The organism is Rhizobium skierniewicense Ch11 (genome assembly GCF_023757665.1).
GTDB lineage: Bacteria > Pseudomonadota > Alphaproteobacteria > Rhizobiales > Rhizobiaceae > Agrobacterium > Agrobacterium skierniewicense.
In genome coordinates, this window is the sequence record NZ_RXPG01000012.1 from 1 (window position 1) to 56,153 (window position 56,153).

The 56,153-nt window shown below is 55.9% G+C and carries 56 protein-coding genes, 1 tRNA gene and 1 pseudogene (1 of these 58 running past the window's edge); 30 read left to right on the forward strand and 28 right to left on the reverse strand.

The window, feature by feature from the left end:
- Positions 1-249 precede the first annotated feature (249 nt).
- Positions 250-438 (reverse strand): annotated as a pseudogene (locus tag EKM04_RS23140) (DUF6538 domain-containing protein); the annotation flags it as partial.
- A gap of 83 nt (positions 439-521) precedes the next feature.
- Positions 522-606, reverse strand: a tRNA-Leu gene (locus EKM04_RS11270).
- 253 nt (positions 607-859) lie between these two features.
- Between EKM04_RS11270 and EKM04_RS11275 the strand changes: the two genes are divergently transcribed.
- Positions 860-1,375: a disulfide bond formation protein B gene (locus tag EKM04_RS11275; protein WP_183897613.1), complete on the forward strand. Its 516-nt coding sequence runs from the start codon at positions 860-862 to the stop codon at positions 1,373-1,375.
- Between the two features lie 8 nt (positions 1,376-1,383).
- On the opposite strand, the gene EKM04_RS11280 is transcribed toward EKM04_RS11275, so the two are convergent.
- The gene (locus tag EKM04_RS11280) at positions 1,384-1,941 is read right to left on the reverse strand and encodes an HNH endonuclease (RefSeq protein ID WP_174155615.1); all 558 of its coding nucleotides are present in this window, start codon (positions 1,939-1,941) and stop codon (positions 1,384-1,386) included.
- A 100-nt stretch (positions 1,942-2,041) separates the two neighbouring features.
- Entirely contained in the window at positions 2,042-2,689 is a 648-nt protein-coding gene (locus EKM04_RS11285; RefSeq protein WP_183897612.1) for a DNA-3-methyladenine glycosylase family protein, read from the reverse strand.
- Positions 2,690-2,734: 45 nt separating this feature from the next.
- On the opposite strand from EKM04_RS11285, the gene gluQRS reads away from it, so the two are divergent.
- On the forward strand, positions 2,735-3,631 hold the full coding sequence (gluQRS, locus tag EKM04_RS11290) for a tRNA glutamyl-Q(34) synthetase GluQRS (RefSeq protein WP_183897611.1): 897 nt from the start codon (positions 2,735-2,737) through the stop codon (positions 3,629-3,631).
- On the opposite strand, the gene EKM04_RS11295 is transcribed toward gluQRS, so the two are convergent.
- Positions 3,602-4,510, reverse strand: a complete 909-nt coding sequence (locus tag EKM04_RS11295) for a YihY/virulence factor BrkB family protein (RefSeq protein ID WP_183897610.1) — start codon at positions 4,508-4,510, stop codon at positions 3,602-3,604. The genes gluQRS and EKM04_RS11295 overlap by 30 nt on opposite strands.
- A 174-nt stretch (positions 4,511-4,684) precedes the next feature.
- Between EKM04_RS11295 and EKM04_RS11300 the strand changes: the two genes are divergently transcribed.
- The 7 genes from EKM04_RS11300 to EKM04_RS11330 all read left to right on the forward strand — a co-directional run bounded on the left by EKM04_RS11300 (position 4,685) and on the right by EKM04_RS11330 (position 10,068).
- On the forward strand, positions 4,685-5,518 hold the full coding sequence (locus EKM04_RS11300; protein ID WP_183897609.1) for an SDR family oxidoreductase: 834 nt from the start codon (positions 4,685-4,687) through the stop codon (positions 5,516-5,518).
- 66 nt (positions 5,519-5,584) lie between these two features.
- Positions 5,585-5,782 carry a twin transmembrane helix small protein gene (locus tag EKM04_RS11305; protein ID WP_174155620.1) on the forward strand — a complete coding sequence of 66 codons (198 nt, stop codon included), beginning with the start codon at positions 5,585-5,587 and terminating at the stop codon, positions 5,780-5,782.
- 18 nt (positions 5,783-5,800) lie between these two features.
- On the forward strand, positions 5,801-6,388 hold the full coding sequence (locus EKM04_RS11310) for a cob(I)yrinic acid a,c-diamide adenosyltransferase (protein ID WP_183897608.1): 588 nt from the start codon (positions 5,801-5,803) through the stop codon (positions 6,386-6,388).
- Between the two features lie 22 nt (positions 6,389-6,410).
- A complete protein-coding gene (locus EKM04_RS11315) occupies positions 6,411-7,184 on the forward strand; it encodes a rhomboid family intramembrane serine protease (RefSeq protein ID WP_183897607.1) in 774 nt (257 codons plus the stop codon).
- Positions 7,185-7,365: 181 nt separating this feature from the next.
- Positions 7,366-8,112, forward strand: a complete 747-nt coding sequence (locus EKM04_RS11320; protein ID WP_183897606.1) for an electron transfer flavoprotein subunit beta/FixA family protein — start codon at positions 7,366-7,368, stop codon at positions 8,110-8,112.
- A gap of 24 nt (positions 8,113-8,136) precedes the next feature.
- Positions 8,137-9,066, forward strand: a complete 930-nt coding sequence (locus EKM04_RS11325; protein WP_183897605.1) for an electron transfer flavoprotein subunit alpha/FixB family protein — start codon at positions 8,137-8,139, stop codon at positions 9,064-9,066.
- Positions 9,067-9,186: 120 nt separating this feature from the next.
- Complete coding sequence (locus EKM04_RS11330; RefSeq protein WP_183897604.1) at positions 9,187-10,068, forward strand: 3-hydroxybutyryl-CoA dehydrogenase; 882 nt, start codon at positions 9,187-9,189, stop codon at positions 10,066-10,068.
- Positions 10,069-10,079: 11 nt separating this feature from the next.
- Here the strand turns inward: EKM04_RS11330 and tlpA are convergent, their stop codons facing one another.
- On the reverse strand, positions 10,080-10,748 hold the full coding sequence (gene tlpA / locus EKM04_RS11335; protein WP_174155626.1) for a thiol:disulfide interchange protein TlpA: 669 nt from the start codon (positions 10,746-10,748) through the stop codon (positions 10,080-10,082).
- Positions 10,749-10,772: 24 nt separating this feature from the next.
- On the opposite strand from tlpA, the gene argH reads away from it, so the two are divergent.
- The 4 genes from argH to EKM04_RS11355 all read left to right on the forward strand — a co-directional run bounded on the left by argH (position 10,773) and on the right by EKM04_RS11355 (position 16,562).
- On the forward strand, positions 10,773-12,173 hold the full coding sequence (gene argH, locus EKM04_RS11340) for an argininosuccinate lyase (protein ID WP_183897603.1): 1,401 nt from the start codon (positions 10,773-10,775) through the stop codon (positions 12,171-12,173).
- Positions 12,155-12,466, forward strand: a complete 312-nt coding sequence (gene lptM, locus EKM04_RS23145; RefSeq protein WP_252094061.1) for an LPS translocon maturation chaperone LptM — start codon at positions 12,155-12,157, stop codon at positions 12,464-12,466. Before argH ends, lptM begins: the two co-directional genes overlap by 19 nt.
- Before the next feature lie 11 nt (positions 12,467-12,477).
- On the forward strand, positions 12,478-13,746 hold the full coding sequence (gene lysA / locus EKM04_RS11350) for a diaminopimelate decarboxylase (protein ID WP_183897602.1): 1,269 nt from the start codon (positions 12,478-12,480) through the stop codon (positions 13,744-13,746).
- Between the two features lie 155 nt (positions 13,747-13,901).
- Positions 13,902-16,562: a TIGR02302 family protein gene (locus EKM04_RS11355; protein ID WP_183897601.1), complete on the forward strand. Its 2,661-nt coding sequence runs from the start codon at positions 13,902-13,904 to the stop codon at positions 16,560-16,562.
- 58 nt (positions 16,563-16,620) lie between these two features.
- Here the strand turns inward: EKM04_RS11355 and EKM04_RS11360 are convergent, their stop codons facing one another.
- The 3 genes from EKM04_RS11360 to EKM04_RS11370 form a co-directional block, all read right to left on the reverse strand.
- Entirely contained in the window at positions 16,621-16,989 is a 369-nt protein-coding gene (locus EKM04_RS11360) for a response regulator (RefSeq protein WP_113493065.1), read from the reverse strand.
- A gap of 148 nt (positions 16,990-17,137) precedes the next feature.
- Positions 17,138-17,683, reverse strand: a complete 546-nt coding sequence (hpt, locus tag EKM04_RS11365; RefSeq protein WP_174155631.1) for a hypoxanthine phosphoribosyltransferase — start codon at positions 17,681-17,683, stop codon at positions 17,138-17,140.
- Positions 17,684-17,765: 82 nt separating this feature from the next.
- Positions 17,766-18,434: a hypothetical protein gene (locus EKM04_RS11370; protein WP_174155701.1), complete on the reverse strand. Its 669-nt coding sequence runs from the start codon at positions 18,432-18,434 to the stop codon at positions 17,766-17,768.
- 197 nt (positions 18,435-18,631) lie between these two features.
- Between EKM04_RS11370 and ftsE the strand changes: the two genes are divergently transcribed.
- From ftsE to EKM04_RS11390, 4 genes are all read left to right on the forward strand, one after another.
- Positions 18,632-19,291, forward strand: a complete 660-nt coding sequence (ftsE, locus tag EKM04_RS11375; protein WP_174155632.1) for a cell division ATP-binding protein FtsE — start codon at positions 18,632-18,634, stop codon at positions 19,289-19,291.
- On the forward strand, positions 19,284-20,288 hold the full coding sequence (locus EKM04_RS11380; RefSeq protein ID WP_183897600.1) for a cell division protein FtsX: 1,005 nt from the start codon (positions 19,284-19,286) through the stop codon (positions 20,286-20,288). Before ftsE ends, EKM04_RS11380 begins: the two co-directional genes overlap by 8 nt.
- 73 nt (positions 20,289-20,361) lie before the next feature.
- Complete coding sequence (locus EKM04_RS11385) at positions 20,362-21,060, forward strand: YdcF family protein (RefSeq protein WP_183897599.1); 699 nt, start codon at positions 20,362-20,364, stop codon at positions 21,058-21,060.
- Positions 21,061-21,187: 127 nt separating this feature from the next.
- Entirely contained in the window at positions 21,188-21,979 is a 792-nt protein-coding gene (locus EKM04_RS11390) for a lysophospholipid acyltransferase family protein (protein WP_183897598.1), read from the forward strand.
- Here the strand turns inward: EKM04_RS11390 and EKM04_RS11395 are convergent.
- Positions 21,958-22,494: a gamma-glutamylcyclotransferase gene (locus tag EKM04_RS11395; protein WP_183897597.1), complete on the reverse strand. Its 537-nt coding sequence runs from the start codon at positions 22,492-22,494 to the stop codon at positions 21,958-21,960. The two genes, EKM04_RS11390 and EKM04_RS11395, sit on opposite strands and share 22 nt — an antisense overlap.
- A gap of 47 nt (positions 22,495-22,541) precedes the next feature.
- Between EKM04_RS11395 and EKM04_RS11400 the strand changes: the two genes are divergently transcribed.
- Positions 22,542-23,543, forward strand: a complete 1,002-nt coding sequence (locus EKM04_RS11400) for a DUF2125 domain-containing protein (RefSeq protein ID WP_183897596.1) — start codon at positions 22,542-22,544, stop codon at positions 23,541-23,543.
- Positions 23,544-23,548: 5 nt separating this feature from the next.
- On the opposite strand, the gene EKM04_RS11405 is transcribed toward EKM04_RS11400, so the two are convergent.
- The 3 genes from EKM04_RS11405 to EKM04_RS11415 form a co-directional block, all read right to left on the reverse strand.
- Positions 23,549-24,478 (reverse strand): prephenate/arogenate dehydrogenase family protein, encoded by a 930-nt coding sequence (locus EKM04_RS11405; protein ID WP_183897595.1) that lies wholly within the window; start codon positions 24,476-24,478, stop codon positions 23,549-23,551.
- A complete protein-coding gene (gene hisC, locus EKM04_RS11410; protein WP_183897594.1) occupies positions 24,475-25,581 on the reverse strand; it encodes a histidinol-phosphate transaminase in 1,107 nt (368 codons plus the stop codon). Before hisC ends, EKM04_RS11405 begins: the two co-directional genes overlap by 4 nt.
- 82 nt (positions 25,582-25,663) lie before the next feature.
- Positions 25,664-26,425: a class I SAM-dependent methyltransferase gene (locus EKM04_RS11415; RefSeq protein ID WP_174155702.1), complete on the reverse strand. Its 762-nt coding sequence runs from the start codon at positions 26,423-26,425 to the stop codon at positions 25,664-25,666.
- Between the two features lie 93 nt (positions 26,426-26,518).
- Here EKM04_RS11415 and gloB point away from each other — a divergent pair, with 93 nt between their 5' ends.
- The gene (gene gloB / locus EKM04_RS11420) at positions 26,519-27,289 is read left to right on the forward strand and encodes a hydroxyacylglutathione hydrolase (RefSeq protein ID WP_183897593.1); all 771 of its coding nucleotides are present in this window, start codon (positions 26,519-26,521) and stop codon (positions 27,287-27,289) included.
- On the forward strand, positions 27,289-27,720 hold the full coding sequence (locus EKM04_RS11425) for a cupin domain-containing protein (protein ID WP_183897592.1): 432 nt from the start codon (positions 27,289-27,291) through the stop codon (positions 27,718-27,720). Before gloB ends, EKM04_RS11425 begins: the two co-directional genes overlap by 1 nt.
- Position 27,721: 1 nt before the next feature.
- Here the strand turns inward: EKM04_RS11425 and EKM04_RS11430 are convergent, their stop codons facing one another.
- Complete coding sequence (locus tag EKM04_RS11430) at positions 27,722-28,495, reverse strand: DUF3108 domain-containing protein (RefSeq protein ID WP_183897591.1); 774 nt, start codon at positions 28,493-28,495, stop codon at positions 27,722-27,724.
- Positions 28,496-28,747: 252 nt separating this feature from the next.
- Here EKM04_RS11430 and rpmB point away from each other — a divergent pair, with 252 nt between their 5' ends.
- The 4 genes from rpmB (at position 28,748) to EKM04_RS11450 (ending at position 31,279) form a co-directional block, all read left to right on the forward strand.
- Complete coding sequence (rpmB, locus tag EKM04_RS11435; protein WP_042616811.1) at positions 28,748-29,050, forward strand: 50S ribosomal protein L28; 303 nt, start codon at positions 28,748-28,750, stop codon at positions 29,048-29,050.
- 111 nt (positions 29,051-29,161) lie between these two features.
- Entirely contained in the window at positions 29,162-29,797 is a 636-nt protein-coding gene (locus EKM04_RS11440; protein WP_183897590.1) for a queuosine precursor transporter, read from the forward strand.
- Positions 29,798-30,014: 217 nt separating this feature from the next.
- Positions 30,015-30,449, forward strand: coding sequence for a helix-turn-helix domain-containing protein (locus tag EKM04_RS11445; protein ID WP_174155644.1), 435 nt, complete (start codon positions 30,015-30,017; stop codon positions 30,447-30,449).
- A gap of 605 nt (positions 30,450-31,054) precedes the next feature.
- Positions 31,055-31,279 (forward strand): hypothetical protein, encoded by a 225-nt coding sequence (locus EKM04_RS11450; RefSeq protein WP_183897589.1) that lies wholly within the window; start codon positions 31,055-31,057, stop codon positions 31,277-31,279.
- Positions 31,280-31,319: 40 nt separating this feature from the next.
- Here EKM04_RS11450 and EKM04_RS11455 read toward each other — a convergent pair whose 3' ends face one another.
- The 4 genes from EKM04_RS11455 to EKM04_RS11470 all read right to left on the reverse strand — a co-directional run bounded on the left by EKM04_RS11455 (position 31,320) and on the right by EKM04_RS11470 (position 36,789).
- On the reverse strand, positions 31,320-33,152 hold the full coding sequence (locus EKM04_RS11455; protein ID WP_183897588.1) for an alpha/beta fold hydrolase: 1,833 nt from the start codon (positions 33,150-33,152) through the stop codon (positions 31,320-31,322).
- Between the two features lie 131 nt (positions 33,153-33,283).
- Positions 33,284-34,522 carry a glycosyltransferase gene (locus EKM04_RS11460; RefSeq protein ID WP_183897587.1) on the reverse strand — a complete coding sequence of 413 codons (1,239 nt, stop codon included), beginning with the start codon at positions 34,520-34,522 and terminating at the stop codon, positions 33,284-33,286.
- A 90-nt stretch (positions 34,523-34,612) separates the two neighbouring features.
- A complete protein-coding gene (locus tag EKM04_RS11465; protein ID WP_183897586.1) occupies positions 34,613-35,530 on the reverse strand; it encodes a glycosyltransferase family 4 protein in 918 nt (305 codons plus the stop codon).
- 152 nt (positions 35,531-35,682) lie between these two features.
- Positions 35,683-36,789 carry a glycosyltransferase gene (locus EKM04_RS11470; RefSeq protein WP_183897585.1) on the reverse strand — a complete coding sequence of 369 codons (1,107 nt, stop codon included), beginning with the start codon at positions 36,787-36,789 and terminating at the stop codon, positions 35,683-35,685.
- Positions 36,790-37,098: 309 nt separating this feature from the next.
- Here EKM04_RS11470 and EKM04_RS11475 point away from each other — a divergent pair, with 309 nt between their 5' ends.
- Together EKM04_RS11475 and EKM04_RS11480 are read left to right on the forward strand one after the other, a co-directional pair.
- Positions 37,099-38,334: a glycosyltransferase gene (locus tag EKM04_RS11475; RefSeq protein WP_183897584.1), complete on the forward strand. Its 1,236-nt coding sequence runs from the start codon at positions 37,099-37,101 to the stop codon at positions 38,332-38,334.
- 123 nt (positions 38,335-38,457) lie between these two features.
- Entirely contained in the window at positions 38,458-39,756 is a 1,299-nt protein-coding gene (locus EKM04_RS11480; protein ID WP_183897583.1) for an O-antigen polymerase, read from the forward strand.
- On the opposite strand, the gene EKM04_RS11485 is transcribed toward EKM04_RS11480, so the two are convergent.
- From EKM04_RS11485 to EKM04_RS11525, 9 genes are all read right to left on the reverse strand, one after another.
- Complete coding sequence (locus EKM04_RS11485) at positions 39,753-40,673, reverse strand: ATP-grasp fold amidoligase family protein (RefSeq protein ID WP_183897582.1); 921 nt, start codon at positions 40,671-40,673, stop codon at positions 39,753-39,755. The two genes, EKM04_RS11480 and EKM04_RS11485, sit on opposite strands and share 4 nt — an antisense overlap.
- A 56-nt stretch (positions 40,674-40,729) precedes the next feature.
- Positions 40,730-42,022 carry a lipopolysaccharide biosynthesis protein gene (locus EKM04_RS11490; RefSeq protein ID WP_183897581.1) on the reverse strand — a complete coding sequence of 431 codons (1,293 nt, stop codon included), beginning with the start codon at positions 42,020-42,022 and terminating at the stop codon, positions 40,730-40,732.
- A gap of 9 nt (positions 42,023-42,031) precedes the next feature.
- Positions 42,032-44,092 (reverse strand): Wzz/FepE/Etk N-terminal domain-containing protein, encoded by a 2,061-nt coding sequence (locus EKM04_RS11495; RefSeq protein WP_183897580.1) that lies wholly within the window; start codon positions 44,090-44,092, stop codon positions 42,032-42,034.
- Positions 44,073-44,249 (reverse strand): hypothetical protein, encoded by a 177-nt coding sequence (locus EKM04_RS11500; protein ID WP_183897579.1) that lies wholly within the window; start codon positions 44,247-44,249, stop codon positions 44,073-44,075. Before EKM04_RS11500 ends, EKM04_RS11495 begins: the two co-directional genes overlap by 20 nt.
- A 93-nt stretch (positions 44,250-44,342) precedes the next feature.
- Entirely contained in the window at positions 44,343-45,302 is a 960-nt protein-coding gene (locus EKM04_RS11505) for a Csu type fimbrial protein (RefSeq protein WP_174155656.1), read from the reverse strand.
- Positions 45,299-47,746, reverse strand: a complete 2,448-nt coding sequence (locus tag EKM04_RS11510) for a fimbria/pilus outer membrane usher protein (protein ID WP_183897578.1) — start codon at positions 47,744-47,746, stop codon at positions 45,299-45,301. Before EKM04_RS11510 ends, EKM04_RS11505 begins: the two co-directional genes overlap by 4 nt.
- A complete protein-coding gene (locus tag EKM04_RS11515; protein ID WP_183897577.1) occupies positions 47,718-48,437 on the reverse strand; it encodes a fimbrial biogenesis chaperone in 720 nt (239 codons plus the stop codon). Before EKM04_RS11515 ends, EKM04_RS11510 begins: the two co-directional genes overlap by 29 nt.
- Before the next feature lie 20 nt (positions 48,438-48,457).
- Entirely contained in the window at positions 48,458-48,955 is a 498-nt protein-coding gene (locus tag EKM04_RS11520; protein ID WP_183897576.1) for a Csu type fimbrial protein, read from the reverse strand.
- A 332-nt stretch (positions 48,956-49,287) separates the two neighbouring features.
- Positions 49,288-49,836 (reverse strand): cupin domain-containing protein, encoded by a 549-nt coding sequence (locus tag EKM04_RS11525; protein ID WP_183897575.1) that lies wholly within the window; start codon positions 49,834-49,836, stop codon positions 49,288-49,290.
- Between the two features lie 145 nt (positions 49,837-49,981).
- Between EKM04_RS11525 and aptA the strand changes: the two genes are divergently transcribed.
- Entirely contained in the window at positions 49,982-51,316 is a 1,335-nt protein-coding gene (gene aptA, locus EKM04_RS11530) for an omega-aminotransferase AptA (RefSeq protein WP_183897574.1), read from the forward strand.
- A gap of 174 nt (positions 51,317-51,490) precedes the next feature.
- Here aptA and EKM04_RS11535 read toward each other — a convergent pair whose 3' ends face one another.
- Positions 51,491-52,858, reverse strand: coding sequence for an FAD/NAD(P)-binding protein (locus EKM04_RS11535; protein ID WP_183897573.1), 1,368 nt, complete (start codon positions 52,856-52,858; stop codon positions 51,491-51,493).
- A 312-nt stretch (positions 52,859-53,170) separates the two neighbouring features.
- Between EKM04_RS11535 and repA the strand changes: the two genes are divergently transcribed.
- From repA to repC, 3 genes are all read left to right on the forward strand, one after another.
- Positions 53,171-54,388, forward strand: coding sequence for a plasmid partitioning protein RepA (gene repA / locus EKM04_RS11540; protein WP_183897572.1), 1,218 nt, complete (start codon positions 53,171-53,173; stop codon positions 54,386-54,388).
- Positions 54,385-55,401, forward strand: coding sequence for a plasmid partitioning protein RepB (gene repB / locus EKM04_RS11545; RefSeq protein WP_183897571.1), 1,017 nt, complete (start codon positions 54,385-54,387; stop codon positions 55,399-55,401). Before repA ends, repB begins: the two co-directional genes overlap by 4 nt.
- Before the next feature lie 192 nt (positions 55,402-55,593).
- Positions 55,594-56,153 carry the beginning of a plasmid replication protein RepC gene (gene repC, locus EKM04_RS11550; RefSeq protein ID WP_183897570.1) on the forward strand. 709 nt of this gene lie beyond the right edge of the window, so the window shows 560 of its 1,269 coding nt (coding positions 1-560); its start codon is at positions 55,594-55,596; its stop codon lies off the right edge, out of view.

Here is a 56,153-nt window from a genome sequence, read left to right on the forward strand (position 1 = left end):
ATCTGCAAACGATGGACAATCGAGCCAAATCGTTTCATCCTAAATCCGATCCATCAAATGCCGGGACTGAACAACTAGGTCAGATGCTGCACTGTCGAAATCGTCGCCTTCAAAGCCACTCAACCACCGCTCTTCATCCTCGTCCAGTAGGTGCGCGAAATAGATGTCTCCAACAATCTTGATCTGAGCTTCGGACAACTCTTCCAGCGGAGGTTCGTTGAGGCCTGCCTGTCTCCGACGTTCATTGTAGAAAATTTTTTTTACCGCAGCGCTTTCTATCCGCAGCTTTTCGACTGCCTGACGCCGGTCCTGTGTGCCCAAAGATTTCCAGATTTGATCTTTACCGAGCGACTTACGGATGTCCGCTGGCACGGGTGCGCGCAAATAATATGTGCGATTTCTGAGGGTCAACCAAGGGTAAATTGTCACGTCTTCCATGCCTCGCTGTAGCAGTTCGCTTTAGCAGATGGAAGTTTAACCTATTGAAAACGCATCATGTATTTGATTTACAATGATGTTTTTGGTGCCCCTTGCCGGAATCGAACCAGCACTCCTCGCGGAACCTGATTTTGAGTCAGGCGCGTCTACCAATTCCGCCAAAGGGGCAACTCTGGAATCTTGTTCCTTGGTATGCGGCGGACTATACGAACCGGCAGCATGACGTCAACCGATTTTTGTAAAATTTCAATTTCACAAAACTTTGTTTGTCACAGATATGTCGGTCCCCAATGAAGGATTTGCAAGCGCGACCAGACTGGATTAGAGGCTTTTGCGTGGCATGTTTTAAAGGCTGCCTCCCGCCTTGTTTTCCACCTGATCAGGTGCTTTGAAATCCCGCGTCGAATGTTAAGGAAAGATCATGGCACGTTCAGTTTCCGCCGAGAAGAGCCGCCGCACGTCAGCCGTCCTCGTGACGGCAGGCATGATTTTCACCGTGGGCTCGGCGCTCGGCTTCCAGCACATCGGCGGCTATACACCTTGCGCGCTCTGCCTGTTGCAGCGTGACCCCTATTATTACGCCATTCCCGTCGGAATCCTGGCCATTGCTGCCAGCCTTTTTAAATTGCCGGTCTGGATCGTGCGATCCGCACTGATTCTTGTGGGACTTGCCATGCTGATTGGTGCCGGTCTCGGCATTTATCATTCCGGCGTGGAATGGGGCTTCTGGCCAGGTCCCGTCACCTGCGCCACGGGCTCTCCATCCATCACCACCAATGCCGGAAGTTTGCTGGGCGACCTCAACGCCATCAAACCACCATCGTGCAATGATGCGGCGCTTCGGGTTCTTGGATTGTCGTTCGCTGGCTGGAACGTGATTGCCAGCATCGTGTTAGCCGGCATCGCGTTCTTCGGCGCCAGCCGAAGACAAGCCTGAGCCAGCGATCAAGGCTGCAACTCGGTATCCCAATAGAGATAATCCATCCAGCTTTCGTGCAGATAATTGGGTGGAAAGGAGCGACCGTTGTTGTGCAGGTCCTGCACCGTTGGCTGAAAGGGCTTCTGGTGAGGGATCATGCCGGCAATTTTTGGCAGCTTGCTGCCTTTTCGCAAATTGCACGGCGAGCAGGCCGCAACGACGTTCAGCCACGTGGTTTCACCACCATGGGCTCGCGGAATGACGTGATCGAACGTCAGATCATCGTGTGAGCCGCAATATTGGCACTCGAATTTATCCCGCAAGAACACGTTGAAGCGCGTGAAGGCGGGATTTCGTGTGGGCTGCACATAGGTCTTGAGGCTGACGACACTCGGCAGTCTCATGGAGAAGCTGGGCGAACACACCGCATGATCATATTCCGCGATGATGTTCACACGGTCAAGAAACACTGCCTTGATCGCGTCCTGCCAGGACCACAACGACAAGGGATAATAACTCAGTGGCCGGTAGTCAGCGTTCAAAACGAGCGCGGGCAAGGCCTGTGGTGAAACGGCAATCGTCAAGGGCGTCTCCTGACCGATTCTGCATCTACATCTTGTATATTAGGTCGGTTGTTACAGGATTGTGAAGCCCATAAATGAAGCGCTGAAAGAAAGGCTAATTTCAGGCGATTGGAACGGCGTCCCGACGGGTCACGGACGCATAGTAAGACCAGAAAAGTCGTGCCGCAACGGATCGCCATGGCGCCCATTGGCAGGCGATTTCACCCAGCGATTTCGCGCTCGGGCGGGTCTGCATGTGGAAAGCCCGCGCCACAGCCGCCTGCAAAGCGACATCTCCGTGCGGAAAGATATCAGCATATCCGCAGCAAAACATCAGATAGACCTGCGCTGTCCATGGACCGACGCCCTTCAGCGTCATCAATTGGGCAAAAGCTTTGGCTTCATCGAGAGTATTCAAGGCATCGAGGTCCAGCCTTCCCTCGACAATGGCCACGGCTACGTGATGCAATGTTCTGGCCTTGGCGCGCGAAAGGCCAAATTGCGGAACCTCTGGCGTCGCGACCGCCAGATAGGTTTGCGCCGTGACATCGCCAACGGCGTCACCAATCCTCTGCCATATGGCGTTGGCGCTGGCGCGCGAGACGACCTGGGAAACAATGATGTGGGCCAGCCCCGCAAAGCCCGGCTCACTCAACCGCAATGGCAGCGGTCCTGCCTGACGGGCAATCTCTGCGAGGCGAGCGTCTATCCGCACAAGGGCAGCTAAGCCCTCCTCGATATCAGCGACATTTCGAATGATGTTTACCATCGCACCCCAAGACCCTGACTTCGTCTTGGCGAAGCAACGGAAACCATGGCAGAAGAAACCATGTCTTTGCTTTCACGTCAAAAGCCGGTTTTTCGCTTCGCGCCAAGCCCCAACGGGCGGCTTCATCTCGGCCATGCGCTTTCTGCCATCCTCAATCATGATATGGCGCACGCAAATGGCGGACGGTTCTTGCTGCGCATCGAGGATATCGACCGGACGCGCTGCACGCCTGAACTGGAGCAAAGCATTTATGAAGATCTCACATGGCTTGGTCTGACGTGGGAGACCCCTGTTCGGAGACAGTCGGAGCATTTCGATGGGTATCGTGAGGCGCTGGAAAAACTGGTTGAGATGGAACTGGTCTATCCCTCGTTCATGAGCCGCAGCGACGTAAAGGCTTATGTGAAAAGTCGTGAAGCTAATGGGGAACTCTGGCCGCGCGATCCCGATGCAGCCCCACTGTACCCACCGCTCGACAAACGGAGATCGAGGGAGGACATTGCGGCCCTCCTGTCCTCTGGCACAAGACATGCCTGGCGTCTGGACATGGACAAGGCGATGGCACGGCTTCGACATCCGCTTTCGTGGATCGAAACGCGGCGCGGCTCGAACACTGTTATCGTTGCTGACCCTGCGGCGTGGGGCGATGTGATCCTCTCGCGATCCGATGCCGCATCGAGCTACCACCTTTCGGTCGTTGTGGACGACGCGTTGCAAGATATTTCGCACGTCGTTCGTGGCATGGACCTGTTTCATGCGACGTCTGTTCACCGGGTGCTGCAGGAATTGCTGACATTGCCGGCGCCGGAATATCATCACCATCGACTCATACTGGATGACCAGAGAAGAAAACTCTCGAAGAGCATAGGCAGTCCGTCCTTGAATGCTATGCGGGATGACGGCATCTTGCCCTCAGATGTCCGCGGCCTCCTCGGCATCTAGCGCTTCCCTCAGGCTGCCATTGTGAATGCCCGCCTTGATGATGTGCCTTATGCGGTACTTCATCAGTGCTGCGTTCACCTCTGCGCCCAGCATGAAGATGACGCCCACCATATAGAGGAAAACCAGGACGATCATGACGGATGCCAGACCGGCATAGGTCGCAGCATAATTGGCGAAGGTCGCTAGGTAGTAGGCGAATATCGCAGCGCCAATGATCCAGAAGAGCAAAGTGAGGACGATACCGGGAAGCACGTCCCATATCCGGCGGCGTCCCGCGGGTAGCCAAAGATGCGCAGCGGCAAGTCCGACCGCCAGAACGATGATCGTTCCGTAGAGGCCGAGATTGGAGACCGTTTCCAGAAAGCCCTTGAGCAAGGGAAAGCGCGTTTCCGCAAAGGAGAGAGCGACAGGGACGGCAACGAGCACGATGCTGATAACGGTAAAGATCGTCACCGCGATGATAACGTAAAAAAGGCTGAGCAGCCGTGTGACATACCACCAGCGGGTTTCGCTGACCCGATAGGCCCGGTTGAGGGAAATTCTGATGGCTTCGACGCCGTTGGATGCGAAGTAGGCAGCAGCCAGAACCGAAATCGTCAACAATCCACCGCGTGGAATGGTCAGAACCTGCTGCACTTGGGCGGCGAGCGGTGCTGCAATGGCGGCTGGCCACGTATCGAAAATGATATGGACCGCCGTTTCGGCAAATTGGTCGGCACCAAGGAAACCGGCAAGCGCCGTTCCGAAAATCAGAAAAGGAAACAAGGCAAGCAAAATCGACAGCGCCACGTGACTGGCCATGGCCCAGCCATCATCTTCGGCAAAATGAAAATAGGCATCCAAGGCGACTTTGCGGACGATGTCCAGTGCGGCAACCATGTCACCTCCTCAATCGACATTTCATTTGTAACCCACGTCAAGATATGGGAAGCCGAGTACCGCTTGTACAGCGCGTGAGACCATGCCCAGGTTCCACAGCGTCCAAGAAGAATTGCGCGCGACCGAATTCGACTGTGCTCATTATACGATGCCCGATCTTAGGAAAGACTTTCCATGCTTGAAAAACCGGTCATCATTATCACCGGCTGCTCGTCTGGTATTGGCGCGCATTGCGCCGGTGCGCTTCACCAGGATGGTTGGCGGGTCTTTGCAACGGTGCGGCGGGCCGAAGATGTCCCGGCACTGGAACAGCAAGGCATCGAAACATTATTGATGGACTACACCAAGCCGGACACGATCGCCGCTTTGGTGGATGCGGTTGCCGCCAGAACCGGCGGTCGGATCGATGCCCTGTTCAACAATGGCGCATATGGTCAACCCGGCGCCGTCGAAGACCTCTCGGTTGGTGTGTTGCGCCAGCAATTCGAAACCAACGTATTTGGCTGGCACGATCTCACTTGCCGCGTCATTCCCTTCATGCGCCAGCGTGGGCATGGGCGTATCGTTCATTGCTCGTCCATTCTCGGTCTCGTGCCCTACCGATACCGGGGTGCCTATACGGCATCGAAATTTGCGCTGGAGGGTTTGGGGATCACCTTGCGTATGGAACTGCAGGGCAGCGGCATTCATGTCAGCCTGATCGAGCCCGGCCCCATTGCCTCGAAATTTACGGCAACCGCTCTGGCTCATATCAAAGGCAATATTGACCTCGAAAACTCCGCACACGCGCAGGACTACAAGCGACAACTTGCCAGGCTGGAGGGCGGCGGACCGGCAAACAAGCACAAGCTGGGTCCGGATGCCGTCTATGCAGAACTCAAGCACGCCTTGACGGCGCCACACCCGAAACCGCACTACCTTGTCACCACCCCTGCCAGGCAGGCCATGATTTTAAAGCGGCTTTTGCCGAGTGGATTGTTTTACCGTTTGTTGCGCAAGTTCGACTAGCGCAGACACGATCCGATCAGCTACAACGCACACAAAGATACGCGGCATTTTCGGGAGGGTTAGAGCATGTCCAGTTTCGCAACGGTTCTTGCGGTCATCGTGATGGGGCTGGTGGTGCTCGTGCTGATACGCGGGCTCTTCAACATGCTCAAAGGCACGGATGGAAACAAATCCAACAAGCTGATGCAGTTGCGTCTTCTTTTACAGGCCATAGCGATCATCCTCATTATGTTTGTGCTGTGGCTGACGGGCGGCGGACGCTAGGAGTTTTAAAGGCATACAATGGTCAAGCTGAACAAGATTTATACCCGCACTGGCGACGACGGCACGACCGCCCTCGTTTCTGGACCGAGACGGGTGAAACACGATCTGCGCGTTGAAAGTTACGGCACAGTTGATGAAACCAATTCCGCCATCGGTGTTGCGCGCCTTCACACATCAGGCCTGACAGAACTCGATACCATGTTGTTTCGTGCCCAAAACGATCTGTTCGATCTGGGCGCTGATCTGGCAACGCCGCACACAGGCGAAGTCCTGTCCTACGAACCCCTGAGGATTGTGGATGCACAGGTGACGCGCCTTGAAAACGAAATCGACGCGCTGAACGCCGATCTCACGCCCCTGAAATCATTCGTTATTCCCGGCGGCACACCGGCTGCTGCCTATCTGCACCTTGCCCGGACCATATCGCGGCGCGCGGAGCGCCAGATGGTCGAACTGTCAAAGATGGAAGGCGAGACCGTTAGCAGTGCCGCGTTGAAATATATCAATCGGCTCTCAGACTTCCTATTCGTGGCGGCACGGTTTGCCAACGACGCGACGAATTCGGATGCGCCTGACATCTTGTGGGTTCCAGGGCAGAACCGCTAATCTGCAGCAAGGGCGTTTTCGCATGTTCATTCCCCTGCACGATGCGAATTCGCTCAAGCACATCAAACTGCAATATGTCACCGTGTCGCTGATAGCGGTCAACATTCTCGTCTGGTTGCTGGTGGGCGTTCTCTTCAGCAGCGAGGCGGGGGATGCCGCCATTCTCGGTCTCGGTTTCATTCCCGCGGTCGTGTTCGATTATGCCCAGCTCGATCCAGCACTTCAGTTCATCCCTGATCAGATGACGGTCTTCAGCTACGCCTTCATGCATCTGGGCTTTTGGCATCTCGCCTCTAACATGCTGTTTCTGTGGGTTTTCGGAGATAATGTGGAAGATGCGTTCGGCCATCTGCGCTTTTTGTTGTTCTACTTTGCCTGCGCGGCAGCCGGCGCGCTGTTTCACGGAGTTGTCGCGCCGTCTTCACAGGGTCCGCTGATCGGCGCGTCGGGTGCGGTCTCAGGTGTCGTGGCCGCATATCTTCTGCTGCACCCGAAAGTCCGCGTGTGGATCCTGGTCTTCATGCGCATTCCCATTCCCCTGCCCGCTTTCATTCCGCTGGCATTATGGATTGGACAGCAATTCTTCATGTTCCTGTTCGGCATGCAGGATCGTGTGTCGTGGGGTGCGCATGTGGGCGGCATCATTGCGGGCGTTGTTCTGGTGCTAGTCCTCAGAAGGCCCGGCGTCCCGCTGTTTGATCGCACCATCGTCACACCCCGCGCGGTCCAATATAAAAATCAAGGGCCGCAGACTGCCGTGTCGCAAACGGAACGACCTTTCGAAGGTATCAGGTGAAGATTGCAACAAGGATTGATATTTACGTTCACGTTAACGTAAGATATCCCCGAAGCGCATGCGATCATGAGCATTGCTCCGTTGAAGTTACCGGAAAAATGCGTATCCATGTCGCAACTTGATTATCAGGAGGACCGTTCAGCGTTTCGCTTTAGGGTCAGGAGTTGAAGGAAGGTTATCGATGAAAATCCTTGTGCCAGTGAAGCGTGTTGTGGACTACAACGTCAAGATCCGCGTCAAGGCGGATGGCTCAGGCGTCGAGCTTGCCAACGTCAAAATGTCGATGAACCCGTTTGACGAAATTTCCGTCGAGGAAGCCCTTCGTTTGAGGGAGGCGGGCAAGGCCGAAGAGGTTATCGTCGTTTCCATCGGACCCGCCAAGGCGGAAGAAACACTGCGCACGGCATTGGCCATGGGTGCCGATCGCGCCATCCTGATCGAGACAGACGAAGCCGTCGAGCCTCTGGCTGTCGCAAAGCTTCTCAAGGGTGTCGTCGAAGCGGAAGCTCCGGGCCTGGTGATCGTCGGCAAGCAGGCGATCGATGACGACAGCAACCAGACCGGCCAGATGCTGGCAGCGCTTCTTGGCTGGGGCCAGGGCACGTTCGCTTCCAAGGTCGAACCTTCGGATGGCAAGGTCGCCGTGACGCGCGAAGTCGATGGTGGTTTGCAGACGGTGGAACTGAAGCTTCCCGCAGTCGTCACCACCGACCTGCGTCTCAACGAACCCCGCTACGCATCCTTGCCCAACATCATGAAGGCCAAGAAAAAGCCCCTTGATAAGAAGACGCCTGCCGATTTCGGCGTCGATACCGCGCCGCGCCTCAAGGTCTTGAAGACCGAGGAACCCGCGGGTCGCAAGGCAGGTATCAAGGTCGGCTCCGTTGCCGAACTCGTATCGAAGCTCAAAGCTGACGGCGTCATCTAAGAAACGCGAAAGGGAGATATTACCATGGCCACTCTTCTTCTGGCAGAACACGACAACGCAACCCTTTCAGACCAGACGGCAAAGACGCTGACGGCGGCAACCCAGATCGGTGGCGACGTCACCGTTCTCGTCGCCGGCTCCAACGCAAAGGCCGCTGCCGATGAGGCAGCGAAGCTTTCCGGTGTCTCAAAAGTCCTGTTTGCCGACGATGCGTCCTATGCCAACCAGCTTGCCGAGCCACTCGCAGCGCTGATCGTTTCGCTTGCCCAGTCCTACGATGTCATCATCGCGCCTGCCACGGCATCGGCCAAGAACGTTCTGCCACGCGTGGCCGCTTTCCTGGATGTCGCTCAGGTTTCCGAAATCGTGGAGGTGATTTCCCCTGATACCTTCAAGCGTCCAATTTATGCCGGCAACGCCATTCAGACGGTTCAGGCCAGCGACGCGAAAAAGGTCATCACCGTTCGCACATCGACCTTTGCACCGGCAGAAGCTGGGGGCTCCGCGTCTGTCGAAGCTGTTTCCGCTGCTGAAAACCCCGGCGTGTCCAACTTCGTATCGGACGCGTTGGCATCATCCGACCGTCCGGAACTGACATCGGCAAAGATTATCATCTCAGGTGGCCGTGCGCTTGGTTCGTCTGAAAAGTTCAAGGAAGTTCTGCTGCCCGTGGCAGACAAGCTGGGTGCAGCCGTTGGCGCTTCGCGTGCTGCCGTCGATGCAGGTTACGCACCGAACGACTGGCAGGTTGGTCAGACTGGAAAGGTCGTCGCACCTCAGCTCTACATCGCGGCTGGAATTTCCGGTGCCATCCAGCACTTGGCTGGAATGAAGGATAGCAAGGTCATCGTCGCCATCAACAAGGACGAGGAAGCGCCGATCTTTCAGGTTGCCGATTATGGCCTCGTGGCTGACCTTTTCGATGCTCTGCCAGAGCTTGAAAAAGCACTGTGATCCTTTCTCAACTTGGAAGCGGCGCGTTTTTCAAACGCGCCGCTTTTGTTTTTCGACAATATGCGTAACATCAATACAGAGCCTGAGCGCTCAAAACATGCCCTACAGGAGAACCACATTATGGCCGCCCCTATCAAGAATGTCGGTATTATTGGCGCCGGTCAGATGGGATGCGGCATCGCGCATGTTTCGGCGCTGGCTGGTTACAAGGTGCACATCTACGATCTGGCCAAGGATCGTATCGAAGCCGGCCTTGCCACCATAAACGGCAACCTGGCCCGCCAGGTCAGCAATGGCAAGATGCAGGATGAAGAGCGAAAGACGGCACTCTCATTGATCGGTGGCTCCTCAGACGTCAACGACCTCGCAGCGATGGACCTCGTCATCGAAGCCGCCACCGAGCACGAAGAAACCAAGCGCAAGATCTATGCGCAGATTTGCCCTGTTCTGAAGCCCGAAGCGCTTCTGGCAACAAACACATCCTCGCTATCCATCACCCGCCTTGCATCTGCCACCGACCGTCCGGAACAGTTCATGGGCATCCACTTCATGAATCCGGTTCCGGTGATGAAGCTGGTTGAGCTCGTGCGCGGCATCGCGACCGGCGAGCAGACGTTCGAGACCGCCAAGAATTTCGTGCGCTCGCTGGACAAGGCGATCACCGTTGCCGAAGATTTCCCGGCTTTCATCGTAAACCGCATTCTTTTACCGATGATCAACGAAGCGATCTACACGCTTTACGAAGGCGTAGGTTCAGTTGAAGCCATCGATACCGCCATGAAGCTCGGCGCAAACCACCCAATGGGGCCGCTGCAACTGGCGGACTTTATCGGCCTCGACACGTGTCTGTCGATCATGCAGGTGCTGCATGATGGCTTGGCCGACAGCAAATATCGCCCCTGCCCGCTTCTCGTGAAATATGTCGAAGCCGGTTGGCTTGGCCGCAAGTCCGGTCGCGGTTTCTACGATTACCGTGGCGAGACACCAGTCCCGACGCGGTAAACGTCAAAACGTCATTTTGCCTTGGCAAATTCCGCCAGAGCCTTGGCATCCTCACTGTCCCACGCTGCCGGACCGTTCATGGACCCAAGCAAGCAACCCTGATCATCGATGAGCAAGGTTGCGGGAAGGCCGAATGCGAGGCCTTCCTTTTTCAACGCGTTGAAGACGCCCATCGAACTGTCGCGATACAGCTTGAGGGAATCGATGCCGTATTCACTCATGAAGGCCTTGGGCTTTTCATCCTCACCCGCATCGATGTTGATCGTCACAACCTCGAAATTGCCGGCACCTTTTTCCTTTTCGAGCGCGTTGAGCGCGGGCATTTCTTCCCGACACGGCACGCACCATGTGGCCCACAGGTTGAGAAGAACCGTCTTGCCTTTGAGGTCGCCTTCCGTCATCGCCGCACCATCAGGCCCCTTGAAGGACAAGGGGATGACACGCGGGCGCTCGGCAGCCGACATGGCCGCGACCTGACCCTTCAAAAACGGTTTCAAAGACGCGATCCGCTTTGCCGCACCCTCACATAAACCCGATTGCGCTGCGACTTGCCCTTGAACCTGACCTTCAGACCCAATAAGCCTGAACATCATCACGCCCGCGCCGCAGACGATGCCGGCAACGGCAGCAATTGCAACAAGTTTGGCGGAAGGGAGCCTGAAAGGCCTTTTTTCTGTCATTGAATACTCCAGGGCAGGCAAAACATGGCTGATGGCACCGAACAGAAATCCTCCAACCAGATGTGGGGCGGACGTTTTGCTTCCGGTCCCTCCGCCATCATGGAAGAGATAAATGCGTCCATCGGCTTCGACAAGAAGCTTTATGCGCAGGACATCCGCGGCTCAATAGCGCATGCCACCATGCTGGCTGCAAAGGGCATTATTTCCGGAGAAGATAAAGACAAGATCATTCACGGCCTGAACACGATTCAGTCAGAGATCGAAGCCGGATCGTTTCAGTTCTCCCGCAAGCTTGAGGACATCCACATGAACATCGAGGCGCGCCTGGCCGACCTTATTGGTCCAGCGGCCGGACGTCTTCACACGGCGCGTTCGCGCAACGATCAGGTGGCTCTCGACTTTCGCCTTTGGGTGAAGGAAGAACTGCAGAAAACCGAGGCTATGCTGACGGCTCTGATCACAGCCTTTCTCGACCGCGCCGAAGAACACGCTGATACGGTCATGCCGGGCTTCACTCATCTGCAAACGGCCCAGCCCGTCACCTTCGGCCATCATTGCATGGCCTATGTCGAAATGATCGGTCGTGACCGCGCCCGCGTTCGCCACGCCATCGAACATATGGACGAAAGCCCGATTGGTGCAGCAGCTCTCGCTGGCACGGGCTATCCGATCGATCGCCACATGACAGCGAAGGCGTTGGGTTTTCGCGAGCCCACACGCAATTCCATCGACACGGTATCCGACCGCGATTTTGCGCTGGAATTCCTGTCGATCGCGTCGATCTGCGCGACGCATCTTTCACGTCTGGCTGAAGAAATCGTCATCTGGTCGACGCCGCAGTTCGGCTTCATCCGCCTGTCCGATGCTTTTTCAACCGGCTCCTCCATCATGCCGCAGAAGAAAAACCCGGATGCCGCGGAACTGGTGCGCGCCAAGACGGGCCGGATCAATGGTTCGCTGATTGCCCTTCTCACCATCATGAAGGGTCTGCCGCTCGCCTACTCCAAGGATATGCAGGAAGACAAGGAACAGGTCTTCGATTCCGCCGAAAGCCTGGAACTCGCGATCGCCGCCATGACGGGCATGGTGCGTGATCTGGACGTACGCGCCGATAAGATGCGTGAAGCTGCCGGGTCCGGTTATTCGACGGCCACAGATCTGGCCGATTGGCTGGTGCGTGAAGCAGGCCTGCCCTTCCGTGATGCCCACCATGTCACGGGTCACGCCGTTGCGCTCGCTGAACAGAAAGGCTGCGACCTGAGTGATCTTTCGCTGGAGGAACTGCAGTCGATCAATCCGGCGATAACAGCGGGCATTTTCGACGTTCTGTCCGTAGAGGCATCGGTCGCAAGTCGAACCAGCTTCGGCGGAACGGCGCCGTCGGAAGTGCGCAAACAGATCGCCTGGTGGCGGGCGAAAAACTGATCAATCCGACGTTACGTCGGCATCACAAGAAACAGGGTGCACAAGCGCCCTGTTTTTCGCTATCAGGAATGCAGAGATTTCCTTTGGACAGGCCCATGCTTTCAAAAACCTTGCGCAATTTCATCGTTCCCGTCGTCGTCACGCTTGCTGTCGGCCTTGCTGTTTCCGGATGCGGCCGCAAAGGCGATATTGATCCGCCGAGCACGCCGAAAGAACAGCGTAATCTGCGCTCGACAGAGGGGAAGGTACAGCCAACACCCGAACGGCCATTTATTCTCGATAAGCTCCTTTAAGGTCCAGCGACGTGAACCATTTTCACTACATCGACGGCGTGCTTCACGCCGAAAACGTCCCCGTGCCTGAAATCGCCAAGGTCGTCGGTACGCCATTCTATGTCTATTCCACGGCGACGCTGGAACGGCACTACAAGGTGTTTTCCGAGGCTTTTGCCGATGTCGATGCGATGGTTTGCTATGCAATGAAGGCAAATTCCAATCAGGCCGTCTTGAAAACCCTGGCAAAGCTCGGCGCTGGTGTCGATGTCGTGTCGGGTGGTGAACTGCGCCGCGCACTGGCAGCCGGCATTCCGGCCAACCGCATCATGTTTTCTGGCGTTGGGAAGACCGTCGCGGAAATCGATCTGGCGCTTGAGGCGGGCATCTATTGCTTCAACATCGAATCCGAACCCGAGCTGGAAGTCCTGAACTTGCGGGCCCTCAAGGCTGGCAGAAAGGCGCATGTCTCCTTTCGCATCAATCCCGACGTCGACGCGGGGACCCATGCCAAGATTTCGACGGGCAAAAAAGAAAACAAGTTCGGCATTCCCTATGAGCGCGCGCGCGCCGTCTATGCCCATGCGGCCACCTTACCGGGCATCGTCGTCAGCGGCATCGACATGCATATCGGCAGCCAGATCACCGAATTGCAGCCATTCGAATCTGCATTCCGCCTGCTGCGTACGCTAGTGGAATCGCTTCGCGGCGATGGCCATACGATCAGCCACGTTGATATCGGCGGCGGTTTGGGCATTCCCTACCGCGAAGACAACAATCCGCCCCCGCTACCGGATGCCTATGCCTATATCGTCAAGAACGAACTCAAGAGTCTGGACTGCAAGATCATTACCGAGCCTGGTCGTCTGATCGTCGGCAATGCGGGCATTCTGGTGACGGAGGTCATCTATGTGAAGGACGGCGGTGAAAAGACATTCGTGATCGTCGATGGTGCGATGAATGACCTCATTCGCCCAACCCTTTATGAAGCCTATCACGGCATCCGGCCCGTCGTTCAGCCTGTGCCAGATGCGCCTCGGATCAAGGCAGATATCGTCGGACCCGTCTGCGAAACAGGCGATTATCTGGCGCTAGACCGCGAGATGGCAGCACCTGAACCCGGCGACTTGATTGCCGTCAGTTCCGCAGGTGCCTATGGTGCGGTGCAGGCCGGAACATACAATTCAAGGCTTCTGGTCCCTGAAGTGCTGGTAAAGGGCACAGAATTTCATGTCATCCGCCCACGCAGCACATACGAGGAATTGATCGCACTCGATTCTGTGCCAGCTTGGCTTGCGTGATCACAATTGAGCGAATGAACCCGAAAAACAGGAGTTAGCGCTCCCTTCCCCTCGTCTTCGCCATAAAGAGTGTTATCTTCACTATCGTTGCACGGATTTGTTTTGCCATTTGAAACGTGGTGAAATCGGGTGGCCAGAACCGGGAGAACGGATTGATGACCACATCGAAACAGAGCGGAAAAGGCGGTTTTGAAAGCCGGCCTGACCTTGCACGCCGCGTTGCGTCGAAACGGCTTTTCGCAAAACTGGTCATCGTGGCGGAACGTCTGGTGCCCAAGACCCTCGTTCCACTCTCCATCGCCGCGCTGTTCATAGCCCTCGGCTGGTTCGGCCTTTATCGGCACATGCCGGACATGGTGCGCTGGGTCGTCGTCTTTGTTGTCATCTTTGCATTCATCACCTCGATTCTGCCGATTGCGCGCCTGAAATGGCCGACGAAAGAAGAGGCCTCGCGCCTGCTGGAGGCGCGCAATGGCTTGCCTCACCAACCGGTTGGCGTGCAGGACGACGAGCCGGCCTTCGAAACTCCGTTTGCGCGTGCGCTTTGGAAAGAACACCAGTTGCGAATGGCGCAACGTATAGCGGCCCTGGACGCAGGACTTCCACAGCCAGACATTGCGCGCCATGACACGATGGCGCTGCGTGCCATTCCCGCCCTGATCCTGGTTGCCGCTTTCGGCTTTTCATTTTCCAATGGTGCTGGCGACATCACCGATGCGTTTCGCAATCGCCCCGAAAGTGGACCGGCCAACCCCGATATTCGGCTCGATGCATGGGTGACCCCACCCTCCTATACTGGCCGCGCACCCATTTTCCTGACTGGTACGAATGCGACCGCGACGAACGCGATTTCCATGCCGCAAGCCTCCAAACTGACCATTCGAATGACCGGCGGAGAGGGCGACGAGACCGTAACCTTTGAGCCTGACATTGGCGGAGAGATGAAGACGCTCGCACCGGAAGGTGACGAGAAGACCGGGACGCAGACCGTTGCCGCGACGCAACAGGAAGCGGTCGATGCACGGCGTGCGCCGCGCACGTTCGCCATGGATATATCGGAAAGCGGCACGGTGGAGGCCAATGGCCAGCAATGGCAGTTCAACGTCATCCAGGATAAAGCCCCGACCATCGCTTTCGACAACATGCCGCGCCGCGCCGTGAACGGGGCATTGGAAATCGGTTTTACAGCCAAGGACGACTATGGCGTTCGCGAAGCCCATGCGGTGATCGAGCCGGTCGGCCTCGCGGCGGACGCCAAACCGCTTTATCCACCGCCGGAATTCAAACTGGACCTGCCACGACAAAATCCACGTGAGATGAAAGGCGTCACCAGCCGCAATCTGACAGAACATCCGATGGCTGGAAAAAAGGTTCGGATCACACTTGTGGCAACCGATGGTATGGGTCAGACCGGCCGTAGCCCTACGCAGGAGATGATTCTGCCGGGCCGGAACTTTTCAGAGCCACTCGCCGCCTCGATTGTTGAACAGCGACAAATCTTTTCGCTCGACACGCGCCAGATGCCGAAAGCCATCGCTTTCAATGAAGCCGTTGGCATGCGACCTGACGAAACCATTCCCAACACCACCCATTATCTTCTGCTGCAATCGGCGCAGACGCGCATGAAGCTCGCCCGCAACGAAGAGATGTTGAAAAACACGTCGGATTATCTGTGGGAAGTCGCACTTGGTATCGAAGACGGTGATCTCTCGCAGGCCGAACAAAGGCTTCGTGACGCACAGAAGGCGCTATCGGAGGCTATTGATCGCAAAGCAGGCGATGAGGAAATCGCCAAGCTGATGCAGGAGCTTCGCGAAGCGATGAAGGAGTTCATGAGTGAACTTGCGCAGCGCATGCAAAATGCGCCGCAGGCCAACATGAACCAGCAGGCACAAAATGTGCTGCGCCAGCGTGATCTGGAAAATATGATGAACCAGATCGAAAATCTGGCGCGCTCCGGGAACCGTGACGCGGCACAGGAAATGCTCTCCCAGATGCAGCGCATGATGAACAACCTCCAGGCTGGCCGTCCGCAACGCGGACAACAGGGCCAACAGCAGCAGCAAAACAGCCAGTTACGTCAGCAGATCGACAAGCTGGGCGAGATCATGCAGCAACAGCAAAAGCTGATGGATGAAACCTTCAAGCTGGACCAAGCCCTTCGCGACCGCATTCAACGCGGCGATCAGCCTCAGGATGAACAGGGCGCCGATCCGCAAATGGGTGAAAACGGCCAGCAGCCACCCAATCAGCAGGGCCAACAGCAACAGGGCCAAAACCCGACAGATCAGATGACCGCCGAACAGCTTCGCGAGGCGTTGAAAAACCTGCGTCAGCAGCAGGATGGACTTGGAAAGCAACTGGGCGAGTTGCAAAAGGGTCTGCGCGACCTTGGCATGGAGCCAGGCCAGAACTTTGGCAAGGCTGAGCAAGACATGAAGGGCGCGGGTCAGGCTCTGGGCGACAGCCAGGGCGAGCAGGCCGTCGAGGGACAGGGTAATGCGCTGAACGCCTTACGCCAAGGCGCTCAGGACATGATGGGCCAGATGATGCAGGCGATGCGTCAACAGGGTCAGCAACCCGGCCAGGGACAGGAAGGAATGATGGGTCAAGGCGGCCAGAACGGGCGGGATCCGCTCGGTCGTCCGCGTGAAAGCAACGGGCCGGACTTCGGTGATAACCAGGTCCGCGTTCCCGATGAAATTGATGTCCAACGGGCCCGTGAGATTCTGGAGGCCATTCGCGAGAAGCTGGGCAATAACCCGCCAGGTGAAGTCGAGCGCCGATACCTGGAACGCCTCTTGGACATCCAGTGATGTCATTCGCACCGATAAGGGCGGTTGAACCGCCCTTATGTCGTTCTATTTGTGAGATTTAAGCCGGAACGGCTGCCAGGGCGCGTGCAACTGCCTTGCGAATATCAGGGAGCGCGAAGGGCTTCGGAATGACGTCGATGATTTTCTCCATCAGGTCATCTGCGCGTTCGCGCTGCTCGGCATAACCCGTCATCAAAAGGATTTTCAGATTTGGGAATTGTGATGCGGCGCGGTGCGCCAACTCAATGCCATCCATGACCGGCATGCGGATATCGGATAGCAGAAGGTCGAACTTGCCTTCGCTCAATTTTTCGAAGCCTTGTTCACCATCAGCGGCTTCAAATGTCTCGTGTCCGTCCAGACGCAGCGCGCGGGCCACGAAAGACCGCAATGCATCCTCGTCTTCAGTAATCAGTATTTTTGCCATTTTCCATCGCTCCTGGTATTCATTCCAGCGAGCTCAAACTCGGTCATTTCCCTTTGCAAGAGGTAAATGAAAGTGGCCATCTGAATGGCATGGTTAACAATCCATGCTGGTGTCGGCCACCAAGCGTTGCAAAACGGAGCAGTTTATCTTACTCGGCATCACCGGTAACGACGCCGACGAATGGCAGTTCGCGGAAGGCGTAGGCCACATCCATTCCGTATCCGACAACGAAATAATCGGGGCATTCGAAGCCGACATAGTCAGCCTCGAGCTTTTCCTTTCGCTTGACTTTCTTGTCCAGCAGCACGGCAATCGAGACATTGCGCGCCCCGCGCTCATAAAGCAGTTCCTTGGCAAAGAGCAAAGTGCGGCCGGATTCGAGAATATCATCGATCAACAGAACATCGCGATCTTTCACATCGCTGTCGATGTCTTTGACGATACGCACACCCTGCGAAACCATGCCCGTACCGTAGCTCGAAAGCGTGATGAACTCGACTTCGGGTGCCAAACCGCTATCATGCAAGGCTCGGATCAGGTCGGCCGCGAAAATGAAAGAGCCCTTGAGAACAGCGATCACCAATAGATCATTGGTGGGGCCCGTTGCGATAAGCTTGGCCATATCACGGTTACGCTCCGCAATCTGCTCGGCAGTGTAAAGCGGCTCGATATTTTTTCCACGGACGACGGGCATGTCTTCTCCTGCGCTTATCCGGTGCGCAGTATCATTGGGATACGGACAGCCGAAATAGTAAGAAGGGCGTCGGGTAGCATAATCAACGCTCGGAAGCACCCGTTTGTGCGAAAGAAAGCGTAATTTTGGGTGTTTTTCCACCGGGGTGGCGCAGCTTTGCCGTAAAGCCCTGACTGGCGCCTGCTTTGATTTCAAGTACCGGCGGTTCGATCAGCATGCTTGCGACCTTCTCACCCTTGGCCACGAAAAGATCGGCGCGGATCGCCGGTATGTCCTGTACCGTGCCGCTTTTGTTTTCAACGATCCCGTTTATGACAAGCACCTCCATACCCCCTGCATCCTGTGGGGTGATGGTGATGTGGCTGATATCAAGTGGCTCGACGACAGCCGCAACGGCTTCATTTTTGTGAAGGATCATCGCAAAACCGCCGGACAGAAAGAAAACTCCCACCACAGCAGCGGCGACGATGGCAGAGTAGCCATCGACGGAGAGACCTGATAATTTTCTGTCGATCCGTTCGATCGTGAAACGCAAAGCATCCAGCGCTGTAAATGAGGGCGGCACACTCCCGTGGGAAGCAGCGCGACGGTTGTCATTTCCGTAGTCTCGTGCAGGCGTTTCCTTTATCGTGACAAACTCGGCATCTAAGATGTCCGTGTTGGAACGTGGGCGCGCTCTTTGGCGCGGCGGCGGCTCCGGCATCAAAAGGTCCAAATCGAATGCCGCTTGCCGGCGAGATGAACGGAACATAGCCATGAAGTTCCCTCGGTCAGGTTTTCGGCCCCATAAAACTGGGCATTGAATGAAAGCCTGACCAGTCGTAAATTTAATTGGTTAATGCTTCGCAAAGATCATTCCTCAAGCCACCCACACGCCGTAGGTTGGATATAAAAAGCTGTGATATTGATGCGAATCGCACACCACGAAAGCAAAAGACTGGAAGTTCGTTGATCCATTTCGAAAATGTCGGGTTAAGATACGGCATGGGCCCTGAAATCTTAAGGGACATGACCTTCAATATTCCCAAAGGATCGTTCCAGTTTCTGACAGGCCCGTCTGGCGCGGGCAAAACCACCCTTTTACGCCTGCTGCTGATGTCGCTGCAGCCGACACGGGGACACATACGCATGTTCAGCCGCGATGTGTCGCGCATACCCCGTAGCGAACTCCCTCTGCTGCGCCGCCGCGTCGGCATCGTCTTTCAGGACTTCCGTCTTTTGGACCACCTCACCACTTACGAGAATGTCGCGCTGCCGTTGCGCGTGCGCGGCAAGGAGGAAAGTGCCTATCGCAATGATGTGATCGAGCTGTTGAAATGGGTCGGACTGGGCGAGCGTATCAACGTCTTGCCGCCTATTCTGTCCGGCGGTGAAAAACAGCGTGCCGCGATTGCCCGCGCGCTGATGGACCAGCCCGAAATACTCCTCGCCGATGAGCCGACCGGTAACGTTGATCCGCCAATGGCAAAGCGCCTGCTCAACCTCTTCATGGAATTGAACAGGCTCGGCACCGCGGTCGTCATCGCCACCCATGATTTCGGTTTGATGGATCAGGTCGATGCGCGCCGCATGATCCTGACCGAAGGGCGGCTCGACGTCTATGGATGAGATAAAGCGCAAGCCACTCAAGCCCGCGCAAAAACCAGCGCCGAAACTGCCGCAGATGCGCATCCGGCCGATGGCACCCATCCTGCCGCCCTCCAACATTCAGGGCAATGCGCTGATCGTCGTCATCGCGATCATGGCGTTTCTGGCTTGTCTTACGCTCGGCGCCGTCAGCATGGTACGCACCACGGCGACCAGTTGGCAGAGCCAAATTTCAAGAGAAATCACCATTCAGATCAAGCCCGAGGAAGGGTTGGACATGGATGCGGCCCTGACCAAAGCCCGCAATCTGGCTCTGGGCTTCGTCGGTACCCGAGAGGGAACAGTCATGGACGAGGCGGCCACCGCTCGCCTTCTGGAGCCTTGGCTGGGCGCGGGTCTCGATCTGTCGGAGCTTCCCGTTCCACGTCTCGTCATCATCACGATCGATGAAACCAATCCGCCGGATTTCGAGGCCATGCGCGCGATCCTCAAAACGGAGATACCTCAGGCGTTTCTCGACGATCACCGCACCTGGGTCGATCGTCTCGTATCGATGGCCCACACGACTGTGATGATCGGGCTCGGCGTGCTGATCCTGGTGTTCAGCGCCATGGTTTTGACGGTGGTTTTTGCCACCCGTGGCGCACTTTCGGGAAACCGGCACATTGTCGAGGTTTTGCATTTCGTCGGCGCTGAGAGTAGCTTCGTTGCCCGGGAGTTTCAAAAACACTTCTTGAAAATCAGCCTGAAGGGTTCTGGGGCTGGGAGTGCCTTGGCAGCGGCGGTCTTCCTCGCTGCCGGTTTTTGGCAGTCCCGCTCCCTCGCAACGCCTCAGAGCGATCAGGCGAGCGCCTTGTTCGGTTCCTTTTCCGTTGGCATGGATGGCTATATCGGCATTTTCGCAACCATGATGGTGATTGCGCTGCTCACCACACTCACGGCGCGTCTGACAGTTATTCGGACCATTGACGATATCGACCGCGTCCGTTCCGACCCGTCGAAAAGTGAAGGTGTATAAGACGACCAGGCGCACGCCACCAAGTCGCCACGAATGCCTGTTCCTTGTCTTCATGCAAGCTTATGGATAACTCATGGCAATGAGTCGCATAGACCCCGATGACGAATCGACCACAACGACGCGAAATGGATGGCTTTCGCGGCGCGGCCGTTTGCGTCGTTTCGTGCGGATAACCATCCTTCTCTTCGTCGTTATCGTCGGCGCTGTCTTCGGCGGGTTTCTGTGGTTTGCCGATTCGGTGGCGTCCATGCGCCCACCGTCGGGCACCAAGGCCGACGCCATCATTGTTCTCACCGGGGGATATCTGCGCATTGACCAAGCGGTCGGCCTGCTTCGGGATGGCGTGGGGAAGCGGTTGCTGATTTCAGGGGTCAACCCTGCCACGAGCCGGGCACAAATCAGAAAGATGACGCAAAGTTCGTCCGATCTTTTTGCCTGTTGCGTGGATATGGGTTATCAGGCAGTCGACACGATCGGCAACGCCAACGAGGCGTCGAAATGGATCAAGGATCGCGGCTACACCTCGGTTGTTATCGTTACCAATAATTACCACATGCACCGCTCGCTTCACGAGCTGCGTGACACAAGCCCCGATACGAATTTCATCGCCTACCCCGTGATCAATTCGGATCTTGCCCGCACCAACTGGTTCGTAAACCCGGACGTGGTGCGCACCATGATCATCGAATATATCAAGTTCGTGGCCGTCGCTGCACGTGATATCACCGGCGTTGGCAAGGGCAACGGCCTGCGAAACAGCGATACACCTTGACCCCGAACTGCCCGACATCGGATGGGTCTTGCTGAAACACCTCGTTTTCGTGTAGGCGTTCAGCGCTGCTGACAACACGGAAGAATGCTTCTCTCGTTGATCCGCGCGCGCCCGGGGAAGCCTTTTTATGCTCAGACTGCGTTCCATTCTCTTCAACACGCTGTTTTATATCAATCTCATCGTGCGGATGCTGATCCTGACACCGATCTATTTCATCGTGCCACGAAAAGTCGCATTCGAGATTCCCAAGGCTTGGGCACGGTCCAATCACTGGCTGATGGAAAAGCTCGTTGGTACGACATTCGAGATCGAAGGGCTCGAACATATTCCGGAAAGCGGATGTATCTTTGCACCCAAGCACCAATCTTTCTGGGACACCTATGCGCTGCTGCCCAATCTCAAGGACCCCGTCTATATCCTGAAGCGTGAGTTGATGTGGATACCGCTTTTCGGCTGGTACGTCGCCAAGCAGCGGATGATCCCGGTCAACCGGGCTGCGCGCGGCAAGGTCATGCTGAAGGTCATGGAACGCGCCAAGGAAGAAATGGCCAAGGGCCGAGAGCTGATTATCTACCCCGAGGGCACCCGCCGCCCACCCGGTGCGGAGCCGGAATATCGTTATGGCATCGCACGTCTATACCGGGACCTGAAAGTCCCTGTCGTGCCTGTCGCCATGCATCCCGGCCTTTTCTGGCCACGCCGCTCCACAATGCGTTATCCCGGCCATTTCAAGGTGCGGATCCTGCCACCGATCCAGCCTGGTCTCGATCCCGATGTTTTTTTCAAGCAGCTGATCGAAGTGACCGAAAAAGCGAGCGACGAGCTGCTTTTGGAAACCGCACGCGACAATCCAGATCTGCCATTGCCTGCGACAGCGCAAAAGCGACTGGCAGAGCTTCAGGGGCAGACGACAGACTGAGCCTCGACATCGGCTGCGACCCGCTCGAGCACGGCGTCACGTATGCCCATGTCCTGAAGGTGCTGAACCGTGTTGAAAACGTAATCGGCATTCGGTCCCGAACGTCCCGACGCATGCCGCACGATACGGGCAGCGTCCTCCACTCCAAGCCCGCCGACATATTGCGGATGTTGGGGATCGGCCACATAGGTCATGGCGTGTCGGCGCCTTCCGTCCACAAGGCCAACCGCAATGACACGTTCCTTATAGACATTGCTGATCAGTTCGCGTTCACGCAAGTAAGCGACGACGGCATCGCGGTCGGCATCGGCGACCCGAAAGGCAACACCGTGGCAAGAGCCGCCCCGCTCAAGCCCAAGCACCAAGCCGGGGTTTTCATCCGTACCACGATAGACATTAGAGCGAATGCAGAGTGAGCGACGGTAGCCATTCAGGCGCGCCTGCTGACGCTCCTGAAACGGGAAGCCCGGATTCCACATCAACGAACCATAGCCAAAGACCCAAAAATCGTCCATATCGCAAGCCAAACCAAATCACCTGTGTTTTACCATTGGAGATCATCATGGCAGCGTCAAGCCAATCCCGAACAGGCAGAAAATACCTTTTTCTCGGTCTTGGGATCATATTTTTCGTTGCCATCTACTCCGCTGGTTGGTTTTACGCCGCCCAGCGGCTTCAGGAAACCGTCATTCGCACGCTTGCACCTGGCGGCTCGGCAGGAATAACCGGAGAGTGCAAGGACATCGCCTTCAGGGGCTACCCATTCCGCATCGGCCTGTTCTGCTCCACGATCGACGTCAAGAATACAAACAACAATATGACTGCATCCTTCGGAGCGTTGCGTTCGGCAGCGCAGATTTATGCCCCTCGTCATATCGTATGGGAACTGGACTCTCCCGCCACCATCCAGACCGGGCACGGGCTGAATATTTCGGCGCAATGGGCCAATATGCAGTCCAGCCTCGTCACCAAATTGAAGGGTGTTGATCGCACTTCACTCGTTATCGACGGGCTGAAGGCAACAGCAGTGTCGTCCGTTACTGCCCAGACCATCAATTTCGATGCGGCAAAGACCGAAGTTCATCTACGCCAAAACGGCGCGGACCTTGATGGTGCCATCACGCTGACGGACACATCCACCGTCATCAAGGATTGGCCACAGCTTTTGCCGCGCTTGAATGCCATTGCCGATGTGACGCTCGCCGGCAAGGCAGGCATGATCGACGGCAGTGACCGGACCGGGCTCTACGGTGCCAGTGGCGAGTTGCGCCGCGTGATGCTCGACATTGGCGATGGCCGCACCATGCGCATCACAGGCCCGTTCTCGTTTGACGATCAGGGCAATCTCTCTGGCCAGTTCAAGCTGGAAATCGAAAAGCTGGGCGAATGGGCCGACAACGCCAAGCAGACTTTCCCACAACTGCAGTCCACCATCGATACCGCTCGCAAACTGCTGCGCGCTCTGGCGGGCGGCGGCGATAGGGCATCGGTCGATCTGGTCGTCGATCGTGGCCGCGCGACCGTCAGCGGTTTCATTCCCCTAGGAAAGATCCCGCCGATCTGAAACAACTAAGGTTTGGCATCGGGCGTCGGACGGCCAAAGTTGGCGGCGTCCACGTCCTGCCCTGCTTGCACGATCGAGCGGCGAATATCGCGGGTGCGACTGAAAAGCTCAAACAGCTTGTCGCCCTCACCCCATCGAATGGCCCGCTGGAGATAGGCGAGGTCCTCTGAAAACCGCGCCAGCATTTCAAGGATCGCATCCTTGTTATGCAAGCATACGTCCCGCCACATCGTCGGGTCAGATGCCGCCAGACGGGTGAAATCACGAAAACCGGAGGCCGAGTATTTAATGACTTCAGACTCTGTCACCGTGCCCAGATCGTCTGCCGTGCCGACGATATTGTAGGCGATGATGTGCGGCAGGTGGGAAACGATGGCCAAGACCTTGTCGTGGTGCTCCGCATCCATTTCATCGATCCGAGAGCCGAGCCTTTCCCAGAAAGACCTTAGCTGAGCCAACGCTTCAGCATTAGTTCCAGGCAACGGTGTGAAGATGCACCACCGGTCACGAAACAACCCCGTAAACCCGGCATCCGGCCCGGATTTTTCCGTGCCTGCCAGCGGGTGGCCGGGAATGAAATGGACATTTTGCGGAATGTGCGGCGCCATTTGAGCGATCACGGATGCCTTGGTGGAGCCTACATCCGTCACGATAGCGCCCGGTTTCAGAGACGGCGCGATGTGCTCGGCCACGCTTCCTGATGCGCCGACCGGTACCGATATGATCACCAGATCGGCATTCTTGACCGCGTCCGCCGCAGACGTGGTGTAGGCGGTCCCGAGCTCCAGTTCTTCTGCACGCTTCAGCGTCTCAGCGCTGCGGGTGGAAATCACCACCTCGTGGGCAAGGCCCAGCTCCTTGACATCGCGCGCGATGGAGGATCCGATCAGGCCGATACCGATCAGGGCGATCCGTTCGAAGAGAATATCAGTCATGCTTTGCCCATGAAGTCTTTAAGCGCAGCAATCACGCCAAGATTTGCCTCTTCAGAACCCACCGTCATGCGCAGTGCATTGGCAAAACCATAGCCGCGGACAGCGCGAAGGATATAGCCACGTCGCGTCAAAAATTCATCAGCGTCGGCCGCACGCTTCCCATCGACATCAGGGAAATGAATGAGAATGAAATTGGTAACGGACGGCGTGACCTCGAGGCCAAGGTCGGTGAATGTCTGTGTCAGCTTTTCCAGCCATTCAAGATTGTGGGACACCGCCTTCTGCATAAAAGCCTGATCGCGGATGGCCGCGGCACCAGCTGCGATGGCGGGCGCGTTCATGTTGAAGGGACCACGCACACGGTTCAAGGCATCGACGATGGCGGCCGGACCGTACATCCAGCCCACGCGCAGCGCGGCAAGACCGTAGACCTTGGAAAAGGTGCGCGTCATGACGACATTGGCATTGCCCGAAACCAGCTCCAGCCCTGCCTCGTAATCGTTCTTGCGAACATATTCGGCATAGGCCGCATCCAGCACCAGAATAACGTGCTTCGGCAAGCCAGCCTGAAGGCGGCGCACTTCGGAGACCGGAACATAGGTGCCAGTCGGATTGCCGGGATTGGCAATGAAAACCATCTTGGTCTTGGGCGTCACAGCGGCCAGGATTGCGTCCACGTCGATGGCGCAATCTTTTTCCTTGACCGTGATGGCACTTGCCCCGGCACCCATGATCTGAATCTTGTAAACCAGAAAGCCGTGTTCCGTGATGATCGCCTCATCGCCTGCCCCCAGATAAACGTGGCACAACAGACCCAGCAGTTCATCGGAGCCGTTTCCGCACAGGATATTGGAAATGTTCAACCCATGCACGTCGGCAATGGCCTGGCGCAAAGCAGTTGCCTGTCCATCCGGGTAGATTTCCAGGTTGGAAGCCACGGCTTTGAAGGCCTCTATCGCCTTCGGACTGGCACCCAGCGGCGTTTCGTTGGAGGAAAGCTTATAGACCTTGGCCACGCCGTCGACATGCTCTTTACCGGGAACGTAAGCGGCAATATCCAGAATACCCGGACGCGGGACAGGTTGGTTAAGCTCTGCACTCATTTCATCGACCCTTGGAAAACGCCGGAAAATCCGGCCAGACAATGCCGCAGGCATTAGACTGGAATGGCTGGTTTGTCGAGTGTCAGCGCGGCTTGCGCTGTTCGGATCCGGTTCTGGCCGTTGGCATGCCCTGTGGTGCAAGCACCGGCACAAACACCCGGCGGGACGCCCTTTGGGTGACAGGCAGCCCCTGATAGAGACGCTTTTGTGCCTCAACCACAATCACCCCGGAAAAGACCGGCCAAAGCTTTCGTCCCGTGGTTTCCAAAAACCGGCGGAAGCGCAGGACGGACCTCACCTTTGAGGGGGGGAAAAACAAGGCTTCAGCAGATGCTCCCGGCGTAAAGTTGGTTTCCCGCAACAGTCCGGTGAGTTGCCCGCGCGAGTAAGGTCGACCGGAGCCGAAAGGCGTATGCTCCATCCGCGCCCATACGCCACGCCGGTTCGGTACAACGATAATGAGCCGCCCGCCGGGAGCCAGAACGCGCCACAATTCTTTCAGTGTCTCACGCGGATTTTCCGCAAACTCCAGCGAATGCACCATCAGGATACGGTCTATGGACGAATCCGGCAACGGCAGCTCCTCGTCAAACACAAGCGCCGTCGACGACCGTTCACCGGCGGGCCAGTTCACCGCCCCCTGCCCTGCCGGCATAAAAGCGAATGTTCTCTCCGTGTCATGGCGGAAGCGGTCCAGAAACGGAACGGCGTAGCCGATGCCCACCAACCGCTCATCCGGCAGGCTTGGCCACAGCGTCGACAGCGCCATAGTGATCGCCTGCTCGGCGGAGCGACCGAGAGGAGAATGATAAAATTCGCGCAGATCGACGATATCGGTGTTCATCAAGGGAATGTAGCAGGCCACGGTTGGACTTCAAGGCGCCAGAGCCTACATTGCAAACCGGATGATCTGAACGCGGAAAAAGGAAGACACACCATGAAGCCGTTGGAAATAGAAGTCTTTTCGTGCCGCAGCGATAATTTCGGTGTTCTGCTGCATGATAGCGAAACAGGCGCCACCGTTTCGATCGACGCACCCGAGGAGGCACCCATCATCGATGCGCTCGACCGGCGCGGATGGACGCTCAGCCATATTTTCACAACACATCATCATCAGGACCACGTCGAAGCCAATCTGTCGCTGAAGGAAAAATTCGGCTGTACGATTTATGGACCACATGATGAGGCCATCGCCATACCGGGTCTTGACAAGTCTGCCGCCGATGGTGATGAGTTCGACTTTGCAGGCCGCCCGGTCCATGTCATCGGCACGCCCGGGCACACGGCTGGACATATCTGCTACTACCTGCCCGACGACGCTCTGCTGTTTGCCGCAGACACATTGTTTGCCATGGGCTGTGGACGCCTGTTCGAGAGACCTGCTGCCGATATGTGGCAGTCGTTTCAGAAACTGATGGCGCTGCCGGATGACGTCAGAGTCTATTTCGGCCATGACTACACGCTGTCCAATGCTCGTTTCGCTGTGACAATCGACCCGGATAATGCTGCACTTCACCAGCGCGCCCGTGAGGTCGAAACCAAGAGAAACAGCGGCGAGTTCACCATTCCAACGACCATCGGACTTGAAAAACAAACCAACCCCTACATGCGCGTCGCCGATCCTGCCATCCGCACGCATCTCGGCCTTACAGGCGCCACGGATGCCGAAGTGTTTGCAGACATCCGAACACGTAAGGATAATTTCTGATGCCCCAAGACCTATCGGCGCAGGCGATCATTCGTGAACTGAAACTCGAACCACACCCGGAAGGCGGGTTTTATCGGCAAACCTTTCGCGATGCATCGGACGGGCAGCGTGGACATTCGACGGCGATCTATTATTTGCTGGAAAAGGGGCAACGCTCCCACTGGCACCGTGTGATCGATGCGGCCGAGGTCTGGCATTATTACGCTGGTGCGCCGCTGTCTCTTCATTTGTGCCACGATGGGAAATCAGTCGAGACGGTCAGGCTCGGACCAGCTCTCCTTGGTGGCGAGAGACCGCAAGCCATCGTTCCCGCCAATTGCTGGCAGGCGGCAGAAAGCCTGGGCGAGTTTACGCTTGTCGGCTGCACCGTCGCCCCCGGTTTCGTCTTCGACAGCTTCGTGATGGCTGAGCCCGGCTGGTCGCCGGGCTGAATTAGCCGCCGTATTTGGTCGCGGTGATGTAAACCTGCCCGACCCTAGTCGGTATACGTGCGTAGACAGGTGCATAGACATCCATGTTGTTGGCCTTGGCAAACCAAATCTCCATGGAAATCGACTTCAGATATTCGATGTCCTTGCGGCCCTTGCGAAAACCTGACTTCGGCACATAGCGGGCATTGCAGACAATCGCATCACCAGTGAAACCGTCCGTGGTGAAAGGCTTCGTGCCCCCGGAGCTCAAGACCAGATCCAGCCGAGACTCACCGTCGTAAATCGGCAGGCGGCTGGGGCATATACGACCCCCGACAGGAAAAAGCAGACCGGAGATCGGATCAAGAACCGAACGTAAATCCCGATCCTTGACATCGACCCAACTGTCGGGTCGCGGTTTAGGCTCAGGCTTCACCGTCGTCGATGTGACGTTTCCGTTGCGATATTGGACATCGTAGGTGCGGGTCCGCTTACCATCCTTATAGACCAGCGAATATTCGTCGGCCTGCATACGGTTGCCGCGCTTGGCGCCCGACACGTTGGTCTTTCCAGAGATATCTTTCAGCACGCTGGCAACGCCGGCAGAGCTGAAGGAACCGGAAATGGAATAGGTTGCGCCCGTCATACGGGTCGAGAAGTTCGCCCTGGCGATGGGCAGAATACCCAGATTTATGCTGTATTCGCTGTCATGCCGTGTTTCTGCGGCCAGACCGGGAGAGATGCTTGCAAGTGTCACGACGGTTGCCGTGAAAAACCTTTGTACTGTGACATTCATTCGGGTAACACCTCGACAGGCAGGAAAGGCCGCCTCACACCACGATGATATACGCGCAGTTATGGCAATAAAATAGCGGAGCGACGTGGAAATCCAGCGAATTTGCTCACAAAAAAGCGTGGGCGGGTTGACTGATCATCTCTGCCTGACTATAGAACCGCAACTTTCCAATCATTGCCAGTTGGATTGCTGACCGGGTTTTGCCGGATAGCGAACCAGTGGTAAAACAGACGATAACAAATAGGTGTACCCATGTCCCGTGTATGCGAATTGACCGGCAAGGGCGTCCAGACGGGCAACAACGTCAGCCACGCCAACAACAGAACAAAGCGCCGGTTCCTTCCGAACCTCTGCCAGGTTACGTTGATCTCTGATTCTCTCGGCCAGCGCTTCCGTCTGCGCGTTTCTGCAGCCGCTCTGCGTTCTGTCGAACATCGTGGCGGCCTCGACCTGTTCCTTCTCAAGTCCAGCGAAAGCGACCTTTCGATGCGCGCCCGTTTGCTGCGTCGCCAGATTGCCAAGAAGACTGTTGAAACGGCTGTTGCAGCTGCCTAATACGCGGCGTTAACACCACGAACTTTCAAAAGGCTTGAATGGCTACTGCCGCTCAAGCCTTTTGTTTGTTTTCATTTCGCTCCAACTGGTGGCATCACCCAGGATAAAAAAATGCCCTATCAGCGCTTTATGCTTGTCTATATCCTGCTCATGACCACAGTCGTCGTGGCATCGAACATCCTGGTCCAGTACCCGTTATCGGGCACGTTCCTCGGCATCAATCTCGGCGACCTTCTCACATGGGGCGCTTTTACCTATCCCGTTGCGTTCCTCATCACCGACCTGACCAACCGTCAGTTTGGTCCAGCCACCGCGCGGCGGGTGGTCCTGGCGGGTTTCGTCGTCGGCGTGTGCCTGTCGTTCTGGACATCGATTCCACGCATTGCGGTCGCATCCGGCACGGCCTATCTGATCGGCCAGCTTCTTGACATCTCGGTCTTTAACCGGCTTCGCCAGCAAAGCTGGTGGCGAGCGCCGTTAGCAGGCTCTCTGCTGGGATCGGTCCTCGACACCGCACTCTTCTTCTCCATCGCCTTTGCCGCAACCTTCTCGTTTGTCGGCCCCAACGACACCTTCGCCATCGAGCAGGCACCGATCCTTGGCATCTTCGCCAGCGAAGCACCCCGTTGGGTTTCGTGGGCCCTGGGAGATCTTACGGTGAAGATAATCGTCGGTCTCGTCATGCTTTTGCCTTACGGCGCATTGATGACGAGATTGAAGCCTTTGCCAACGACGAAACTGCGCTGATTGGCAAGACCCAAAATCTGGGGCTTGCCCGGCCTGATCTGAAGCCGTCATCTTCCAGCCCAAGAAAAACCTGATCCAATTTAAGCCGTCGTTTTCGTCCCGGGTAGCACGATCGTTTTTAGAATACACCGCATGGGCCCAATGTTGCCGACCCTTTGCGCTCACTCAAGTTTCGGCAATCCTGTACACAGCCTCAGGCTTCGGAGTTACGCATACCATGAAAAAATCCCCCAATGATATCGACATCCACGTCGGTTCCCGTATTCGCCTGCGCCGCGTCATGCTCGGGTTAAGTCAGGAAAAACTGGGCGATGGACTTGGAATTACATTCCAGCAAGTTCAAAAATATGAGAAAGGCACAAACCGGGTCGGTGCCAGCCGGCTGCAGCATATTTCCGAATTGCTGGATGTGCACATCTCCTATTTCTTTGAGGGAAGCCCCGGCTCCGCGGACGATAAGCCATTGGCAGAGCCCAGCCAGCTCTCGCAGTTCATGAATTCCAAGGAAGGCATAGCGCTGGCACGGGCGTTTTGCACGATAGAAGACGACCGCGTTCGCCGCCGCGTTCTGGAACTTGTCCAGTCGCTCGGCAACAGCAACACGGCCGATGGGAAAAAGACGACAGAGACGTCCGCGTCCTTACCCCACTAGGAAAGAGGGTTCCCCGTTACCGTCGGCAACAGGGCTCTATGCGGGCGTTAGCCAAGACAGACTATTTCGCTGATCCATCATCGAAGACATATGTGCTTTTTGGTGGCTTCATAGAAGCTCTGTTTCCTCAGTCTTTTCATGTCCAGCTCAAAGACGACCTTGGCGCAATGTCGGGGCTGGAGAACGACTGCCAATATGCTGGCGCTTGATCGGATAGGGGATAGGCCTACATCGGCGAATTATCCGCGATTTGCCGTGGAATGCGCGGAGCACCTTGACGAAAATCATCCATTCCGTGCAATATGCCGTGAGACAACCAAAACATCTATTTTGAGTCTTGTTGACTGTCATTGCCAATCAGGAAGAATGCCGAGAGCTAATGGATAGAGAGGGCATCAAACGTGCCGGAGTTTGTCGCGAAGCCGTGCCGACCCTACAGAAACTTTCGGAGTAACGTAAAAATGTTACCTCTCGTCGTTTTAAGCTTTTCACCTAATTGAGATTTGGATTAAAACTTCAAGCATGACGTGTGCAACGGTATTGCAACGCGCAAAAGGCGGCATTGCGCTATAGATGTCGTCGAAACCGACAACGATGAGTGTATGATGACCGACGCCCAAATCAATGAACGCCAGGAAGAGTTCCTCACCCTTATCAACATGCTGACCTTTGCCGAGGGCGCCGCTGAAACGCTCGGCGCGGCTTCAGCAAGCTGGTATATCGATGTCGCAAAACAAGCTCTTCGGTCTGCCTTGCAAAACGAGATGGAGATGAACATGAGCCGTGCAGATATTGTCAATCTCGCATCAGTCCGTGCTGGCAACTGCTGATTTTCCCTTGACACGTTCGGATCGCTGAGAGCGAAAGGTCCTAACTGGCGGGTGGAAACCGGAACGCGATCATTTCCACTTCCCGTGCCCACGCATGGCGCGCTTCTGCGGTGGTCAGGTTATGGTCTGAATCGGCAATGAAGGCGATGCGGGGATTTCCATAGCGGCAACTGAGCATACGTCCGCACGGACCAAAGTTCGTCTCCAGCATCGCCGCGCCGATATCGCCTTCAGTAAAGACGACGGTCATTTGCGTGTTGTTTGCGGCGATCGCCCGAAAATCCCTGGATATGGCCTGAAAGCGCGGAGACAGGAATGGAAAGCGCACCATCAACGGCGTTGTAAATGAGATCGCCTTGCCGACGATCATCGCCCACAGATTGGTCACACCGTTCCTGATGCGAACTTTTCCGCTGAAAACCTTCAGCCAGAAGCCGCCGCTTACCAGTTTTGCCCCATAGCTCGCCAAGGGCTGACGAGACGAGATCAGCAACGCCTCCACATCAGCGTGTGGCGGAATGTAGAAATCAAAAACATTGACAGCAACCACGCCGCTGAGCCTCGGGTCACGTACACCGCTTTGGAACGCGGCCCATCCACCACTGCATCGACCCGTTACCACAACCGGGAAAAGATGGCGTTGCTCCAGAAAATCTGTCGCCGCCGCCACATCTTCCAGTTGGCCCTCGCTGTAAATGATCTGTTCCGGGCGGGTGGGAACCATGGGGCTATCGGCAATATTGGCCATATCGAACCGCAAGCTGGCAATACCGGATCGCGCAAGCTCCCGGCAAAGTTGGGCGCTGATGCGTCCCCAGCCGGACGCCCTCTCATAGCCCGTGGGCAAGACCAGAACTGTCGCGCCCTTGCGTGGGCCGATAGGCTCTGCCAACACGCCATATAGGCGATCATCTTTACCGAAGCGAACGGGTGTCTCCGTAAAGCCCCTGCCTTTCAGGGCCACGGGCGTTGGAACCGGCACGTTTTCCGCCCTACCGTGATCGTTCGTGTCCTGCGCCGCTACATCTTTCGCCCACTCGGCCAGCGTTTCGATCGCGGCCACTGGCGGCACGGAAAACAGAACGTCACGGATAAACTGATCATATCCTTCGAAATCGGCGGATCGAGCCTCCACGCCCAGTGTGCGAATGTGTTCGGCAAAATCCAGATCCGCATGTCGATTTTTCTGCTTGAGCAATAAAATATTGGGCGCGGGGGATTTCGTCGTCGCCGAAATATTCACGTCTCGCAGCCCCTTGGCCACATTTTCAGGAATGACCTGCTCACCCATGGCAGGACCGGATGCCGAATGACGTGAGTGGTGCGCCCCCTGATTGGCAATCTTGCTCAAGGCGACGAATTCGCGGAGCCAGTGGCGCCCCGATAGAGCCGGTGCCGCAAGTGCAAGTCCTCGAATATCCGGAATGTCTTCCGCTGCCTGCCACGCCAGCGCGCCGCCGATACCGTGTCCGATAAAAATGAGATGCTTGGCGCAAGACAACTCCTTGAGCTTTTGAGCAGCAGCAGCAATCGTGTCGAGCCAGACGTCAAGCCCACTGGCATAGTCCGGGTGATCCAGCGCGTCACCCGTACCGGGATAATCGAATCGCATGCTCGCCATGCCCCGCCGGGATAGATCCACGGCCAGTCGTTGCCAGAATTTGCGGGCGCATAATTCCTCAAAGCCCCACGAACCAACGAACAGAACGGCTGTATTTGTCGTCACCAGAGAACCCGACTGCGCGCTCTCCAACAGAGTGAAAGCATCGGCGGGCCGAAAGAGGCCGACCGTGTCAGAAAACGTGACTGGGTAGTCAGCAGCGATTTGCACGTGTTTTTCGTGAAGGCTGTGCATATCAAACCCGGCATTCATCTGTCTCTCCCCTGTTGACCGACACTCCCACAGCATATCAATTAGCTTATCATCACTTAAGCATTACTTGAGATTACATGTCGACCATGAGAAGTATCAGGCAAATTTGGTGCAGATGTCTGCTTTTTTGCCTACTCTTTCACGGCAGCGGCGACCAGGATATCGTTCAACTTCCGATAATAACCGGATGATTCGGACGTACCCTTAAAACCCGCAATACCCGGGAAATGAATATTCCGCTCCTGCCACCAACGTTTATGACCGATGTTCAAAGCGCGATCCATCACCTTGATGAGACTGCCATCCTCATCAGGATCGTAACACCAACCCGTGCCCAAATCCCTCAAAATTTCAGGCGTCCCGCCGCGCTCGGTGCCGATAACTGGCACGCCATAAATGGCCGCTTCCATAAGGATCAGGCTTTGCGGTTCATGCCAACGCGACGGCACGACAATAACATCTGCCATCTTGTAAACGTCTTCCGGCGGTACAAAGCCCAAGAAGCGGATGGGAGATGTGCCGGCTAAAGACTTTAGATGCTGCACGTAATCTTCGCGCCCTCGTCCACCAATCAGAAGTGTTGCCTTTTCAGACTGCGGTAGTCTGACGAATGCCCGGATCAAGTCCTCGATACCCTTCTCCTCGGCCAGAGCGCCAAGATATCCGAACGTAAAGTGCTCGCTGGTTCCGCTTTTCCGACCAAGCAGGGACGCGTCGAAAGAAGCCTCGCTGCGGTTGGCATTGATCAGCACATGCCAGTCTGCTTTCGGCAAAACACTATTTTGCAAAAACCGCTGCCGCAGGGCATCACTCACTGAAATGGCTGTCACACCACTGCCATCGCTGGACGTGATGCGGGCGGTCAGGATGCGGCACTGCATGCACGGCTTTTCGCAATTGCCCGACCCGCGAAACATGCTCGATTTGGGACACAGCAGCGCGTAATCGTGCAAGTGCAGGCAAAGCGGAATGCCGAGCGCATTCGTAGCTTCAAACAGAGCCGGTTGCATCCGTGCAGAATTGTGGGCGTAGACAAGATCGATCTGCTCCCGCACCAGCAACTCCTTGACATCTTTAGCCGACGTCGCACCGAGCGCGCTGCGGATGTGCCAGACCAGTTTGGTCAGTGTGCCAACAGCGGGTTTGCGTGGGCCGGGGAGGTAACTGTTGTGCCAGTTGACGCGCAGAACGCGGATACCATCGTCATTCACCGTTTCACCGGGTGGCGCGATCTCGTCGCCTTCCAGCCCCAGAGACAGGATGATGACGTCGTGATGACGCGAAAGTTCCGCGGCGCAAACGCGGGCCACAATCTCCGCGCCCCCCTCCTCCTGGGGTGCGAATGTTTGAGCAACGATACAGATCTTCATCGGCTTCGCCGTTTCTCCACTAAGCAACCATATTCGGCGGAGCCGAAACGCTGCTCGTGGCATATTGCATCATGACATGTGAACATAGCATCAAAGTCCTGAGACTGCGTGAATCAGGCATTGCGCACTTTTATCCCACGAGAATTCTCTGGCACGCGCGTGGCCGCTCGCAATCATTGCACTTCGCAGTCCAGCATTTGCGGCCAGATGAGATACGGAATGCGCGATCTCCTGTAGGTTTTCTGGATTGAAATAAAACGCTGCGTCGCCACACACCTCGCGCGCCGGCTCGATATTCGATGACAGAACCGGGCAGCCGAGAAGCATTGCTTCTAAAGGTGGAATCCCAAAACCTTCATAAAGGCTGGGGAACAGCAATGCGGCGGCGTTGCTGTAGAGTGCGACGATCTCTTCATCGGAAAGACGACCCGTGAAAACGACCCCTTCACCTTTGACTGGCACCGGACCTTGTGAAGGATTATGAAAAACAGCGGACGCCGCGGCGCCGACGATGACGAAGCGTGGGGCAGCATTGCCAAGGGTTGCCATCGCCTCTATCGCGCGGACAAGGTTCTTGTTGGGTGTCGGTGAACCGACAAACAAGACATATTTGCACGGCGTCAGCCCCAGTCGCGCCACCACCGTCTGATCGGGCGCGATGGCGGCCAGGTGTTCACAGCTATTGGGAATGATCGCAACGTTTTCCGCTCCAATTGTCTCATTTAACTCGCGCCGTGAAAACGCCGATACCGTTGCAATGCGCCCGCGACGAGCAAGACTTTTTCCCAAAATGCTGTGCACCGCGCGGTAAGAGCGGGAAAAATTCTCCGGTGTGCGAAATATCATCGCATCATGAATAACTGTCAGGCTTTTGCCATGCAGCACGGGACCGCTGTTGCAAAGATTGATCAACCGGCCGTGGCGGGAGGCGGCAAAAAGCTGCGTCTGTTCCCATAAGTGCCCGGACAAAGAGCCGATTTTCTTCTGGCGTATGGAAGACAGCGTCATATCGACGGTCGCCGTTTCGGGAGCAATCAGCGTCCACTCGTCCGTGCTTCCGGTCAATGTCAGATGGCGGTCCAGCGCTTTGACGATTTCGCGCGCGAAACGCTGCACACCACTGGTTTTTTGAGTGAGAAACCGGCCATTGATGAAATGCTTCATGCGATTTTGCGACTTTCTGCCGGTGCTTCCTTCACAATGTCTCGGTAAAGCTGCATGAGTGTGCTGTTGGTCCGTTCGCTTCTGTAGCGTTCGATAAAGCGTGCGTAGCCTGCAGATCCCATCCGCGTCCAGTCTTCTCGTCCATGAGATGCGATCGCAGTTGCAAGGGCATCTGCGTCGCCGGGTGGAAAGAGGACTCCGGTCTCTCCGTCAAGCACCACAGATTGCAGGCCACCCACGCGCGATGCGATGACCGGTTTATGCGCGCGCATCGCTTCCAGCGCGACCAAGCCGAAACCTTCCCATCGCGACGGCATCGCCACCACATCGCAAACAGCCAGATGCCCCGCAATATCCTCCGACGACTTCCATCCCAACAACTCCACATTCGCGGGCGGTGCCTGGGTCAGATTATTCCTTGTCGTGACATGGGCCCCTATCACCCGGAAAACGGCCTTGTCTGTCAGCTCCGCTGCCGCTGTCAAAAGGATGTCGACGCCCTTTTGCCGATCAAGGCGGCCAACGAATAGAACTTTGGCGCGTGGATCGTCCCATGTGGCAGGATTCGTCACCGGTATTTGCGACGATATGCCGTTTTCGATGACGATCATACGATGAGCCGGGATGCCCGCCTTGATACCCTGACGGTACTCGTGATCGGATATGGCGACAATGGTATGGCAGAGTGGCGAAAGAAGCCGCTCAACCCATGACGCTGGCCGCCGCAACAGTCCCAGCGTTTCCATGTCGAAGACCCAACCATGCGGGCAATAGACGATGGGCGGAAAGGCACCGGGTAACACACTGATGGCACGCACGATCAAGCCTGCAAAGGTGGAGTGCGCATGAATAATATTGGGTTTGAACGCCTTGACCTCTTGCGACACGGCCAGCGCCAGCGCTGGCAGAGACCGTAGTCTGCCGCGTCTTTTGAACGTGGCAACGCAGCGGTGCGGTGTCTGTTTCAAAAAACTAACATGAGCATCAGGCACAATGATTCTGACGTTTTCAGCGCCTAAATCTTTGATTTGCGTGGGGATCGTTTCGTTGGAATAGGTCGCAGGTCCGCCGGGAAGCGTTTCGAATACGTGCAGAACCCTCATGATCCACCTCAACTGCAGCACTGGATCGAACGGCGATCTGCCCTGTGTAGTCGCACTTAAAGCGCAAATTCCTTAAACAAGATGGAATCTATGACGAAAAATATGGCGATCCGGATGTGTTTCGCATTTATTCTCCCCCATAAGAGAAAAAACAACATGACCTTTTATGGGCAGCACATCTATTTGTGATCATCACGTAATTGACCGTTTATCCTGCCGGATTCATATTCAGTATATTTAAAGAGTTCTCGCAGCATAAATACAACCCGGGAAATGGCACAGCATATTGGCGTTTAAAGGTAAGCGGATTTGAAAATCTGCATCGTATCGCAAACTTTCGCCCCACAAGAGGAAGGCGGTGCAGAGATCTCTGCGCGCCTGGGCGCGATGGAACTTGGCAAGCGTCATGATGTTACCGTGCTGGCCCTGGGCCGCGAGGGCGATGCGATTGCGCCGCCTGGCGAGACACGTTTGCCCGGCGATATAAGGGTGATCCGCCTTCCGTGGATGAACAGCTATCTGCCCCTGCCACGCAAATCAACCGCCGGTTTTCTGCAGCGCGCGCGCTGGCACCTGCGCACCGCAATGGGCGCGATTTGTCCCAGGGGACTGACCGATTTCTTCACAAGGGAACGATTTGATCTCATCTACGCGCAGAATTCCGCTTTCATGCAGCCTGCGTTACTTCTGGCTGCACGTGACGCCAGCATACCGGTTTGCCTGCATTTAAGAGATTACGGATTGCTCTGTCCCAGAACCAGCATGTTTCGTGGTGGAGACAATTGCGAACGGCGCTGTCTGGACTGTTCCGTGCTCAACCGGCGCATGCGCAAACTGGCGGGCGGCGATATGAGCATCATCGCGGTCAGCGATGCCTTGCGCAAAAGGTTTATCAGCAACGGTGTATTTGAGGATGCCCAGTGGCACGTGATGCACAACACCAACGCGACCGAAAACAGCTTCGACAGATCGCTCATCGGCAGGCATGAAGCCGCAGCCCCAGTTTTTACCTTTGGTTATCTGGGGGCAATCACCAAGGAAAAGGGTGTCGAGGATCTCCTGCAGGCTTTTCTGTCGCTGCCGAACCGCGACAACGCCAAGCTCATCATCGCAGGCAGAGGCCGCGAGGAGTTTCTGGCAAAATTGAAAACAATGTCGAAAGACGCGCCCGTCGAGTTCAAGGGTTTTATCAGGCCGGAAGACATCTACCGTGTCGCTGATGCCATCATCGTGCCGTCGCGCTGGCACGAACCACAAAGTCGCATCCTCGTCGAAGCCCCGATTTATGGTGTACCCGTCATCGCCACTGCGCGTGGCGGCACGCCTGAGATTGTGGACAAACAACAAACGGGCTGGTCCTACGACCCCGCAAAGCCGGATGCGCTCTTCAAGTTGCTGAACATGGCTCTCTCCACAGGCCAGAAACGATGGTGGGAGAAACGCGATGAGATTTTCCCCGGCTTCCTGAACTTCAAGGGTACGGCCGAAGACACAGGCTATTACGAGCGCCTCGAGCAGATCTTGGTCTCTGCGGCGCAGCGGTAGTCCTGCGTGAAGATGCCGCGTCGCCCAATATGGCTAACAACTTCTTAACTCGTTTCTGCCACGGTCAACGAACCGGTTTTTCTGTACCGCTTCATGCACAGTGCTTGGGCAATAAGGTTCGACATGTCCCATCTGGCTTGGCTCATCCTCATCATCGGCTGGTTGGTTTTCCTCCTTTACTACGTGAGCTCGTTTTACAGGTGGGGCGTGCTGACCCTTTCCTCCTATTTCTGGATACGCTACAACGTCCTGCCCATTCTGGTCATGTCGCCCTTTGCGGCATCCGACCAGAACATGGAAGCGGTCGGGGATTCCATCTACATCATCCGCGAATACATCAATGAAGCCTTCTACCTGTCTGTTCTCGGCGTAGTCTTCGTGATCGTCGGCATGGGACTGGCGACATTCAGCTCGGGCAAAAGCGCCGTCTTCACCTTTGTTGAGAAAGGCTACGCCTTCTGGCAGACGAAGCCCGGCGTCTGGATATCCCTAGGCGTCATCATCCTTGCCACGCTTGGCCTCGTTGCACTCGGCGTCAGGCCGTTCCAAGGGAGACAGTTTTCATTCGAGAACACGTCACTGCGCCCGGCGATCAATCTTTACTCGGTCATCTTGCCGACAATTACCCTCAGCCTGCTGGTTTATGGCTTCGGTTACAGCCGCTTCTTTGTGTTCGCGGGCTTCATGTGTAGCGCGCTTGGCCTGATGATCGGAACGCGCGGTGCCAGCATCGAAGTGCTGTTCATGTTCGTCGTGTGCCTCATCATCACCTATCGCTATCGAAACCTTGCAGCTTTCACACTGTCGATCTTCGGCTTCGTGACCGTCGCAATCGCAATCGGCATCTTGCGATCCACAGCCGATGGCAATGATGGTGTGGATGTGTTGCAGGTGGTGACCTTCCAGATCTTTTACGGCAACAACTTCTCGGACTTTCGCGATTACGCCTGGATATTGAGTGGCTTCAAAGACCGGTTCTACAATGGCATGACCTATCTTGCCGGCTATATGGCGCTCGTTCCATCCTTTATCAGCGATTTTCGTGGGGATTTTCGCATGGGCGTCGTCACCGCCACGCTCGCGGGTCTCGATCCGCAATTCCACGCAGGTCTGCGCCCGACCCTGTTTGGTGAGGCTTATTTGAACTTCGGAATTCCCGGGGTCGTCGTCATCGCCACATTGTTCGGATACTACTTCGGCAAGCTGCAAATGTGGGTTCACGACAATTTGCAGCCCAACCGGTTGGGATTGCGCAAAGTTGCCTGCGGCTACATCGCCTTCCTGTTCCTGTTCAACGCCGTTTTCACGCCTGGCTTCTATTATGTCTACGTCGTCGTCGCGTGGCTAACAGGCGGCATAATCCTGTCCTATCTGTTCGACAGGCCAGTTCTTGACGGCAAGCCGCAACCCGCAAAAACCTAACGTGTTTGCGGGTCGGTGCGAAAGCTTCCCTGTGGATTGTCTTTCCAGAATGTCCCCAGCCATGCATCTGTCGATGGTGGTCTGAAAGCGCCGAAGCCGGATGTCGGGCTGAATGTCATCTCCCCAAACAGCGGGCCGGATGGTGTATCGTAAAAGTCTATGCGAACGAATTCGAAGCCTTGGGCGAGTGTGCGTGCCGCTTGAAGGATCTCATCCAGATGTGCGGGGCGGGGCAGATCTTCGGTTTCGAGCGGATAATAGTGTCCGAAATCCAGCTTATTCCAATGTTCATCATAAAAGCAGCGGCGATGGTCCGTAAACCGCGCGGTGTCGATCTGAATGCAGGGAATATCGTTTTCGAAGCAGAAAAGCTTGTAATCGACAGGCGCTTCGCCATCGTTGCCGATAAACGGTTCGATGAAAATTTCCGGCTCGATGTGGTTGTACCACTCCTCCGCTAAGCGCCACGCAGTTCGCCCGGCAAGCCAGGCATCACACGTCTCTTTTGCGCCGATCAGATCATCCGGCCCGTATACAAAGATATTGCGATCTGAACCGTGATTGACCTTGATGACGTAGGGAAACGGTAGAGAGGGACATTCATCGAGATTTTTTCCACGCCAGAGGGTTGGCGTCACCCACTGCTCGCCAAGGACTGCCGCAACATGCGCTTTTACCGCAATCTTGTCGCTCAACATGATAAGGCGCGGGTCGGACTGGGGCCCGACCCAGGCAATTTTACGCGCGCAGAGATGTTCGTTCAGCGTCTTGGGATGATCAAGATTAGCCCATAATTTGTGATAGCGATAATATTGCAGTTGCGTTGCCCGCTTGATCGGCAGGCTTTGAATGGCTGCATGGTACAGTTTCTTGAAAAGGCGCCGCCCAAGCGAATGCTGCGGTTGATCCGGTCCCATGCTTCATGCACCTCTTTTGCGACGATATTTGAGATGAAAACCGTGGCTGGGACGGATCATGACCGGGAAGCCCGCCAAAGCAATGTGCTGGAAATCGATGCTGTCACAAGCGCCGTAAAGAAAGCAGAAAGGCCAGCGCCGATAAAACCGAAGGTGCTGATGAGCAGAAAACTCATGCTGATCGAAAGCAGAACACTCGACAGGTTGACGAAGGCGTAGTGGCCGTCTTTTCGAAGGCTGTTGAGACCCAGCCCCATGAGATCGGTGCAGGACCGAACCACCGCCGTTAGAAGCAGGAGTGCAAACATGCCTTGATGCTGGCCAAGCTCAGGCATGTTCATGAGATGCACGAGAACATTACCGGCGATGAAGATCGCGACGCCAAGCCCGAAAGCAACCGCCGCTGTCTTGCTGAACTGCCAGATCATCACCTGGCGCCATTCCGTCATGGAGCCGGTATTGTACGCCTTGAAAAGTGCCGGGATCGCCACTTGCAGCACAGCTGTCGAAATCAGCGTCTGCAGCGCATTGGCCAGTGACCAATAGAATGTATAGACCCCCGTTAGCGACAGGGTGAGCAGCAGGGAGACGACATAGCGATCGGCGTAAACAAGACCGACATTGCTCATGTCGCTAATATAAATGAGCCATGCCCTGCGCATCCGCTTTTTCACCCAGCGCATCCGCATCGGCATGCCGACAATCCGTCGGATCGGCCAGTTGCGCAGAAAAAAGCCCAGCCCCGCGAACATCAAAATATAACCAAGGCTCCATGCGACCATGATGGCTTCGATGGTGCGAAAGGTCTCGAAAGCCAAGCCGAGACCGATCACGGGCACAATCCATGAAGATGTTCTTAAAAAGAACAAAACATTCGCCTGGCTCGACATTTCCTGGGCGATCAAGGGCACGTGGATGTCGCAGGATATGGTCTCCAGCCAAACCACCAGAAGGATGAGGAAATAGAGCGGGATGACGTCATGGCCCATGAAATAGGCGGCGACCAGTGCAATCGCCGTCATGGCGACAAGCGAGGTAACCGTCACCAGCAATCGCGTTTTCATGTAAAGGCCCGCGACACCCGTGGTTTTCCCACTGACATCCCGAGCGATGAAGTAGTTCAGGCCCCAGCCCAGGATCGCAGGCGCGGCATTGACGACGCCGAGTGCCAAACCATAGACACCTGCCGCTTCCAGACCGATGAATTTGACGATGTAGAACGATAACGCAAAGCGAAGAACGAGCGTTGAGCCACGCAGGCCCATATTGAAGATGACATTCAGACCCGAGACGGACCGACCCTGCAGAAATGGGAAGCGAATGGCTGCACGATTGTTGTTTTCAGCCAAGATGTGTCCTCAATATTGCAAACCGGACCGTGTCATCCGCACCACTTTTGTGTCTTCAAGGCCGCTCTCTTCCAGAGTGACGAGAGCGATCACAACGCTGCCGGTGTCGTCTTCATGCTGCATGAGAAACACGTCGTCCAGTCTATTCCGAAGCGCCGGACCGATCCTTGATTTGGCCGCCACCCCGCCATCGATGACGATAAGATCGAAGGGCTCTCCATTCTCGTCTTTGGCATCTGTTATATCGCCTTCAGCCTGGCTATGCTCGACTGTTGCGAAATGCAGAAACGGGATGCCTTCGAAGGTGTAGAAGCGGTCCTCGTTTGCGACCTCGGCCTCTTCATCACGCGCGTGCGGCAACAGCATGCCTGTCAGAAGCGGATCCTGAGGCGCGCAATCCACCAGCAAAACGCGGCGTCCCAGTCTGGCCGTTTCAGCCGCCAGATTGAAGGCACTGTAGGAGGCACGGTTTTTGGGTCCGGTAGACACCACCAGAATGGAATGATTGTCGGCGGACGCAACGGCGGTAGAAACATATCGGGCCAAACCATCGAAGCCCTCGTCGCCGGAAGCCTTTAGCCCTTCTGTGTCGAAGTCGCTGATAACGCGACCAACGGGCCGAGCTTTCGTGGATGCCGGTACGAAAGCGGCGGCGTTGTTACCTTCCCCTGCTTCTACGGGAAACCGTTCGTCCGACGAACTGGCAAGCGGTTGAGGCTCATTGCCCGTACCGCGAAACTGATCACGCAGGATCAACAGGCCCGCAGCCAGAATGAGTCCGAAAATACCGCCGCCCGCCATCATCAATGTGCGTGGAGGTCCGGCCTTACGCAGAGGCGGTTCGGCACTGGAAATGATCTGCGGATTTTCGCTCGATGTGCCCTGCTGCTCGGAAAGCTGCTTGGTTCGCAACAGGAAGGCTTCATAAACCGCGCGGTCGCTTTCGAGCTTGCGCTGCAATTCACGCAGACGAACCATCGTCTGTTCATCACTGTTGAGGCTGGTCTTCAACGTATTGGCATTGGTTTTCAGAATCGCCAACTGGTTCTTCAGCCGCGCCAGATTGCTCGATGTGGCAGAAGAAAAATTGCGCAGTTGCTCATCGAGAATATTGGAGAGCGACTGGGTGCGTGCCCTTGCGGCCTGCAAGGAAGGATGCTGGGAACCCAGCGATGTGGCCTGAACGGATTCCTCCTCGCGGCTTTCCTGATAGCGCGCCCGAAGCGAAATGATCGCAGGCGTCAACGATGTATCAGGGATAGAACGCAGATACTGCCTGTCGTTACGGGCACGATTGAGCTCTGTAACCAGCGCTTCGTTTTCAGCGACCGTCGCAGACAATCTGGATATCTCGGTATTTGCATCTGCAATACGCTGTTCGATGTCAGGGCGTCCCTGAATGTCGGCCAGATTGTGCTCGGCACGATAGGCCTGTACGGCCCGGTCGCCATCTTCGACGGCTTTTCTCAACTGGTCCAGTTGTGCCGCCAAACCGCCACCGGTCCGGCGCAGAACATCGCTGTTCATTTCAATCCGGACCTGCGTGTAGGTGACGGCGATAAGATTGGCGAGTTCCGCAGCACGTTGCGGGCTGTCCGAGGTCACCGAGACATTGACAATGAAGCTCTTTCCCACAGCCGCAACCGACGTCGCCCTGCGCAGGGCATCGAGCGCCAGCCTGCTGCGACTGTCCTTGTCGGGATAAACCGGTGCCGCCGCCCCAAACTTCGGATCGTCGTAGAGCTTCTCGCTTTCCACGATGCGTGACAGAACCTGGGCTGATGTGATGATGTATTGCTGGTTGAGAACGTGTGAGTCGACAGCGCGTGGCTGGCCCGGCAGATCGCTTTCCAGAACCCGCGATCCCTCGGGATCAAGGAGGATCTGTGATGTGGCGACGTAGTAATTGGGCATCAACAGTGAAACGCCAAAAGCGAGTGCTGCGCAGATAATGCCGATTAGCACGATGAACAGTGCATTTCGCCATAGCAAAGCGGCCAGCCTGAACAGATTGGCTGGACCTCTGGCAGGTTCATTATAGTGCCGCGTGTCAGATGCGGTGCCGCTCATCGCCATATCGGTTCACGATCCCATAGTCTTGGCGCACATTGCGCGCTGCGATATCATGGACATCACCCTCTTCTATACGTTCGCTCGCGACAGTCGGATTGAAGGCCAGACATATGACCTGACAATTTCCGCCTGCGGTGTTGCGAATGCTGGACATGACTGTGCCAGTCCCACACAGCGCCCAGTCTAGGGGTTAGGCGTTAATATACCGTTTTTCAGCAATATCGCTAAAACAGCGAACGAAGGTCGCTCAGTAATTCACCGTCACGACGACGGTATCGGAGTACAAACCCGTCATAGGCGTTGTCTGCGCTGGCACGCGTCCATAAACCGACAAGGACTGTGCAGTTCCGTTTCCCGTGCCGCTGACCGTTTGCCCGACCCCGCTTCCCCACGGGTTGCTGCGTGCTGCGTTTGTGTACAAACCATAGGTTATCGATCCGTTGGGCCTCACCATCTTGCGGGATGCGGGACTGGCATTGCTCAAGCCACCATTCAGGGAAACGGCATAGGGAAGGTTCGCGGTACATGTCAGCGAGATGGCACCCGTCGCATCCACAGCGGTCACAAGATTGGTGTGGGTACCGAAATTGAGCGTTTGCGCAGAGACAACACATGTCGGCTCGACCGTTGCAGTGACATTGAAAGGGACGGTGGTGGCGTTTTGCGTCATGGCCGAGCAGAGCGGCGCCATAACGGTATAAGGCGCATAGGTAACGCTTGTTTCAGCGCCTGCGAAGCTCGAACTGTATTGCCCCTTCACGGCAGATGCCTGGGATGCGGAAATCCTGCCATAGACGGTCATGGTCGCGGTTCCCAGCAACGGCTCAAGCGGCAACACCATATCGATGGCCATGGCCGAGCCCAACTCCGGCTGTAGCACGGATCCCCACCGTATGGATCTCAAGGCATCCTGGTGGAGCTGAAATTTGAGTGGGGCGCTGCCGAACTTCATCTGCCGCTCGCCGCTCGCCTGCCCACCTGTGCCGGCATTGATATTCACGCAGATGCGGATCGAGAGATTGTTACCACCGCTCAAAGGGTTGGAGCACGTTGCCTTCATCGTCCCTGTTGTGTTGACCGCCGCATTGCTCGTCAGATTGACCCATCCAAAATTCATGTCGGTCATGGTGAAGCTGCAGGTCACCGCGAAGGCCGGGGACGCAGACAGGAACATGAGGACAGCAATAAAAATGCCCACTATCTTCATGGTTGAGCACCTTTGCATATGAGATCGACAGTTGCGCGCGTCTCACCGCCGGCAGCAAGCAGAAGTTCGGCGTAACACGGTGCTTTGGTTGGTTGTCGAACGTTTAGGCGACTTTTATCGGCGATTTCGTCCACATAGGCCTGCCCGTCATATCCGACTATAAAATCACGGCCATCATCCAGGGTGACGGTCGAGCCCGTCTCGATGAAGTCCCCGCTTTCATCCTTGAGTGTGACGAGCGCCACGCGACCTTCCGTCTTCACTTGGAAATTCACGACTGCGGCACCCTTATCCGATGGCGTCACGGTCTGCTTTGTCCGGTCGATCCGTGCATCGACGGGAAGGTTGCTCGGGTCGAGCGTAATACTGTTGGCGTCATGCGAACGAAGGTTGGGAAGGAGTATCTTTCCCCGGCGGTTGGTCTGGCCCATGGGTCGGTTTTCCAGAAAAATATCAACGCCGGGCGCACCTGCATCCACCACCGCAAAGGCATCATCGATCCGATTTCCAATGAAAACATCACCGCCAGCGGCGGCGATTGAACCATCCAGTTGCAAAGTAGCCTGCGTGCTGCTGCCAAAGTGATCGACGCTTGCCGCAACACGTGCAAGGCTGCCACGATAGCTGCCAGATGCCGACACCGCCTCGCCGCGCCCTTGGGAGCCGCGCACACGCCAGCCATAACTGCCCTCTTCCTGTTCCTCGGCCTTGGAAACATCTCCCGTGAATGTGTATCCATCCGCGTCGGATGACATGCTGGCGGTCGAGGAGATACCCCCGCCAAAAGCCCAGGAGACCCCGGCGAATATGCCGTATGAATCGTCATCTCCAAGGTCCTTATAGGCTGTAGCATACGCATTGCCATTCTGCCCGAAGGGGCGCGTGGCGGACAGACCGAGCACCCTGGATGTCTTGTCCTCGAAGGTTTCATACTGCGTGAAGGTAAAATTCAAGCTTGTCTCGGCAAAGCCCAGACTGGTGGATGCCGAAATCTGATCGACCGCGCGCGGCGTCCTCACGCTCATCAATGCCGCTGTCATCGTGTTTGCTTCCACATTTGCCGTGACGGAGGCAAGATCGTGATAGTCGCCAAATGTTCGCTGCGACCGCGCCATGACCTGCACTCCGAACACCTCTGCTTCAACGCTTGCGGCGACCTGATGGCCAGTATCAGCGCCATAGTGACTGGTCGTGGCCGCGAGGCTGCCCAGTCCGCGGGTGCCCAGAGAAAAGACGCCTCCCATACCGACATTATAGAAATCCTTCCCACCTTCGGCGTGCCCTTCAAACGTCAGTCTGTCCGAAACGCCGTATCTGACTGTGGCAGATCCCAACGGTGCGTCGTCGTAGTCGAAAGACTCCAGTCCGTAATTGTGCCGCGCAAAGCCAAGCTCTGCAGAAAAATCGAGAAGGCCTGGAGCCAAAAGGTCCCCAGACGCAAAAAAAGCAGTTTCCGTCACGGTTTCTCTGCCCAAAACATCGCGAACGACCAGCCTTGCACTGCCTGCGCCGCTCACCACGGGCAGGTTGGTGATGGAAAACGGTCCCTCCGGCACATCGCGTGAAATGCGTCTGACATTGTCGATATAAACGTCGACCGTGGACGGGACCGCAGCGGAGCCCGCAAATTCCGGCAGGGGCATGGTCACGATATCGGTGCGCAAATCGAAATTTCGTCTTATCTGCACGCCACCCAGCCGCGTCGGACGTGTCCAGCTCAACCCGCCCGTAATCAGGTCGCCCGCGCGATATGTTGTCAGATTGTCCGCATTGGAATAGGTCCAGTAGCTATCCAGTCGTTTGGAATCGAACTCCTGTAACGGCGATGTGCTCAGCACCTGAGACGACGACACAACACCGAAACCACCGAAAGCGCGATTTTCCAAAAGGGCGGACGCGCCGCTGAAATCTGCGATATCTGAAAATTTCCGTCCGCCGGAAGACCCGTAGAGCGAATAATTGACGATTGCTCCGAGATCCTTGGTCGCCTTCGGTTTTTCTACGCCCTCATCGTCTTCGTCAGTCGTTCCGGCCTTGCCCGCGACATCGATCACTTTCGTGGCGCGCGCCTCCAGTGGCAGATCGAAATAGACCGATTGCGTGGCTTCATCATAGCGGCTTGTGACATCCGGCAACTTTGAAATATCGATCCAGCCATCCCCCGAGATCGCACTGTCTTTCGGAGAAATGCCAACGTTGGCCAATTGCTTTGGCTCAATGAGCAGAGATCCCGTGCTGTCCTGACGAAATGTGGCGATCAGATTGGTAGACACATCGTTGATGTAGACTTCGAGCTGTAACGTTGCCTGCTCAAGGGCAGGCGAGGCCGCTGGCAGCGCAGGTGGTAAGTCCTGCGTCATGCCGTGATGGCTCGATGAAATGATCGTCAGACCTGTAATCGTCAAAACAGCGAGGCTAACCGCCGGTGACGCGTGCCGTCGCATTCACGGTACCGCCTTCGCTGTCTGCAGAAATCGTGAGCACGCCACCCAATCGTTTCCCCGCCGGTGCCGGAACAACCCAGGTCGCCACCGAGCCACCCAGTACGTAACCCACCAGGCCGTTATGCTCAGCCACAGCCTTACCGCTTCCGGCCGATAGCCTGAGATTGGCAATCCGCAATCTCTTTGCCCCTCTATTGGAGACAGAGACCTTGTAACCATCTGTCTGCGGGCTCACCGACCAGACGGGCTGCGCATCACCGATCGATGGCGCTGAAAAGAAGACCGGTATGGAATGGCGAATGACGAGATTGACCGTTCCCGATGGCCGTGTGCCGGTTGGTGGCAATTCATCAACGATGACGCGGTAGCTTTCCTCCGCACTCACCGCCTTTTTGGAAAGTCTGACGATGCGGACCAGATTTTCGGCACCGGGCTTCAACTGCGTCATCGGTGGACTGGCGACCACATCGCTAACGGGCGTGTAGACATCGGCACCGTTTTGCTGCGTCCAACGAAATATTCTGACCTGAACGTTGATCGGACTTTGGGCGTCATTCCATATCCGCAAGCTTGAAGACGCCGTGGGCGCCGTCAGATCAAGGAGGACGGGGGCCACGCGCAGTGACGCCGCATGGGATGGCGAGAGATACAAACCGGCAAGTAACGCAGCCGCTAAGGTGAAAAGGCGCATGTGCATTCTTCCTTGGCAGGTCAATAATTGATCGTGACCGTCACGGTGTCGTTGTAAGTCCCGATGACAGGTGTCGTCTGAGCCGCAACGCGCCCAAAGACAGTGAAGTTTTGGGCTGCACCGGTTCCGGTGCTTGCCTGTCGATCAACGCCTACCGTGTTTCCCCAAACACTCGTGCGAGAAGAATTGGTGTAAAGAGAATATCCGATCGTCGCTCCGCCGGCGGATGTCAGCAGACGGTTTGAGACCGTGGCATTCGCTCCAGAGCCTGCGCTCAACCCGATGGTGAACGGCGTGCTGGCTGTACACAGAACGACAATGTCGCTCGTCTGATCCACATTGCTGTCGAGCAGAACGCGGTTACCGAAATTCAGTGTGCCAGCCGAATTGATCTTACATTCGCCCTGGATCGTCATCTGCACGGCAAAAGTGGTTGTTGCAACCTGAGCAAGAGATTGACTGGGTTCTGATAACAACCCTACTAATATCAACAAACCTCGAGATACCCCGAACGCCATACGCTTATCCCCTGTTTCACGCATAACTGACGCCCCAGGCCGAATGCGAGCCGACACCCTGATAGAGGGCATCAGAATATTCTAATTCTCTCTATACGAGGGTTAATTATTTATAAATTTTGAGATGAAAAAACTCAGGGACGAAACACTGTAAAGAATACAACCGTCAGGGAAAGTTGGAAAATCCTTCGCGAACCGTCAGGCAACAGCTAGGGGGCCGCGCGTCGAGTATTATCGACACATATCATTAGTCGGCTAATCTTTTGAACAAACGGGGACTGCTTGCCACCGGATACGGTGCTTAGAGCGTTTCCTTGTTAAATGGAAACGCTCTAAAAGCTGGGCGGCGTACAGGCGCTGATCACCTCGCAGGCAATGGGTCCAACGCACCGGAATGTATGAGGACGCCGGCTTTCGAAATAATATGCGTCTCCCGGTCCAAGGATTCGGCGCTCATCTTCCACAGTGACCTCCAGTCGTCCGGACAGGACAATACCGCCCTCTTCTCCCTCATGAACCAGCGGAACCCGCCCGGTGCCTGCACCCGGTTGATAACACTCCTTCAAAATCTGCAAGCTTCGACCGAACAGATTGTCACCAATCTGGCGATAGGAAATGGCCCCTTTGCCAATCTCCACCAGTTCTTCGGCGGCGTAGAATGCTTTCCGTGGCGTGTCGGGCTCGAAAGCAAAGAATTCAGCAAGACCGATGGGGATGCCATCCAGGATCCGTTTCAGCGCACCAACGGACGGATTGGTCGAGTTCGATTCGATGAGGGAAATCGTCGAGTTCGTGACCCCTGCACGCTTGGCAAGCTCGCGCTGCGACAATTTATGGATTGCGCGCAACTGTCGCAACCGGGTCCCGATATCGACAACCATTTCAACCTCCGTCTTTCACGTGTTCGATATATCGAAAACTTATCTAACCGTCGTAATTATATCAATGATTTAGGGCGCCAAAGAAAAGGACTTGTTCCAATCGATGAAGTGCAGGAATGATGCGCCATCAGAACAGGGGAACCTCATGGACCACAGCAGCAAATCCAACATGCCGAACCTTGAAAACTTCTGGATGCCATTCACGGCAAACAGACAGTTCAAGGCAGCACCGCGCCTCCTCGCCAGCGCGCAAGGCATGTATTACACCGATATAGATGGCAATAGCATTTTGGATGGAACTGCCGGACTGTGGTGTGTCAATGCAGGCCATGGCCGCAGGCGGATCACACAAGCTGTCGAGCGGCAACTCTCGACAATGGATTTCGCTCCCACATTTCAGATGGGCCATCCGATCGCCTTTGAATTTGCCGAGAAGTTGGCTGCCATCGCCCCTGGCGGTCCAGATGCAAAACTTGATCGCGTCTTCTTTACCGGCTCTGGTTCAGAATCTGTCGACACGGCGCTCAAGATTGCCATCGCCTATCAGAGATCGATCGGACAAGGTACGCGCAGCCGCATCATCGGTCGGGAAAAGGGATATCATGGTGTCGGCTTCGGCGGCATATCCGTTGGCGGCCTCGTCAATAACCGCCGCGTGTTCCCGCAAATTCCCGCCGACCACATGCGCCACACGCTGGATGTGGAGCACAATGCCTTTTCGAAAGGTTTGCCACAACACGGCGTGGAATTAGCCGAAGATCTCGAACGGCTTGTTGCTCTCCACGGCGCAGAAACAATCGCGGCTGTCATCGTTGAGCCCATGTCGGGGTCCGCTGGCGTGATTTTGCCACCGCGTGGCTACCTCGAGCGGTTGCGCGCCATTGCAGACAAGCACGGTATTCTTTTGATTTACGATGAGGTCATCACCGGTTTCGGACGCCTCGGCAAACCCTTCGCCACCGATTACTTTGGCGTTGTACCGGACCTCGTGACCACCGCCAAGGGCATTACCAACGGCGCCATCCCGATGGGCGCAGTGTTCGCCAAGCGCTTTGTGTATGACGCCATGATGCACGGCCCGGACAATCAGATCGAGCTGTTCCACGGCTACACCTATTCCGGCCATCCCGTGGCGTGCGCGGCAGGCATCGCGACGCTGGAAATCTACCAGGAAGAAGGGTTGCTGTATCGCGCTGCGGAACTGGAAACCATCTGGCAGGACGCGCTCCACTCTCTGAAAGGCATGCCACATGTCGTCGACATCAGAAACCTCGGTCTCGTTGGCGCGATCGAACTTGCGCCTCGCGACGGAGCACCGGGCACCCGGGCCTATGACGTCTTCGTTGAGTGCTTCAGGAAAGGTCTGCTGGTCAGAGTAACGGGCGATATCATCGCCTTGTCCCCGCCCCTCATCATCAGCGCCGAAGAGATTGGAAAGATTGTCTCTACACTTGGCGAAGCACTTAAGCAGATCGGCTAATCGCTGGAAAACCCGGAGCGGGTCGCCCGCTCCGGTCCATGATATCGATCAATTCCTCTGAATTTTTGCTCGATTTATCGTACTGTTTTCAAACAGCAAAAAGCGCCAAAAGAAATCTATCTCGAGCTTTGGTTTCGCTACTCGGTATGACCAAATCGGCTATAGAGGAGAGGGTTAAAGACTTGTCATATCGATGCGTTTAGCAATGCTTTCAGCAACATTGTGAGTCTGTACGCGAATGTCAGGCACAGCAGTAATTTCCCAAAACTGCCCGGCTGTCAAGGCGCCCACGGCAAACATTCCCGGTGACGCGAGACCATCACCGGAAACGATACGGGACTGGCTATCCACCCGGATACCCAGCCCTAACGTGTCAGTCTCGATCATGTGTCGACCCAGCATGTCTTGAAGCAGCGGTGAATGGCCGATACCCGCGCGCTCCATTCCGGTGCAGTTGACCAACCAGTCAAACGTCAACGAGATCTCGTCGCTCACTCCGCGGCCTCGATAGGTGAGTACGTTATCGCCATCCGTCCGTGCAATCTTCGAAACAAATCCAGCGTGAACTTGGACCGTTCCATTCTTCACGAGTTCATCAAAGACGTCATGAACTTGTGGTGCAATCCGGTGCCGGTGGATGTTCCACCAAGCCAGGGCATGCCTGAGAAATCGGGCGCGCTGCGGTGCTTCCAGTTGCTGCCATAGAGATTGTGTTTTCGGCCTAAGCCCGTCCATGACGCTACGCCAATCAGCGCCACCCCTCACCTGCTGGCGCAAACGCGCGAGGATCTCGCTCATCTCGGTCGCGCCCGTGATGTCTGGGTCAACTGGTTTGAGTGGTGTTTTGCTATGGCAGTGTGGAACAAGCCCCCGTCGCGATAAAAAATGGATGGGTCCCCGATGCCCTTTGTTGCGCAGGGACAAGACCTGATCAATCATCGTCAGGCCGGAGCCGAGAATAACGACGGCGTCATTTTTCTTGACCCGCGATAACCAGCCCAGCTTCCAGGGATTTCGAACAACGCGTCGTAAGAGCGCCACGTCGGAATCCGCAGTTAGCCGCGGCAAACTTGCTGTGCCCACACCGAGGCACAATGCCACGTTCGACGCGTGGAGTTGGCGCCCGTCGTTCAAACGAAAGTCTACACCGTCTTTCGTACAGGAAGCACACGAAACCGCTTTTGCCTTCACGAAATCAACGCGGGCTCGTTGCTGCTGGCTCTGCAGAAGGGAGGCGAGCCTGTCACGCAGATACAAACCGTAATCATTGCGGGGAGCGAAACTCATGCCATCCACCACCTCGCCACGCTTTTCCAGCCACTCCTGAAAATCGTTGGGTCTGTCGGCAAACACACTCATTCGGGCCGCTGGCACGTTCAATCGGTGAAGATGCAATTCGGTCCGATAGGCCGTACCACGGCCAAACGCGGAGTCGTCGCCCACAATGGCAATAGACGTGGTGGCCGGAAGCTGCTCAAGCAAATTGGTGACCAAACTGATCGCCGAGAAACCAGAACCGACAACGGCTACATCATAAAACATTTGGCACCTCATTAGGACTCATTGCGGCGCAGGAAAGCTCAACGGGATGCAAAACGCAAATTTGAAATATCCGCTTCTCTGCTTTTGGCGCCTCATATCGGAAAGTTTGCCGCGGCTAACACGCTTCATGAACTGCGCCAACGTGAAGAAAAAGCCAATTTTTACCGGTTAGGCGACTGAAAAGATTCATGTTTAGCCACAGCGAATGCCTATTGCACCGCAAAGAGAATCGGCGCTTATATCTCAGTTGCGGAAAAAACCGATTTCAGCGAAAAAAACCGCAACTGATCCAACAAGCGGAAAAGACCAGAGATGACCCAAAACGCCGATTTGAAATCTGCTGAGAAAGCGCCTGATCTGACGGCGCTTATTCTACAGCATTCGGCTGCGTTGTCAGCACAGCTCCAAGCACATAATGCCAGCACCTTTGCGCCGCTCGCTGAAAAAAGCATGAGAACCTTCTCGCCGTCCGAAACCGCAAAGCTGATTGGTATCGGCGAAGCCTATCTTCGGCAGATCGCCGCCGAGCAGCCTGACCTCAGCGCATCGCACGGTGCCGGGGGACGTCGGAGCTATTCCGTCGAAGACATCCATGAGATTCGCAAATATCTTGACCAGGGTGCGCGCGGGACGCGTCGCTACCTTCCGCATCGGCGCGACGGCGAAGACCTGCAGGTTATTGCCGTGATGAACTTCAAGGGCGGCTCCGGCAAGACCACCACCTCGGCCCATCTGGCACAATATCTTGCTTTGCGAGGCTACCGCGTGCTTGCGATCGACCTTGATCCGCAGGCCAGTCTTTCCGCCCTCTTCGGCCATCAACCGGAACTTGATGTCGGCCCCAATGAAACGCTTTACGGCGCAATCCGATATGACGCGGAACAGCGCCCGATCGCCGAGATCGTTCGCGGCACCTATATTCCGAACCTTCACATCATTCCGGGTAATCTCGAACTGATGGAATTTGAACACGACACGCCCCGTGCGCTGATGCGTCGCGCGCCAGGTGACACCTTGTTTTTTGCCCGTATCGGTCAGGCCATCGCTCAGGCGCAGAACTTCTATGATGTCGTCGTGATCGATTGCCCGCCACAGCTCGGCTACCTCACCCTCTCGGCGCTGACGGCTGCGACATCGGTGCTCGTGACCGTTCATCCGCAAATGCTCGACGTGATGTCGATGAACCAGTTTCTGGCCATGACGGGTGATCTGCTAGCGGAAATCGGTCGAGCAGGCGCGCGTTCTGACTATCATTGGATGCGCTACCTCGTTACGCGCTTCGAGCCCAGCGATGGCCCACAGAACCAGATGGTCGCCTTTTTGCGCTCCATCTTCGGAGAGCATGTTCTCAACCATCCGATGTTGAAGACCACGGCCGTTTCCGACGCAGGATTGACAAATCAGACATTGTTTGAGGTCGAGCGTACGCAGTTCACGCGGTCCACCTATGACCGCGCCTTGGAATCCATGACAAACGTAAATGCCGAAATTGAAGGCTTAATCAAGAAAGCCTGGGGTAGGGCCGTATGAGCAGAAAAGAAATCTTTGCCAACCTGACAACGAAGTCCGCAGATACGACTGCCGAAGCTCCAGTAGAGCGTTCGCGACCGCGTATTCGTCCCATTCTCGGTTCACCTGATCTCGTCACAGACGTTATCAATTCACCGGTCGGCATGATCGGCCAATCTCTGAATGAAGTGTCTGAACGCTCCAAACGCGCGGAAGAAATTGAACGGCGCCTGGCTGAAGGCCTGACAATCGTCGCGCTCGACCCTTCAGAGGTCGATCCATCCTTCATACCCGATCGGATGCCCGCGTCGTTGGAAGCAGATGCAGGCCTTGTGGAAGCCATCAGGGAACAGGGCCAGCAGGTTCCGATCCTTGTGCGCCCTCACCCCGAACATCCCGGTCGCTATCAGGTGGCTTTCGGTCATCGTCGTCTGCGCGCCGTTGCAGCAATCGGTATTCCTGTTCGTGCTGTTGTTCGAGATCTCTCAGATGAACAGCTCGTCGTAGCCCAAGGGCAGGAAAACAACGAGCGCCGGGACCTCAGCTATATCGAAAAAGCAAGGTTTGCTCAAAAATTGCAGATGCGCTTCTCGCGAGAGACGATCATGGCCGCCATGTCGCTCCACAAGGGTGATTTGTCCAACATGCTGTCGGTGGTCGGACGTATCCCCGACGACATCGTTGACAGCATCGGTCCGGCCCCAGGCGTCGGAAGGCGCAATTGGATGGATCTTGCAGACCAACTGTCCTCGTCCAAAGTCAACGAAGCGGCACGGGCCTATCTTGCCGATGAGAGCGTCTCGAACTTGGCATCCGAGGAACGGTTCAAATCTCTTCTGGAGTTTCTGAAGCCAAAGCCAGAACCGAAGAGAACAGGTGTCCTTTCATCGATGACGGGCCAGAAGCTGGCAAAAATCATCGAGACTGACCACAAAATCGATATTTCCATTGATCGTCGCCAAGCGCCCGAGTTTGCCGATTTCGTCATGGAACATCTCCAATCGCTGTTTGAAGAGCATCGCTCGAAGCAGTGATTTTTATTTTTCGTTCCAACAATCAACAGGAGCACTAAGCACAAAAGAAAAAAGCCCCCGAACGTTGCCGCACGGAAGCTTTCTTTGATCTAAGCACCCAAAGAATCTCATTTCCGCGAATCATAGTCAAGAGTCTTGGCATCGATTTTTTTCGGTGAGCGATTTTCTTTTGCCTTTTTGAAGGTGAGAGACATGAATAGCGATATTGTAGCGACGTCTTTTGGACGGCGAGGGGTGTCACTTGGCCTGCTCGCGAACCAGTTTGCGTCAAGAAAGATCGACCATTCCAAATCAATGGAAAAATGGAAACTGTTTCGCGCGATTTGCGAAGCCAAACCTCTGCTGGGAATCTCAGACCGATCACTGGCCGTCCTTAACGCTCTGATCAGCTTTTACCCCAAAGCCGAATTGTCGGAAGAAAACGGTTTGGTGGTCTTTCCATCAAATCAACAGCTCTCTCTGCGTGCTCACGGAATGACTGAGCAGACATTGCGACGTCATCTGGCAGCACTCGTGGATGCTGGACTTATCCTTCGTAAAGACAGCCCGAATGGAAAGCGCTATGCCCGCAAGGACAGAAACGGCGCGATCAGCGATGCCTACGGCTTTTCCCTCGCACCACTTATTACGCGTGCAGACGAAATCAACGATCTGGCAGAAAAGGTCATCGAAGATCGTCTCCAATTGCAACGACTTCGTGAAAAGATAAGCCTTTGCAGACGCGACATCATCAAGTTCAGAGAGATCGCGCT

What these genes read in the sequence shown, in the direction of transcription:
- EKM04_RS11355 (WP_183897601.1), top strand. Translation starts at nt 13,902, where the DNA reads ATGACCACATCGAAACAGAGCGGAAAAGGCGGTTTTGAAAGCCGGCCT.
- EKM04_RS11395 (WP_183897597.1), bottom strand. Translation starts at nt 22,494, where the DNA reads ATGGACGATTTTTGGGTCTTTGGCTATGGTTCGTTGATGTGGAATCCG.
- EKM04_RS11520 (WP_183897576.1), bottom strand. Translation starts at nt 48,955, where the DNA reads ATGGCGTTCGGGGTATCTCGAGGTTTGTTGATATTAGTAGGGTTGTTA.
- EKM04_RS11485 (WP_183897582.1), bottom strand. Translation starts at nt 40,673, where the DNA reads ATGGGACCGGATCAACCGCAGCATTCGCTTGGGCGGCGCCTTTTCAAG.
- EKM04_RS11320 (WP_183897606.1), top strand. Translation starts at nt 7,366, where the DNA reads ATGAAAATCCTTGTGCCAGTGAAGCGTGTTGTGGACTACAACGTCAAG.
- EKM04_RS11295 (WP_183897610.1), bottom strand. Translation starts at nt 4,510, where the DNA reads ATGGTTGCCGCACTGGACATCGTCCGCAAAGTCGCCTTGGATGCCTAT.
- EKM04_RS11430 (WP_183897591.1), bottom strand. Translation starts at nt 28,495, where the DNA reads ATGAATGTCACAGTACAAAGGTTTTTCACGGCAACCGTCGTGACACTT.
- EKM04_RS11510 (WP_183897578.1), bottom strand. Translation starts at nt 47,746, where the DNA reads ATGCGACGGCACGCGTCACCGGCGGTTAGCCTCGCTGTTTTGACGATT.
- rpmB (WP_042616811.1), top strand. Translation starts at nt 28,748, where the DNA reads ATGTCCCGTGTATGCGAATTGACCGGCAAGGGCGTCCAGACGGGCAAC.
- EKM04_RS11400 (WP_183897596.1), top strand. Translation starts at nt 22,542, where the DNA reads ATGGCAGCGTCAAGCCAATCCCGAACAGGCAGAAAATACCTTTTTCTC.
- EKM04_RS11445 (WP_174155644.1), top strand. Translation starts at nt 30,015, where the DNA reads ATGAAAAAATCCCCCAATGATATCGACATCCACGTCGGTTCCCGTATT.
- EKM04_RS11330 (WP_183897604.1), top strand. Translation starts at nt 9,187, where the DNA reads ATGGCCGCCCCTATCAAGAATGTCGGTATTATTGGCGCCGGTCAGATG.
- EKM04_RS11480 (WP_183897583.1), top strand. Translation starts at nt 38,458, where the DNA reads ATGTCCCATCTGGCTTGGCTCATCCTCATCATCGGCTGGTTGGTTTTC.
- tlpA (WP_174155626.1), bottom strand. Translation starts at nt 10,748, where the DNA reads ATGACAGAAAAAAGGCCTTTCAGGCTCCCTTCCGCCAAACTTGTTGCA.
- EKM04_RS11370 (WP_174155701.1), bottom strand. Translation starts at nt 18,434, where the DNA reads ATGTTCCGTTCATCTCGCCGGCAAGCGGCATTCGATTTGGACCTTTTG.
- EKM04_RS11535 (WP_183897573.1), bottom strand. Translation starts at nt 52,858, where the DNA reads ATGTTTTATGATGTAGCCGTTGTCGGTTCTGGTTTCTCGGCGATCAGT.
- EKM04_RS11360 (WP_113493065.1), bottom strand. Translation starts at nt 16,989, where the DNA reads ATGGCAAAAATACTGATTACTGAAGACGAGGATGCATTGCGGTCTTTC.
- EKM04_RS11440 (WP_183897590.1), top strand. Translation starts at nt 29,162, where the DNA reads ATGCCCTATCAGCGCTTTATGCTTGTCTATATCCTGCTCATGACCACA.
- EKM04_RS11450 (WP_183897589.1), top strand. Translation starts at nt 31,055, where the DNA reads ATGACCGACGCCCAAATCAATGAACGCCAGGAAGAGTTCCTCACCCTT.
- EKM04_RS11515 (WP_183897577.1), bottom strand. Translation starts at nt 48,437, where the DNA reads ATGCGCCTTTTCACCTTAGCGGCTGCGTTACTTGCCGGTTTGTATCTC.
- EKM04_RS11470 (WP_183897585.1), bottom strand. Translation starts at nt 36,789, where the DNA reads ATGAGGGTTCTGCACGTATTCGAAACGCTTCCCGGCGGACCTGCGACC.
- EKM04_RS11285 (WP_183897612.1), bottom strand. Translation starts at nt 2,689, where the DNA reads ATGGTAAACATCATTCGAAATGTCGCTGATATCGAGGAGGGCTTAGCT.
- EKM04_RS11415 (WP_174155702.1), bottom strand. Translation starts at nt 26,425, where the DNA reads ATGAACACCGATATCGTCGATCTGCGCGAATTTTATCATTCTCCTCTC.
- EKM04_RS11380 (WP_183897600.1), top strand. Translation starts at nt 19,284, where the DNA reads ATGGATGAGATAAAGCGCAAGCCACTCAAGCCCGCGCAAAAACCAGCG.
- EKM04_RS11405 (WP_183897595.1), bottom strand. Translation starts at nt 24,478, where the DNA reads ATGACTGATATTCTCTTCGAACGGATCGCCCTGATCGGTATCGGCCTG.
- argH (WP_183897603.1), top strand. Translation starts at nt 10,773, where the DNA reads ATGGCTGATGGCACCGAACAGAAATCCTCCAACCAGATGTGGGGCGGA.
- EKM04_RS11305 (WP_174155620.1), top strand. Translation starts at nt 5,585, where the DNA reads ATGTCCAGTTTCGCAACGGTTCTTGCGGTCATCGTGATGGGGCTGGTG.
- EKM04_RS11310 (WP_183897608.1), top strand. Translation starts at nt 5,801, where the DNA reads ATGGTCAAGCTGAACAAGATTTATACCCGCACTGGCGACGACGGCACG.
- EKM04_RS11275 (WP_183897613.1), top strand. Translation starts at nt 860, where the DNA reads ATGGCACGTTCAGTTTCCGCCGAGAAGAGCCGCCGCACGTCAGCCGTC.
- repB (WP_183897571.1), top strand. Translation starts at nt 54,385, where the DNA reads ATGAGCAGAAAAGAAATCTTTGCCAACCTGACAACGAAGTCCGCAGAT.
- EKM04_RS11390 (WP_183897598.1), top strand. Translation starts at nt 21,188, where the DNA reads ATGCTCAGACTGCGTTCCATTCTCTTCAACACGCTGTTTTATATCAAT.
- EKM04_RS11495 (WP_183897580.1), bottom strand. Translation starts at nt 44,092, where the DNA reads ATGAGCGGCACCGCATCTGACACGCGGCACTATAATGAACCTGCCAGA.
- hpt (WP_174155631.1), bottom strand. Translation starts at nt 17,683, where the DNA reads ATGCCCGTCGTCCGTGGAAAAAATATCGAGCCGCTTTACACTGCCGAG.
- EKM04_RS11500 (WP_183897579.1), bottom strand. Translation starts at nt 44,249, where the DNA reads ATGTCCAGCATTCGCAACACCGCAGGCGGAAATTGTCAGGTCATATGT.
- EKM04_RS11465 (WP_183897586.1), bottom strand. Translation starts at nt 35,530, where the DNA reads ATGACGCTGTCTTCCATACGCCAGAAGAAAATCGGCTCTTTGTCCGGG.
- hisC (WP_183897594.1), bottom strand. Translation starts at nt 25,581, where the DNA reads ATGAGTGCAGAGCTTAACCAACCTGTCCCGCGTCCGGGTATTCTGGAT.
- EKM04_RS11460 (WP_183897587.1), bottom strand. Translation starts at nt 34,522, where the DNA reads ATGAAGATCTGTATCGTTGCTCAAACATTCGCACCCCAGGAGGAGGGG.
- EKM04_RS11455 (WP_183897588.1), bottom strand. Translation starts at nt 33,152, where the DNA reads ATGAATGCCGGGTTTGATATGCACAGCCTTCACGAAAAACACGTGCAA.
- EKM04_RS11425 (WP_183897592.1), top strand. Translation starts at nt 27,289, where the DNA reads ATGCCCCAAGACCTATCGGCGCAGGCGATCATTCGTGAACTGAAACTC.
- EKM04_RS11385 (WP_183897599.1), top strand. Translation starts at nt 20,362, where the DNA reads ATGGCAATGAGTCGCATAGACCCCGATGACGAATCGACCACAACGACG.
- EKM04_RS11325 (WP_183897605.1), top strand. Translation starts at nt 8,137, where the DNA reads ATGGCCACTCTTCTTCTGGCAGAACACGACAACGCAACCCTTTCAGAC.
- aptA (WP_183897574.1), top strand. Translation starts at nt 49,982, where the DNA reads ATGGACCACAGCAGCAAATCCAACATGCCGAACCTTGAAAACTTCTGG.
- gloB (WP_183897593.1), top strand. Translation starts at nt 26,519, where the DNA reads ATGAAGCCGTTGGAAATAGAAGTCTTTTCGTGCCGCAGCGATAATTTC.
- gluQRS (WP_183897611.1), top strand. Translation starts at nt 2,735, where the DNA reads ATGGCAGAAGAAACCATGTCTTTGCTTTCACGTCAAAAGCCGGTTTTT.
- EKM04_RS11525 (WP_183897575.1), bottom strand. Translation starts at nt 49,836, where the DNA reads ATGGTTGTCGATATCGGGACCCGGTTGCGACAGTTGCGCGCAATCCAT.
- EKM04_RS11315 (WP_183897607.1), top strand. Translation starts at nt 6,411, where the DNA reads ATGTTCATTCCCCTGCACGATGCGAATTCGCTCAAGCACATCAAACTG.
- repA (WP_183897572.1), top strand. Translation starts at nt 53,171, where the DNA reads ATGACCCAAAACGCCGATTTGAAATCTGCTGAGAAAGCGCCTGATCTG.
- EKM04_RS11505 (WP_174155656.1), bottom strand. Translation starts at nt 45,302, where the DNA reads ATGAAGATAGTGGGCATTTTTATTGCTGTCCTCATGTTCCTGTCTGCG.
- EKM04_RS11300 (WP_183897609.1), top strand. Translation starts at nt 4,685, where the DNA reads ATGCTTGAAAAACCGGTCATCATTATCACCGGCTGCTCGTCTGGTATT.